Consider the following 45,044-nt stretch of genomic DNA (forward strand, 5'->3'; position numbering starts at 1 on the left):
CTCAATGGGCAAAGAACAATTCCGGCGAGTGTTCACACGGTATGATAAGTTGGATGTTATGTTTACGACATTCATTTTACTGGCATTGACCGTTGATGTCTTGCTTTATGTTAAAAGGGCTCTGGATGATAGATTTTTTGCCAAGGAAATGCGCCTGTCCATAAGGCCCTGAGCCTAAAAATTGACTTGACAAAAATTGTCTCCGTGGTCTAATTAGATAGTTTCATTGCTCCAGCATATACTTGTGAGGTCCCAACAGAATTCCTTTTAACTGTTTACGCGCAGGACCCCAGACACCACGTTGTCCGTTCTTTACAGCATAATTAGCATCAGGAGGAAAAAGTATGGCGGATTATGACGATGAAAGACCCGATTGGCGCGAGATCGACAGAAGAAAAGATCGTAGGGGTCAGGTTGGAGGGGTTAAAGAACCAGGGAAAGAGCGCCCCACTGACAGATGGAAAAAGGGAAGAGTCAAAGAAGCATTAGACAGACTCTTCATGGGTGAGAAGGGGACTGTGGAGCATGACAAACTTTACCGAAGGGTCCATGACTCATACGGATCAGAGAAGTTCGTTCGAAATGTTCAGAGATATTTCGAGAAATACGGAGCGCCTGATGACGCCCCTACACTCATATTGGTTCTCGACACAAAAGATGAGGACATTACGGCAAAGGTTTTTGAGAAGCTAAGAGCAGTATTTCCGAAGCTATCTAACCGGCACAAAGAAGATATTATAAGAAAACTTTCAATCATGGCGCTTACCGATAAGCCGAAACAGACCCGAATAAGAACCGATGACCTGATTGAGGAACTGAAGCTGTCCATATAGATGGCGAGAAATACCAACTCTCTCTTCGTGTATATATTCATGCTAATGTGGGGGGACTCTGGGGAAGAGGCGGTTCCCCAGTCTCTCTGCCACCAGTTTTCAGCAACAAAACGCCGCATAGGTCTACCCCCTTCCGCTGTAAAAAACATCCGGGAAGTTATTTTAATCTTTACTGGTCTAATTCCCCGCCCCTTGGGGGCGCTTCCTAATAGTTAGTCGTAAACCCCGGGATACCCCGCCGCTTGCGGCGGGGAGATTCATTTCAAAGACTCCTTCTTCAAAAATCGAATACCTGCCGAGGTAGACCCGTTATTCAGAGACTGCTATTTTAGCGGGTGTTTTTCCGCCGTTCGTACCTATTTCTTGATGCTATAAAATACGTCGGCTCCGCCGAACACCGCTATATTGCCCAATTCGTTTTCGATCCGCATTAACTGGTTGTATTTCGCAATTCTCTCACTTCTGGAGGCTGAGCCGGTTTTTATCTGCCCCACATTTGTCGCTACGGCCAGGTCGGCGATAAAGGTGTCTTCTGTTTCTCCGGAGCGGTGCGATATTACGCATGTATAGCCCGCCTTCTTTGCCATCTCAATCGTGGTCAGGGTTTCGGTGACCGTCCCGATTTGATTGAGTTTGATCAATATGCTGTTTGCGATCCCTTTCTGTATTCCTTTAGCGAATATCCCTGGATTGGTCACGAAGATGTCATCACCTACTATTTGTATCTTGGAGGAGCATTTGTCGGTAAATTTTTTCCAGCCCTTCCAGTCGTTCTGGGCTAGTCCGTCCTCTATGGAAATAATGGGATAGTTGCTCACAAGAGACTCATAAAAATCAATTAGCTTGTCGCTTGTCCACGTATTACCGTCAATCGCATACTTCCCTTTTTTATAAAGCTCGCTCGCAGCCACATCTAGGGCTAGCATTATGTCCTTGCCTGCCTTGAATCCGGCTTTTTGGATAGCGGTAAGGAGCATATCAAGCGCTTCCCTGGTGGAGCCTATCTGAGGCGCAAAGCCACCTTCGTCACCCACTCCCGTGGCATATCCTTTGCCTTTCAGCACATCCTTCAGCGTATGGAATACTTCCACGCCCATGCGTATCGCCTCACTGAAGTTTTCCGCACCGGTGGGGACGATCATGAATTCCTGGACGTCAAGGGAATTTTGGGCATGGGCGCCGCCATTAATCACATTCATCATGGGAACCGGAAGTTCTCGGGCCATGATTCCGCCAATGTATTGATATAGAGGAAGGTCCATGAACTCGGAGGCTGCGCGGGCTACCGCCATTGATACTCCGAGGATAGCGTTTGCCCCGAGACTGCTCTTATTCTCCGTCCCGTCCAGATCCATCATAAGATTGTCGATGTAGGCTTGGTTTATTGCGTCAAGGCCGAGTATCTTTGGCGCGATAATATCATTCACGTTCGCGACTGCGTTTAGAACTCCTTTCCCTTTATATCTTGCTGGGTCCCCGTCCCTCAATTCAAGGGCTTCACTTTCTCCCGTGGAGGCCCCTGATGGGACAATCGCCCTGCCCATATAGCCGCTCTCCAAAACTACCTCAACTTCGACTGTGGGATTTCCCCTGCTGTCGAGTACTTCCCGCGCAAATAGATCATATATGGCCGACATGATACCTCCTTTTGGTGAGAGATGCAGGGATGGAGTCCGAACAGAGGCCGGACAAGCGAAAGCCCCTCCAACCCTTTGTCTAATTTATCTTGAGAATACCACAGGAAAAAATAGCGGTCAAATACTTTATTGTTCTGTTCCTCCGCCTTGACACGGTGAATCATTTGCAGTTAAAACATGAGATGCAAATTTATGGGAAGGTGAAGATGAGGAATATCTGCATTATTGCCCTCATATCCCTATGGGCCTTTGTTGCAGCGGTTCAGGGTATTTGCGAGGATAATCGACAGACGATAACCGGGAAGGGTGATCCGGACGCTGTCGCGGGAAACAAGCGTCGGCAAGAAAGAACAGCGAAAAGCAGAGACGGCGGTTTTGCGGGGATGGTGATGGGAGTCAATCAGGCCGGCAAGACCATTTCCGTTAAAGGGAAAAGCAGGACAGTGACATTTGATGTATCAAACTCTGCAATAAAGGGCGGTTGGAAACCGGAGGATTTCAAGGTGGGCAGCTACGTCATAGTATCATATACTGCTGACGGCATAGCGATTAGAAGGACTTCGAAAAAAGATGCAAAGTCGGAAGGTGCCAGGGAAACATCGGTTAGAGCCGGAAGAGGTGGTCAAACGAGAGAGAGGGTGAAAGCGAAAGGAACCTCGTTTCAGGATATGGACGAGAACAAGGATGGAAAAATAACGCCGGTGGAACTTAGCGTGGCCATAGGAGGTCTTACGATGAAGCAGTTCAGGGAATATGATAAGAACGTCGACGGCTATCTCTCGGAGTCGGAGTACAGGGCTATACCGAGATAAGCTTGAGGCTTGAGCATATGATCTGCTACCCTTTCGATATTGTCGCGCTGTCGTCCGATCCTTCTTACGTGTCCTGCCTCTGCCATAATCTGGCGTTCCTCCCCCCACACACACATAATACGACAGAGGGGGAGTTGCCACTTCAATGTGAGGCTAAACACCCAGTGTTAATAGACTCTAAGGAGAAAAAGAAAATCCCGATGGACCTGGCGCCAGAGGCACTCCTCTGCTGAAAACCGTATTCGGAAAATAGCCGACAGGGCTGTGAGGCTGTGGCTTTCTGGCATACGCATGGTAGGCGAAATATTCAAGAACCTGGTTCAAATTCCGACCTGAAGAAATATTGAATGAAGTAGACGCATGAAGCTGGCTATGTTCAAAGAATTCAAGAAATTTGCAGTAAAAGAACAATGTAGTAGATATGACGGAGCATTACAATAGAGGTAGTCTTTGGCAAAATAGCCCCATCATTTGCCGCGTACATGCTTATGCTGTCCATGATTTGTCTGTCAGGGAAAAGGATTTCACCAACCTTTTTACGAATCTATCGGGGAAAATATGCGAAGCCTTGGTCGAGGCGAAAAAGGCGGGGTAGGGTCGCTATCCTTGCTGTACGTTCCGGTTTGCAAGGGGTATTTAACAAAGAGGTTTATTTGACCTTCACAGGCTCTTTGGCTATAATACAGATCATCATCACACTCAATGAATGTAAGGAGCACGCCATGTTGAAAAGATACCTCGTATGTTACCTGATTTTTGCGATGTTCATTATCGGCATTACGCCTAGGGCCTAGGGTGGAAGCCGCTTTCACTCCCTCGGGACCCATCGCGTTAACGCCTTCCGACAAGGCTGCTGATCTCGAAAAGATTCGCACTTTATTGGAAATGAAAGTGGTAGCGCAGAGACTTGAGGATCTGGGGTATAGCGCCGAGGAGATAAAGGAGAAGCTCTCGCAATTTACCGACGCCCAGTTGCACGCCATCGCACAGAAGATTGATGACCTGAAAGTGGGACAGGAGAACGCCATCATCCTTATTGCTGCGGTTCTTTTTATTGTTGTTCTCATCATTGTTTTGTATAACCTGTTGACAGGTCACAGAGTAACAGTTACCCGTTAGATGCGGTACGCACACAGGGGGCTGCCGGTCGAGACTCATTGTCTATCTCGGGGGCCTCAAGTACTTAAGATGAAACTCCAGCCTCTTATTCCCGGCGTGATCCTGATCTGTTTCCTTGCCGCGTGTGCCACGGTGGCGCTCAAAACAGGTCTTCCCGAAGAGACCGGACCATAAAGGGTGTGCCTTTCTTTAGGCAGGAAGAGCACCAGTGCGGCTCCGCCGCACTTGCCACAGTAGTCAATTATTGGTACAAACGGGGTAATACGGGCCGCCGCTTTCTGTTGCAGGAAGCTATCGCCAGCACATACAGTCCGTCGGCCAGAGGCGTTTTGGGCATAGATTTGGAAATATACGCGAAAAAACTCGGATTTGAAGGGGAGGGGCAGGCAAGCACCATCGACGATATCAGAAACTCCGTTGATGACGGGATACCTGTCATCATTCTGGTTGATTACGGCTTCTGGGTGTACCAACGCAACCATTTCATGGTCGTCACCGGCTACAGCCCAGATACTGTGATTGTAAACTCCGGACGATCGGAAAATGTGGTTATCTCAAACGAGGACCTTCGGAAAATATGGAGAAAAACAGGGTATTGGTCTCTTATCATAAAACCTTCGTCATAATCCTTTTTGTACTGCTTGTCTCATCGTGCAGTCTTCCGAGAATTATCGTATTGCGCGACCCTTTAACCCCTGAAGAGCATATAAATCTCGGGGTCGCATATGAGCGGAAGGGCGAATACGCCGCCGCCCTTGAGGAATATGAAGCGGCTTCAAAGACCATGCCTGTAGCGTCTTTCTATATGGCGAACATTTATTTTCATAAGGGTGAATACGGGAAAGCCGAAAAGTTGTATGAAAAGACGATAGCCCACACCCAAGACCCGAGAGCCTGTAATAATCTGGCGTGGCTGTACTATACTACGGGCAAGCATATGGAAAAGGCGGCGGAATTGGCTCGAAAGGCGGTTAGCTTGTCGCCAGGGTCGGATGATTTTCTCGACACTCTTTCCAGGGTCACGGAGAAACTTAACGAAGCGCCTACCAGGTGACTCCCGCACTCTCCGGGTGAAACGGCTTTTGTCGGGATGTCACGCCGATAGCGATTTTTTGTTAAAATGCGAGATATTAAGAGGGTAGCATACCGAGTGACGGACCCGTCGATTAAGACGCCCCTATGTCTATAAACCATGAGCTTTACCTTGCATTCATGGAGAGTCACGAGACTTGAGAGCAGAGGGCTGGCTGTGTGCAGCTGGTGGTGTGGAATTGGCGGATATCGCGCCTTTAGGCAGAGAGTGCTGACTGGCCACTCTCCGCCATCCCTCAGAAGACCGCAGAGCCTCTTAAGCAATCCCAAATAGAGTAGGTTTTCTCCCAGAATAAAGAACCCCTGGCTCTACGGGTTCTTTATTTGATGGAAATTACATCTCGTCTAGGTTCGTGAAAAGACTTAATTTTGCGGTGATTGTACGAGAATAAAGCATCTTCGGTGTGACCTTGCTGCAGTTTATGACCCGCCCTATGTGACAAGCAAAGGTGTTCACCGGATGCGACCCGTGTTCCGTTTGTTTTGAGAACGGGCCCCCTATGATTCTCCCTGGCGCTGCTAACCGGAACATAAGAGGGCCGAGATCGCTGCTGTTAATGGATCTGTTGCCTGGGATTGTGAGAGAATGAACGTTCCCGCGTTAAATCAGGATATCAATGGGTTGCAAATATGGGGCGGGTCGCGTCACACCGCTTAACCGCCCCTATATTGGAACTACTTTGAGAGGTCGCCAATAGGCAGTACGGTCCTGCCATGCACCTCATTGAGGACTTCAGCCATTGCAAGATAAAAGGCGGAAAAACCGCAGATTATACCTTCCCAACCTGCGATGGTCCCTATGGTGGCGCTTCCGGTCCAATCTCTGGCGGCAAGGAGAAAAAATAGTACAAACAGACTCAGAAAGACGAACTGAATGACCCTGTTTTTGCCGAAGGTACCGAACCACATAAAGAAAGTAAAAAGTCCCCACATGAAAAGATACCATCCAATAAATGCCTCTGAGTTGCCGGGAAGGCCCTTAAAGACGAGGATAAAAACCAGGGTGAGCCAGAAGAGCCCGTATGATGTAAAAGCCGTGGTGCCGAACGTGTTACCTTTCTTGTATTCCAGGATACCCGCGATAATCTGTGCAAGACCTCCATAGAATATTCCCATGGCTAAAATCATGGAGCCGATTGGAAAAAAACCGGCGTTGTGAATGTTGAGCAGAATGGTGGTCATTCCGAATCCGGCAAGACCGAGAGGTGCGGGGTTTGAAAGCTTTTCTTCCATTACATTATACCTCCTTAAATTAAATAATCTCACCCCCGCTCTTCCGCAGGGCCCGCATTAGGTGTGTCTTTATCCACCTTGGGCCCTCCGTAGAAACATGACTCTCCATGCAAAGGGTTTCAGTTTTTTAAATCATGTTTGCTTTTTTTGCCGAAGGTGATATATTAAATTATATCATATGGACTCTTCATAGTACAGAAATAAATATGTCAATGATAACTGGGGGATACCGGTTGTCTCTGCTGTCCCCCAGTTACGTCCGCGATTCACGTTGATCTCTAGCAGCTGCAGGATCCACAGGTGTTCTTTTCGGTAAGTTTTGACGTGATCTTGAATCCGCCGCCCGTGTCGGTAACGACAAAATCAATTCCTACCGGACTTACTTCATCGAACAACTCCTTGTTTATCAGAAACATGATCCCTTCTTCATTGAAAATTTCGTCGCCTTCTTTAGGCCCATCCAGGGCCATACTCAACGAGGGACCAGATCACCCGCCTTCCGCCATCATAATCCTAATAGTGCTATCAAGGTTTTTCTCCTTGAGGAAAGCCTTGATCATTTCACCGGCTTTTTCGGTTACCTGAAACATGTCGTGCTCCTTCTCGTGGATTTGTCACCCCTTTTCTTTGGCGACAGTATTTATATAATATTCATTAATTGGATTTTGTCAACCATGCGGACGAGATTGTAGTGTTCACAACCCCCGCTCCTTCATTTCTTATCGCCATGGTCATGCTCCATACGTCTGTTCTTGGTTGCTTAAGACGCCGCTTAGAGCGCTTGATTTTGGCTGCCGTGGTTGGCGTTCCAAACCGTGTGGAACAGATGCATTGAATCACTTTTTCTGATTTTTTGCTTCAATTTTTATTTCAATAAATTTTCAAAAAATGATAGAATTATGCCAGTTTCAAAAGGTGAAGAATATCAACAGGAGGAGCACAAGACTAAAGGCGTCCGTAGATCATGAGCACGGGATACGTTCAGTTGACCTGTTTGTTGACCATACGACCGAGAACCGTGATATAAGTATTGTAAACGGTAACGGGCCGGTCAGTATGGATGATCACCTGAAACTAATCCTTACGCCCTTTTCCTGCCCCAACTGTCAGTCCCAGCGTGTGACCAGCGATTGCGGATGGAGTTTAAAACAATGGGTTCTCAAGTTCACGGGAAGGAAGATTTTCCTGTGTGGAGACTGCGGGAGCATACAAATGATAAAAGTCCACAGATGTGAGTGGGAGGTTATCGGGACCACGATCGCCATTACCCTCGCTCTTCTTGCGCTGTCTATTCACTGGACTTTCCGGTAATAGTGTAACCTCAAAAATATCAGACGCAGTCCAGCGGAGTGGTAGACAGGCTCTTTACGCCATCTTACGAGGTGACGTTAATGGAAGACGCCTTTGGTCGGTCTTTTACCAATGTTATTTCCGGAGCATATGACAGCGACTCAAGGGAGATAGAAATGATCTCTCCCAACCGATGCAAGACTCAAGATAGGCAGGCGTTAAGGCATTACCGTTAGTGTTGGAAGCGGAGCGATACCTGGTTGCAAAATTTCCATCGTCTTATTGTAAAGTATGAATTTCATGCAGAAAATTTCTTGGCAATGGTACAACTAGGCTTGGGTGCATCATTGCCTTGCTTGGGTATTTATGAGGTGGCGTGTATAGTCGTTTGTTTCCAACAAACTTACAACTGGACTCTCACTTGACCAGGGAGTTCCCATGTCATTTCTTTTCTATTTCTTCGCCCTGTCATAAACGATGTTGGTTTTATCCAAATTGGTTCTGAAACCTTCAAGCTGGTCCACTCAGAGCGAAGGCTCAATCGTGGGATCGTATGTCCCGGAATAGTGAACAATCTTCCGGACTCTTTGGAGCGACAAGACCTGTCGATTTTTTTTCTGAGCCCCAGTGTCATAAGGGTAGCGGTTTGGCATCAGGGAGGCCCGGCAACGAGAAAGAAAATCTAGTCGATTATGCTGACCTGCTCACTTTTGAAGAACTGTCTTACGGCCTGACTGTCGTTGTGAAGAAAATCTCAGAACTGGAATAGTCTATCGAGCAACCGCTCAATCAAACAAATGGAGACTCTCCACCTCAAAACCATGCCAGAGGACAAATTTTGCCGGGAATAGAATATCTTTACCAAGAGGACACAAGGGTGAACCATGATCAGGACAAACATCTAACTGTAGAGCCACGCTCCAAACAATGCTACCATCTTTTTTATCTCGCCGATTTTTAACCGTATTTGCAGATATGAAATATGATGGAGTGGGCTCCGATCAATACACTCAGAGCCCGCTAGTCCGCTTATCAGCTTTAGATTTTCACGACATTTGCTGCGTGCGGGCCTTTAGGACCGTCTACCACATCGAAACTGACAGACTGGCCTTCAGACAGAGATTTGAAACCGTTGCCTTGGATAGCGGAGTAGTGAACAAATACGTCGCCACCTTCCTCATTGGTGATGAATCCGAAACCTTTAGATTCATTGAACCACTTAACAGTCCCTTTTGCCATATAATATACCCTCCTTTAAAAAATTGAAAAGTTGAAGATAACGGAACTGTCATGAACAGACTACAAAGCGTCTATCTTTGCAGTTCATAATAATCAAACTTCCGAAACCCCATTTTTATTGTGGCACAGAATGCATGAAAGGTCAATATTTATTGAAAACCGGTAGCGTCTCATTTTAAAAATCCTGATTCGGAGCCCTGTTTGGACAAATCCCGGGAAAAACCGCAATGTACTATAACTCACCCATACCCCACAAGCCTTTATTGCCCGCTGACAGGAAATTCTCCCCCTCTAATACGCCAAGGCACAGTCGTTTTTTGGTAATCTATACGAACTGCTGGATACGCTGCCACTATCACTTAGTCATGGGAACAGATATGTCTTTTCAACAAGGACTTTCTGCCAGGCGGCTTTAGCCGCTTTCATATTCTGCTGTGAAACTGGTAACATTGGATAACCGTCCCAATGTTGCATGATATCTCCCTCATCATTGGTTTCTTCGTGATAAACGAACCCAGTTAGCGCAGCATAACAAACTCATCCAGGCGGAATGGGTTTATCTCTGAAAACCGAATTAGAGGGCGAAGAATCATAAAAACAATCGACGAGTTCAGCTAATACGCTTTCTGGCAGATTGCTTTTTTGTGCGCCAGGCGATTGTGCAAGTACGACATCTATGAGTTCTTGCCATTTCGAGTAGTCGTGGGTATTTGACTTGTAACTCCAATCAAAATGTCCATCGACTGCAGCAAGCACTTGCTTGAGCGTGGAGGATTGATTGCTGAACCCTCCGCAGACACACAAGCAGCAAACATGAAAAACAATACCCCACAGAGCAGGAATTTGCGATTTAAATGAACGAACATGGTCAAATTCTCCGTAGTGTTATAGTGTTAATCAACGTAAAGATGGATATGGTCGCGATGACCTCCTACCACCCAATGTTGCCCGTGTTTCTTGGTGAACGAAGGTCCGAAATTCTCGCGACGAAAAGTGTACCCTTCAAATCCTTCCTAGATATTATCAACAAAAGCATGAACGGATGGATTTGAGTTATACCTACCTATAATGTGATTGCTATTGAAACGGAAAATATCAATTGCTTTTTGTTACGTTGCATATGCCGACTTGGCATAGTGTGTGAATCGTAAGCAGAGCTGATATAGATGTGGCGCAAAACATGACCCTGCGCAATATTCGGGCGAATATGAGACGAAGAGCTTCAATGACGCGCCAATCAAACATCATTGACGACATTAGGGGCAAATTCGATTTGGACACCATTGATATTGGTAGGGACAGAAGACATTACATTGTCCTCCAGAAGATGTTCATTTAAATATGCTCGTATCACATATTACTGTTATAGAGCTGTCAATCATCATTTTGCGGTGTATTCACAGGTCGGCTATCGCCTTCAATGTGACAAAATTTCAAACGGAGACACTAACCTGAAATTCAAAAGACTTCTCTTGGTTGATATTATCCATTCTCTCTGTACCATCGGTTTCTTCAGATAGCCAGTTTGATGCTCTCCGGTTTGACCATATTTTGTTTGTCAACGTATATTTTTTTCGGTTCAAATGAGGAAAGCTCATTCTCGTTATAATTTCCGTAAGCAACGATAATAATTATATCTCCCTTTTTTCCCTTGTGTGCAGCAGCGCCATTTATGCAAATAACCCCAGAGTTCTTTTCTCCTTTTATCGCATATGTGGTAAACCGTTCACCGTTCGTGACATTGTAAATATCTACTTGTTCATAAGGAAGGATATTTGCCTTTAACAAAAGGTCCTCGTCAATGGTTATGCTGCCTTCGTACTCCAAGTTGCTCTCTGTGACCGTTGCTCTGTGGATTTTGGACTTCATCATCCTTCGCTCCATGTTAAGCCTCCATCAAATTTATGTTATCAATAAGTCTTGTTTTGCCCACGCGACAGGCAATTGCAAGAAGGGCTTTGCTTTCTATCTTGTCCAGTTCCCTAAGTGTGTCGGCATCGGAAAAACTTACATATTCTATGTCGACCCCATCTCCGGAACCGAGCAGTCGTATCACTTCTTCCCGTAGAACTGAAACATCTCTTTCACCTTCTCTGAACATTTCCTCCGCCCTTTTGATCGACGCATATATGCGCAACGCCCTCGCTCGTTCTTCCGGGCTGAGATATGTGTTTCGCGAACTCATTGCGAGTCCATCCTTTTCTCTGACCGTCGGATGCGGTACTATCGTAATGTCCATGTTAAGATCACGTATCATTTTTTCGATGATCCTGAGCTGCTGAAAGTCCTTCTGCCCGAAGACAGCGAAATGTGGTTTGACGATATTGAAAAGCTTGTTCACGACTGTGGCGACCCCCAGAAAGTGGCCTGTCCTAGTCTTTCCGCACAGGTAATCCTCAAGTCCTTTTACCTCAATGTAGGTGGAATAGCCCTCGGGATAGATGTCGTGGGCCTCGGGGAAGAAGATAATATCCGTTTTTTCCCTAATGAGGAGTCCGGCATCCCTGTCAAAATCTCTTGGATATCTACTCAAATCCTCTGTCGGGCCGAACTGAATTGGGTTGACAAAGATGCTCACCACTACAATATCTCCAAGCTCTCTGGCTTTCCTCACCAGCGCGAGGTGTCCCTCATGGAGATAGCCCATGGTGGGGACAAAGCCTATCAGCTTTTCTTTCCGCAATCCATCGGCAAGAGTCTGCATCTCTTTTACTGTCTTTACTATTTTCATATCAATGATAGGACCTGGCGTCGTCCGGGAACGTTCCTTCCTTTACCTCTTCGATATATGTTTTTATTGCAGTATTCATATCATGGCGGAGGTTCATGTAGTTCTTTACGAACTTAGGCCTGAATCCGGCGAACATCCCTAAAAGGTCCTGGATCACGAGAACCTGGCCATCACAATCGGGTCCTGCGCCTATGCCTATGGTTGGGATGGACAACATCGCCGTAATCTCTTTCCCCAAGTCTCTTGGCACACCCTCAATAACCACGGCAAAAGCGCCTGCCTCTTCAACGGCCCGCGCATCTTCAAAAAGCCTTTTTGCTTCTTCTCCTTTGCCTTGGACCTTGTGCCCCCCCATCCGATGTATGGACTGTGGGGTAAGGCCTATGTGTCCCATAACTGGAATCTCTATATCCACTATGGCCCTGATCACTTCCTCCATCGTTATACCGCCTTCGAGTTTGACTGCGTCAGCCCCGCTTTCCTTCATCATCCGTCCGGCATTCCTCTTTGCCTGCTTGATGCTTTCATGGTACGACATGAAGGGCATGTCAATTACGAGGAGGGCCTTTTTTATGCCTCTGGATACGGCCTTTGTATGGTATATCATCTCGTCGACGGTGACCGGCAGGGTATTGGGGTATCCGAGCATGACCATGCCAAGGGAATCTCCCACGAGGATACTGTCAACTCCTGCTTCGTCCACGATTGCCGCTGTCGCGTAGTCGTATGCCGTAAGCATGGTAAGTTTCTCCTTGCCCTTTTTTTCCCTGAAGACCGGTGCTGTGATCTTGTCACTCATAACGTGAACCCCCTAAAATAAAAACCTTCCGAACATAATTCAGAAGGTTTTGATAGACTAACTCTCCTTCCGTCTCAGTCCGTACAAGGATCCAAGCGGTATAGAAAAAAATTATAAACTATTTTTCCGTGAAGTCAACTATCATTTTCTCGTCTCTTTTCCGCACGGTAACGGGGTGTTGGCCGTGAAAAACGGCTATTTCACCGGGGCGCCCTTCTGTTACTCGTAACCCAGGCCTTCGGGCGCCATCAGTCAATCCATCGCACAAACCCGTCAATCCTTTCTCTCGGGATCTTGAACTTGTTTATAGGGCTATCAAGGTCCGGGTGGCCCATGGCCATCCCTATTACCACATCCTTATTGTCAGCGATATCCAAGTGGTCTTTTATCTCGCTTTCGTAAGCATTGATGAGGCCAATAGGGCACGTCCCTAGCCCGAAACCATAGGCGATAAGAGTCAGGTATCCGAGAATTATCCCTATATCCACCAGGCGGGCCTTCGAAAAGGCATTGTCAAGACAGATAATCATTGCTGCAGGGGCTCCATAGAAGTTACAGCTCCCCTCATTTATGAATTGGTCAAAGGTGAGCCTCATTTCTTCAAGGTACGGGTTCATAATCTGGAATGATTCCACCCCCCTTCTGCTGAATGTTTCCGGGAGGGACTTCACATTGCCCGGGCTGCATGAAATTCGTTTTTCCTTGTATGCTTTGATGAGCATACGGCTCAGCCGCTGCCTCTCTTCGTCCATTATAACGGTGAACTCCCAGGGCTGGAGGTTGATGGCGGACGGTGCCATGAGCGCAAGGTTGATGATTTCCTCAATTCTCTCTCTGGGGACAGGGCAGGGCTTGAAAGCTCGTATGCTTCTGCGTTCATTGATTGCATCAAACAGGTCCATCTGGTTCTCCATAGATTTTTCTGAAGCATACTCCAGCGCTTTGGGCGAAGTCAAGACGCCCCTTTTTTTTAAGCAATCCCCTCATTTGCTTCTGCAGTTTGCTTCTGCAGATAGGGATGAGAGCGTTCGGTAGTAGCGTCAGATTTCATCACCAGTGATATGGTAAGTTAATTATACCCACCCAAGGACCTCTTTCCCTGAGACAGGTATCAGGGAAATAATCCTGGACGACCTCTCTTTTCTTTTATTTTTAAGTCTTACCAGGTTCAAAGCGTGTAAAAAATATTGAGTCTCGCCAAAGATGCGTATTCTATGAAAAGTCTCTCCATAAAGAGGGCATATCTTCTTACTTATTCATAACGTCATAGAGCTACACATTATCAGGATAAGACTTCACATTCTTCAAGAGGTGCATGACATGCCGCATAGACGAAGCAGAAGAGAGTTCTGGGGATACAGAGATAGATAGACAGAGAGGGGAGAAAAAAGGAGGAATGGGCGGCGGCGGAATGACTTGAAGATAACGAGGCTATGTGATATAAATATCATTCGCAGAAATAAGGAGGCGGAAGATTATGGCATCAAACACAAAGAAAACTGATATGAGAAGAAAGAGAAAAAGAAGCGCCCAGGGCAAAAAAAGGAAAAGGGCAATGTCAAAGATGTCTACGCCTGCTTTCGCAGTGCACCCTGAAAAAAGTGAATAGTCCGACTGCATGAGGGTAATCTGAGATACGAGATAGGGCCCATCAGGCCACCCAATGAAGCATACAGCTTGCTCGTAAGATTTACAAGGAACTGTCCTTGGAATCAGTGTGCATTCTGCCATACATACAAAGGCAAGCGGTTCGAGAAGAGAAAACTTGATGAGATTAAAAGGGACATAGATACCATACGGGCCATTTGCGATGACGTGACCGGTCTTTCCAGGACACGGGGGCAGGACGGCAAGATTACGGATGACCTCGTTGACCACATTTTTTCCGATGGTAGCCGCAATGAGTGTTACAAAAGCGTGGTTGCCTGGTTGTACTTCGGAGGGAAAAACGTTTTTATACAGGACGCGAACTCCCCGGCTATGAAACCCGAGGTCTTTATTGAGGCCCTTAAATATCTTAAAGAGAACTTTCCTTCCGTCGAGCGGATAACTTCCTATGCCCGGTCGAGAACTATCGCGAAAAGGCTGACTGTCGACAATATGAAGACGATGAGGGAAGCGGGCCTCACGAGGCTTCATGTGGGGCTTGAATCGGGGAGTAACCTTGTTCTCGAAGAGATGAACAAGGGTGCGACAGAGGAAGAACAGGTAAGTTGTGGAAAAAAGGTGAAGGAAGCTGGCATTGAGCTTTCAGAATACGTGGTGCTGGGGCTCGGCGGGCGAAAATGCTGGAGAGAGCATGCGCTCGAAACGGCCAATGTGCTTAAAAAAATTAACCCTGATTTTATCAGGTTCAGGACGTTGAAGGTCCTTAAAGATATGCCCCTCTATGATAAAATAAACAGGGGGGAATTTTTTATTCCCAGCGATGAAGAGATACTTTTGGAAGAGAGACTACTCATCGAAAATCTTGACAACATAACGAGCACCATAAAGAGCGACCATGTTCTCAATCTTCTTGAGGACGTGGAAGGTAAACTTCCAGAAGACAAAGAACATATGATTTCCGTCATTGACCGTTTTCTGTCAATGAACAGCGAGCAGAAGCTCGTATACAGGTTCGGTAGAAGGTCTGGGATGTACAGGAGTCTTGACGACCTCCGGGATGAATTTTCTTACTACAGAATAAGAAAAGCTATCAAAAAAATGGAGGAGAAAGATCCCGGCAGCGTGGAGAAAACTTTGTCCCTTCTCCTTGAAAACTATATCTAACCATCTGATTGTATTTTTCCGCGTTCCCTCCTTATCTCCTCCTTCCTCGCACTTAATCTGACCCGCCATTTTTTGTTATTCGTCTTCTCGTATCTGACCCCGACCATCTTTGATATCACAGGAAAGGTGTCCAGAAAAGGCCCATAAGCTGGTACTTTGTCAGAATGCGTCCGCTTCTTTAAGCCGGTCATAGTTGACATATATACCAGTTACCTGACATAACTATCATGTACAGACAGTTCTTTTCTTTGTCTTATGGGGGCGGAGAGTGCAGTCTGAACTGCGGAAATATGCGGGTTAGGCTGGATGAACGACGGGTGTCAGCAGCACCTGGGAGTCGGACTGTCATCATCTGCAGCCGAGGATGCACGCTTCCTCCGAAGCATCCCGTTGATCACAGATGCTGCGCATCCCACCCCCACCTTGACTGTAACCGCCCCTTGCGGACAGTTCCGCTGACATGCTCCGCACTCAATACAAGCATCACGCTCCGCGATTTCGACCCTGCGATCCGATGAAAGGAATACTCGGCGAGGACACACACAGAGACACATGCCGCACCCTGTACACTTGATCGGATCAAGGGAAAGGGTCACCACATCCCTCAGATAAAGTAATTTCTCCATAACCACCATCACGCTCCCATGACCACGGCCGCAGTCCAGGCGGCAAGTCCGGCTCCGGTAGCGGCAATCTCAAGGGGTAGCGCCCATCGCATTTCCTTATAGACTCCTGAGAGGGAGGTAAAGGTAGTGCAGCCGGTAAAATTCATTGCCAGATACGCAGCCATTGCGGGAACAGAAAATATGAGGAAAAGGACCTGAAGAGTGGTCCAGTCACATCTCGCAAAACCGAGCATCAACGCAAGGGCGATGAGACCGGCAATAAACCCCTTCAAAGAGAACCGCCTACCTGGAAGCCATGGCAGGAATAGGGGGGTAAAAATGGCTCCCGCCATGATGGAAGCACTCATGGCAATGATAGCAAGAATAGTAAAGTCTCGGGCAACGGGCCACGATAGACCGGACAGGAAAAAAGAAAATACTGCAAGAGCGACTGTTGCCGGTGCGGCTATCTTTAAAGCGGCCACGAGCTCAATTGGTACCAGAACTAGGCGTTCGAAGAAAGTGAAAGTCTTTTCCCTCATCACGGATGTAGCCTTGAGCCCATTTTTTAAGAATAAGGGAATGTCTCGTGAGTCGACAGGGCCGTAAATTACCAGAAATCCTGTACGTTTTCGTACTTCATGGGCTGCCACCCCAGGGGCGGCCAGTTGGGGAAGAATCAGCTCACGGTGCGAGACCACGCGGTCCAGTTCCGATGTTTTGATGCGGTTTACCAGTTCATCGGTACCGAAGGTGCCTTTGCCCGCAGCGCACCAGACGTTGATACCGTTGGTGTCAAGGACTAAGATCCAGACATCCATGCCCGTCAAAGAGGCTCGTAGACGGTCAAAAGTCATTTTGTAGTTTGCTGTTACCATGACGGGGGATTTGGGACCAGGTCTGCCCAGCGCATAAAGGCCTGGGTCCAGCATATGGCTCATACGGCCAATGTCCCAGCGTGCCTTCCAAGACCCGACTTTATCTCTCCACTTAAGCGTGGAAGAGACGCAGGGAACAGGACCTACAGGTGAATCTGCTGGGCCGTCTACGAAAGGCTGTTCCATGCGGCAAGGACTCAACCGAGTCCGTGTTTTAGGTCCTCAACAGGGCACCTCATCTGTTCGTTTTACCGGAAATATTTCCATTATGAATAGCTTAGGATACAAGACTGGCAAGAGTCAAGAGGCAATTGAGGAAAGAATACAGGCATAGGATGGCGGATAGAATTATTATCGCTATGACTAAAAACAGGAAATTTTGGCGAGAACTAAATGGTGAGTAGAAAATACTGCTTCCAAATATTATAATGTGCATTGGGCGGATAGAACCCGTTGACTAGGAGAAGACCGGAAAACAATTGAGGAGGATATGAGAATGAAAATAGTCGGGATCGTGGGAAGTCCGAGGGGTATCAAAGGAAACACAGCTGCTTTGCTCAGGTTGGTACTTGAAGGGGCGGAGAACCGTGGAGCCTCCACAGAGGCTGTTGCCATAGAGGGACACGAGATAAAACCTTGCCTGGGCTGCGATGTATGCCACGTAAAAGGGGTGTGCCCGCAAAAAGACTCCTTCAACGAAATCAAAAAAAAAGTTATGGAGGCCGACGGCCTTGTCTTGGCGAGCCCTAATTATATATTTCATGTGAGCGCCCAACTGAAAGTCTTTATAGACCGTTGCTGCGGGGTGGTCCATTGTCTGGAGTTTGAGGGGAAATATGGCGCTTCAGTCGTCACCTCCGGAGGAGGGGACGAGGAACCGATTGGGGACTATATGAATCATTTTATGGCGATTACAGGAGCCGTTCCGGTCGGCTCGGTGTGGGCCACGATGGGCCAGATTGACGGGTTTAACTTTCCAAAGACCATAGAAACACAGGCCCGAGCTCTCGGTGAGAAACTGGTGACGGCATGGGAGAACAGAGAGACAAATCCTCAGTATGACAATATATCGTCCCAGTTTAGGGAACGTATGAAGTCATTGATGCTCTGGCGCAAACATGAATGGCCTTACGAATATGCATATTGGAAGCAACACAAGGGATTGTCTAGCTGAAATCTGCTCCAAGCTCACTTTCTTGACATGGTGCGTGGGTTGGCGCATACTTTATAATTCCAATGAAAAAATATACTCTTCACCGGGATGTTTCAAAAAAATCATTCCTAATACCTTACGAAAAGGAACTGAACGAGGAGCAGTTGAAAGTCGTTCTAGCCGAGCCAGGGCCCATCCTCGTGATCGCGGGGGCGGGAAGCGGAAAGACCAGGGTCGTTACATACAGGGTAGCGCGGCTTCTGGAAGAGCGCGTATCTCCGAACAACATCCTACTCCTTACTTTTACGAACAAGGCGGCCCGTGAGATGTTGCACCGGGTCGAGCATCTAATGAAGATAGACACTAGGTATATTTGGGGAGGGACATTTCACCACATCGGGAACATGATCCTGAGGCAGCATGGCGACAAGGTTGGTTTCAGACGTAACTTCTCCATTCTCGACAATGAGGATGCAAAGGATCTCATAGAAGTGGTGGTGAAGGAGTCGAAGATAGACAGGAAGGCCAGAAGATTCCCAAAAGGGAGCGTCATCAAGGATATTATAAGCTACTCCCTCAATACCATGACGAGCGTCAATGACGCCATAGAGGTACGATCCCCGTATTTCATTGATTTAATTGATGAGATAACATCTATCCAGGTAAAATACATAGAGAAGAAGCGGGCGGCAAATGTGATGGATTTTGACGATCTCCTCTATTACTGGCACAAACTACTCGCCGAACATGAGGATCTCCGGGAGTCTTACGCCATGGCTTTTTCAAATATCCTTGTGGATGAATACCAGGATACGAACCGGATACAGGCGGAGATTATAGATTTCATGGGCTTCATCAACAGACAAGTCATGGTGGTGGGTGACGATGCCCAGAGCATTTACTCCTTCCGGGGCGCCGACTTTCAGAACATCCTCGAATTTCCCAAGAAATATGAAGAAGCCACGGTATTTAAGCTTGTGATGAACTACCGAAGTACCCCTGAAATTCTTGGTCTCGCCAATGATTCCATATCCCAGAACAGAAGGCAGTTTACGAAGGAGTTGCAAAGTGTCAAGAAGAGTGGCGTGGTACCGGTTGTGGCGCCGTCCAGGGACGTGATCCAACAGGGGGAATTTGTCGCCCAGAGAATACTGGAACTCCGGGACGAGGGTATTCCTCTGAGGGAGATAGCTGTTCTTTACAGGGCACATTATCACTGCATGGAACTCCAAATGGAGCTTACAAGAAGGGATATACCCTTCGAGATAAGAAGCGGACTTCGCTTCTTCGAGCAAGCCCACATCAAGGATGTGATATCTTATCTCAGGGTCGTCGTCAATCCGGATGACGAAGTATCATGGAAACGGATGTTGCAGATCTACCCGAAGATAGGCAAGCGAACTGCGGAACGAATCTTCCATCATGTGAAGACCTCCGGTAACCCCATAGAGCTTCTTATATCGAAAAAGCTAGGGGAGGTATTCAGGAACATCCAGGAGGATATTATCGAGACGTGGTCGAGACTGTTCAAAGACCTGTCGTGGCTTCACACTCAGGAAGCCCCGTCGGACATGATTTCGGCAGTACTCGAACACGGATATACGGAATATCTGAAATACAACTATCCGAATTATGAGGCGAGGCTTGAAGATATAGGCCAGCTTATAAACTTCTCGACCCAGTACCATTCTCTAGAAACTTTCCTAAGCGAACTCTCCCTTATGGGGGGGTTGAGCGGGGAAGAGATTGTGCCTGCGGAAAAGGATGAAGAAAGAGTCATCCTGAGTACGGTCCACCAGGCGAAGGGACTTGAATGGAAAGCCGTATTCATCATATGGTGTGCGGAAGGAAGGTTTCCCAATCCTAAAGCCGTAGAGGAGGGAAGTGTCGAGGAGGAGCGGAGACTTTTCTATGTGGCGTCGACGCGGGCCATGGATGAACTGTATCTCTGTTATCCCCTCCTGGTGTTTGACAAGCAGGTGGGCCATATTATCCTAAAGCCGTCGAGGTTCGTAGCCGAACTCCAGAGCAAGCATTACGAGGAGTGGCAGATCACGGATATAATGTAATCGACCCGTGCGATAGTTAGACGGTGCGATCAAGGCAGGCATTAGATTAAACTCTTGAAGCGCTTAGACCTTAAGACGCAAGGAGGAATGTGATGGCCGCCAAACCCAAGAGATTCACCATTTACCTGGACACTGAATTACACTTAAGTTGTTCGGCTTAAGGAGAGCAGCGCCACATGCGCCGGTCGGCCTTGGAACCGGTTAATGAGGCGGTAAGCGCTTATCTTACCGAAGATGAGGATGATGTTACCGTCTTTGAAAGAGGGACTCCCGAGTTCTTATTATTTTATGGCAAAATGATGGAAATGTTTAAGAATGGTGGTCCATATAGAAAAAAATGAGTTCATGAATTGTAACTGTATTTTGCTTTTATTTATGAATACGGCAGAATGAAATAGAAAAACTCAATGAGGGGTAGGGCCACGAAAAAGGAACAACTCAGGACACTTATTGATGTAGTGAAAGGGTCTGTAACGCCGGATGTGGTTATACGGAACGGCAGAGTTGTCAATGTATTCACGAACGAGATCCAGGATGGTCTCATGATCGTCATAAAGGACGGCATCATTGTTTCTATAGAAGAAGACAGAGATGTGCCGTTTTATGCGGGTGCGACTGTGATTGATGGGGAGGGCCAATATCTCTGCCCAGGGTTCATTGATGCCCACACTCACATTGATGCGGTCTATCTGTTTAATGAGTTCGTTCCTTATGCGATCCGGGGAGGCACCACTACGGTAGTCACCGAGACGACTATGATTGGTACGAGTTGTGGCATGATAGGACTTCTTTCTTATCTCGACAGCACGAAAGGCTATCCACTCAAATGCTACTTTGTAGCACCTCCCCTCACGCCTCCTTTTCCTAAAATGGAGGGAGCCAAGGGGATTACGTTCAAGGAATTTTCTACCCTTCTCAAGAGAGATGATTGTCTCGGCATAGGGGAAGCCTACTGGACGAAGACCGTGGAAGGGGAGGAGAGGATTCTGAAACAGGTGGCCCTCGCACTGTCCTTGGGGAAGAGAATTGACGGCCACTCGGCCGGTGCAAGAGGAAAGAACCTCACCCGGTACCTCCTCACGGGCGTTACGTCATGCCATGAGTCGATTCAAATGGATGAGGTCGTGGAGAAGCTCAGGTTCGGCCTTTATGTCATGATTAGGGAAGGGTTTGTGCGCCAGGAACTCCCCGAGCTTCATAAGATCAAGGATCTCGCTGCGGACAAGCGAAGAGCAATGCTGGTCTCTGATTCTTTTGACGCTGTCATGCTTCTGAATGATGGATATCTCGATTCGATTGCGCGGAAAGCGATAGCCCATGGGTTCAGCCCCATGGAAGCGGTCAAGATGGTCACTATAAACCCTGCCGATTACCTGGGGTTGCGCCATGTGGGTGCCATTGCCCCTTTAAGGCATGCCGATATCGTCTTTCTCAAGGATTTTGAAAAAGTGTCCGTGGACAGGGTAATGGCTGACGGCAAAATAGTCTTTGCTGGCGAGTCTTTTATGGGGGAAGCTCCCCGGTACCGGTTTCCAGGCCATGCGATGAACACCGTTCAGGCTGATAAGGTCACTGCAGACGATTTCATGGTAAAGGCCCGCGGGAAAGATAGTGCTATCAGGGTAATCCAGGTGGCAAGTCCTACCATAACGAGAGAAATAACCTACAAGCCCACAGTGAAAAACGGATTTCTGGAAAAGAACCTTGCCGAAGATATAATCCCCGTGGCGGTTATCAACCGGAACAAAGGAAAGAAGATAGGAAGGGGCTTCATCAAGGGTACCGGTATAAAAGACGGAGCCATTGCCACCACCATCATCTGGGATTCGTGCAACATACTCACGCTGGGGAGCAGCGAAGAAGACTTGAAAGAGGTTGTCAACAGGCTTATTGACATGAAGGGCGGCATTGCGATCTCGAAGCACGGAAAGATCATCTACGAATTACCCATGCCTGTCTTCGGACTTATGTCCCTTGCAGGCATGAAGGAGATTGCAGAAGAGACGAAAAAACTTGAAGAGAAGCTGAAAGAGATCGGCGTGTCCTTCGAAAAGCCGCTTCTCGCTATCCAGACGATCCCTTTCACCGGGCTTCCGTTCCTTCGGATCACGGACAAAGGTCTGGCTGACATAAGAAACAGGAAACTGGTTTCATTATTTTTACAGGAGGACCGCTGATTGCAGTGAATTCCTTTTTGGCAGATGGCGGGACCGGGAGCCTGAGTCTGCCTGGGATATTGAAGAATAAGTCACTTCCATTCTACCTTGTCCTCAGGGCCTGATTTATCAAGACTGGTTACGTATCTCCAGGATTCATGAACGCCGGACATAGTGGTGGCAGGAAAAAATGGTGGCCGCAAGAAATAACCCTCAGGAATCCAGACTTGATGGATCCAGTTTCCTCTCTGAAAGAGAACGGTTCAAGGCGTTCAATGTCCACTGGGGACTCATCGTAATGCTGATGTGATTGATTATGCAGACATATTTATCGTCCATGTCTATTGCCAGGAATTATGAAGTGTTATCTTACCAGACTGCCCCGATGCGCTCTGGCTCTGGACCCGCTGGATCACCTCGTGTATGCATCGGGCTTTGAATATATGATGATGTTTTTTGCCAACACACATCACCTAATATGGTGGGAGGAGGGCAGGATAATCAGCTTTTTTTAAGGTTTGGTTCTGGTTTTTGCCCGGCTGGTGGAGGTCGGTTTGCGGCGCATAAATTGTGATTGTCGAGGCTTAAGCCCCTCACCGTTCCTATTTTTTGTGATACGAGTGTGGACGGCTTCTGGAATCTGAATGGAGGCGCCTTCCGAGTGAGTGGGCTTCCTCAGTGTAGTTAAATATCGCCAAGCCTAGTGTTTTTGGCGCTGGCCATCGGCCAGAATCTCTTACTCATTGCTGCTAGCTGGCGGATGAGCCTACCATAGGCAACCATTGTCACCCCGCCTATTATTTTCGGATGGGAGACGCTTTTCTCATGCCTTATTTACCGCTTGGTTTTATGGCCTTTTGGGTTCCTTCTTTCCTTGAAGCAGTTCTCTTGGGGTCATGTACGCAGTTGGGATTTTGGGGTTTATAAGCCTTCGCCTAACCCGCTCTGCCACCGATTAAGCCGTTACAAGCGGATAACGCTGGTCTCGTGGAGGTTTTTATGAAGGGCAGGTTTTACTTGGGGGAGCCAATTTTATGTTCTGTCCCGGCGGTAAGCCTTTTTATGTTACCTAAGTGCTTCAGGATGATAAGAGAGCCTATGGCGAGTGACAAATATACATATATGGGGTCGGCCTTGAGGCTGTAAAGGATCAAAGGCATGACTGCGGTCCCGGCGATGGATCCTGCGGACACATACCGCCATTTCAGGAGCACAAGAACGAAGACAACGAAACTGAGGAGTATGGCTATAGGAGTGAGGGCGAGATAAACTCCGAGAGCGGTGGCAACGCCCTTGCCGCCCTTGAATCTGAGAAATACAGGAAAAAGGTGGCCCACAAAGGCAGCAAAGCCGATTGCGATGACCAGAACAACTGGAAAGCCGGCGCGGAGGGCGAGAAAGGTTGGGGCGAAGCCTTTTGCCATGTCTCCCGCGAGTGTGATGATGCCTGCCACTTTCCCTGCGGTTCTCATCACGTTGGTCGCGCCTATGTTCCCGCTTCCCATGTTTCTGGGGTCCTTTCCTCTTAACTTTGAGAGGATCACGCCTACTGGTATTGAACCGACGATGTAGGCAGCGACGACAAAGGCGGCTTCATACATGTCGTAAGGATAGTAAACCAAGGATGTCTTGTCAATCTATTTGCCATGCTCCACGGATGGACGCGCAGCGTCATTTAATATCCCTGCATATTGGTTATGTAATTACGGAGCAGTATTAAATACTGCAAAAATCAGATTTCTATGGAAGGCGAATATCTTATGCTGATGACGCACTGGTATGGCATGCACAGGATGTATGCACAATGTTTCTTTTTGCCGTTATTCTGTTTTCCAATAGTTCGCCTGCTTTCACTGAGACAAATTAGACCGCCTCCACCGGGCGACCTGTTTCAATGAGATGGAAGCTAGATCCCCAGCAAGAGGACAGACCGGGACGGCGAGTTTCAAGCAGGCACTAAATGGTCTAACCGAGATTTGTCACGACAACCAGCAGTTGTGCCCTCATTGATACCCTGCTGACCTTATGTGGAATAGGGGCACCTCCCAAAGCTGATTGCATCTATCCGTGGCGAGTCATCATGGCTGATGTAGACACCAAGGGTGTTGTGTGAGATACAGCGACTGGTGTCTTCCGGACAAAAACGAACTTGTGGGTCTCTTTTACCACTCACAGAAAAGTCTCCTATCCTGCCGTCCCTTCTAGATGTACTTGATGCGGCCGACATGACATTTACAACCTTGGTGAGGCAGGTAAATTCAGTACCGTAAATTTTGTGAGTTCTTTCACAGTGCTCATATCGCCGTCCTTCACGAGAAACTTTGGATAAGATTGCTTTTGTTGTCGCCGCGACAACAAACAGGACACGAGACGATGGACAGGTAACAAAACCTGACATCAACTTGACCTCTCTTACGGATGATACCGCTCATTTTGCCATTTCCCGCTCTAATGACAAATGCGTGGCATTATCTGTTCCGTACGTGCTGAAGCCGAGGAAGGGTTGTCAGTTCAGAGTAACATTCTTCCCCAAGCAGCACCCCGCAAGGAGAAGCAGCCCCAGGCAACCAGGAGAGCCATCCTGGCGGTTTCTTCGGACGATCTCTCGTCACCTTAGGTTCGCATAACGCTACAGGGCAAGGCGGGCCATGATCACGAAATCTGTTGACATTTGGAGCGGATATGAGTAAAATGCATCCCTTAAGCAACAGGAAACGGAGGCGTTTATGGCAAGAGTTTGTGAAATATGCGGTAAAGGCAAACAGATCGGATACAATGTGAGCCATGCGAACAACAAGACAAAACGGGAATGGCTCCCTAATCTACAAACAGTACACATAGTAACAAATGGGGTAACAAAAAAGACGAGACTTTGCACAAAGTGCATCAAGAAGGGCAATTTCAAGAAAGCTGTCTGATCCCTCATTGTACCCCGTATTTTCCGCAAAAAATATTTTCTTTTTTCCGGCTTGGGTGTGACGCTGAGGCATTGAAGGGAATGACTTATCGGTGTGAGGTTTGCTTATCTTCCATGCCTTTTGCCGGCATATAGCTGGTTTACACTGTACCCCGAATCCTTTCGACCGCCCTTATTCCTTTAATCTTCTGTATTGATTTGATCAATTTCTGCAATTGGGACATATGGCCTACATCAATCTCATAGAGAGCAGCAGCCGACCTGTCTGGGTAGGACATGGCTTTGGCGCTACGTATGTTTATCTTGGCCGATGACAGAATATTGCTGATCTCGGTAAGAAGCCCCTTCCTGTCGTCTCCCGATATTCGCAGTTTTACGGGATAGGTTAGGTCTTTGTTTAGTTCCCATGACACCTTGATTGTTCTCTGCTCGTCAAAGGTGTGGACGTTTGGGCAGTCCTCGACATGCACGGTAAGCCCACGTCCTCGCGTGATAAAACCGAAGATTGAATCTCCTGGAATAGGGTTGCAGCACTGGGCCAATTTCACCACGAGCCCGTCCACGCCTTCAATCTTGATAGAAGTGTCCTTGGTTCTTTTAATGGTGTGGATCAGGTTCTTTAGTCTGCTCGGTTTTTTGCTTTCCGGAATCACCTTGCCCAGTACGGTCAGTGCAGTGTAGAGACCATAACCAACACTGGCAAAGAGGTCATTTTCGGTTTCAAAACTGAAATCTTTCGCTATAGAAAGAAGTTCGTCAGACTTGAACATTTTATTGAAACTCATGTCGTGCTTGGCAAGCTCCTTCTCAATTAGTGCCTTGCCCAGTTCAATACTTCTTTCTCGTTGTTCCGTTTTGATCCACTGTCTGATCTTCATTTTCGCCTTGGACGTGGCGACGAAGCCCAGCCAATCCTTACTCGGTTTGTGGGTCGAATTGGTGAGAATCTCGATTGTGTCTCCGCTTTTCAGCGCATATCGGAGGGGAACGATCTTGTTATTCACTTTTGCGCCGATGCACTTGTGCCCCAAATTCGAATGAATCGTATAGGCGAAATCGACTGGCGTTGCGCCCTTGGGAAGTTCTCGTACATCACCTTTAGGTGTAAACACATAAACTTCGTCCGGAAAGAGGTCAATCTTGAATACCTCCATGAATTCCTTACTATTTTTCAGATCCTGCTGCCACTCTATGATTCGCCGAAGCCACGCGAAGATCTTGTCTTCTTTTGCGTCAAAGACCGTTCCCTCTTTGTATTTCCAGTGGGCGGCTATCCCCTCTTCTGCAATTTGGTGCATCTCATGAGTTCTTATCTGGATTTCGATTTTTTCGCCGTAGGGTCCTATCACTTTTGTATGGAGGGACTGGTACATATTTCCTTTAGGCAGGGCGATATAGTCACTGAATTTACCGGGAATAGGCTTAAAGAACGAATGGATGTAGCCCAGGGTCTCATAACATTCCTTTATGGTATCCACAATTATCCTGAATGCAGTCAGGTCATAGATATTATCGATATTTACCCCTTGGAGAACCATCTTCTTGTAAATACTGTAAAACCTCTTGGCCCTTCCTGAAATTTCCGCCATGATGCCTACTTCGGCCAGTTTGGTCTTTATGAGGTCTTTTACCTCAGTGATATACGTTTCTTGTTCCTTCTTCTCTTTTGTTATTTTTTCTTTTATTAGGTCGAATTCGACGGGTTTGATATACTTGAACGATTCATCCTCAAGCTCTCCTTTGAGCCATTCAATGCCAAGCCTGTGGGCAAGGGGGGCATAAATATCGAGAGTCTCTCTGGCGATCTTTATCTGCTTGTCTCTGGGGAGAAAGTTGAGAGTCTTCATGTTGTGATAGCGGTCGGCAAGTTTTACGAGGATAACCCTTATATCCTTGCTCATTGCAAGGATCATTTTCCTGTAGCTCTCAACCTTCGAATCCTCTGAGGCCTTCATCTGTATCTTACTGATCTTTGTTACCCCGTCGACAAGTTCGGCAATCTCCTTACCGAAGTAAAGCTCAACCTCTTCCTTACTTACATAGGAATCTTCAATGGTGTCATGGAGGAGTCCGGAGACCACGCTCTGAACGTCGAGGTTCATTTTTGTGAGCGTATAGGCAACCTCCAGTGGATGGATAAGGTAAGGTTCACCCGAAAGCCGTGTTTGACCTTTGTGGGCCTTGGCGGAGAAGATATACGCCTTCTCAATCATAGGTATGTCGGCGTCGGGGTTATATTTCAGGATTTCGTCAACAATGTCGTTAAGCCTGATCATCTTTTTACCTACTGCAACGGGCAATAGTGTACCCATTTTATTCAGTTCTCATCAATAAAAAGAAAAGCTACACATATTCCCACTATACCATAACATAAGCAAAGGAAAATCACAATAAGGAATGTGGAGCGCGGAAGAGGAAACGCAGAGTGTGACGAAAACAGGTGACAAGGCAAAAGTTTGATTCAGGTCTTTCAGCCTCTTTAGGGCAGGCATGACAGAGAGGATGCGCAGGCATATTAACAGTGAGTGTGTAAGGCGTTTTTGTTTTCATGCGATGGTTCGACTCAAGCAAATTGCAAACTCAAAACCAGCCCAACACCCCTTAAACATCTAGGCCCTTCCATTTGCCCTTCCATTTGCGGTACTATATGCGCATGCTAAAGGGAGAGGGGCGTACCCATCTTGATATCAAGGGTCAAATTGAAAGGATAACTTACCAGAACGACGAGAACGGCTACACGGTCGCCAAAATGAGAGTGCAGGGTCGTGGAGGACTGGTGACTGTCGTTGGAACCCTTTTTTCCGTGAGCGCCGGGGAGATGCTTGAACTGAGCGGTTACTGGGACAGCCATCCCCGCTGGGGCGAGCAGTTCAAAGTGGTCTCATTCCAGACCATCCTTCCCGCTACTGTAAAAGGGATAGAGAAATATCTCGGCTCCGGTATGATCAAAGGAATAGGTCCTGTAATGGCAAAAAGGCTGGTAGCCTGTTTCAGCGAGGAGACCCTCCAGGTTATCGAGGAAAATGTGGAAAGGCTTCAGGAAGTCCCTGGAATAGGCATGAAGAGGATCGGGATGATTAAAGCGGCTTGGGAAGAGCAGAAAGATATACGGGACGTGATGATCTTCCTCCAGGGCCAGGGGGTAAGCCCTGTCTACGCAGTGAAAATATACAGGCAGTATGGGAAGGAATCGGTAAACGTGGTTACGGAGAACCCTTACCGGCTTGCCACAGACATATTTGGCATAGGCTTTCTCACGGCTGACAGAATTGCAGCGAAGCTCGGAGTGGCGAAGGACTCGCCTCTTAGGGCAGAGGCAGGTATTCTCTATGTGCTAAACCAGCTTTCCGACGACGGCCATGTCTATTATCCTTACGGACCGTTGGTCAAGAAGTGTTCGGAAGTACTCGAAGTGCGGGAAGATGTGTTACCCCTGGCCTTTGAGAGAATCGACCGGGAAAGAAAAATCGTGATAGAAGGGCCTGCTGTGCTTCCTCCAGGGCAATGTCTTCTGCCTGATGAAGATGACCTCACGCCTGTCTACCTTGGCCGTCTTCACGTCTCGGAAACAGGTATCTCGGCGCGTCTCATGGCCATTATGGAATTTAAGAAACAGCTCCGCCTCATAAACGTGGACCAGGCCGTAGACTGGGTCCAGCGCGACCTAAAAATAGCCCTTTCTTCCCAGCAGATTGATGCAGTCAAGGCTTCGGTCAACAGTAAGGTCATGGTGGTCACCGGTGGCCCTGGTACAGGAAAGACGACCATAATCAACGCGATCATAAAGATTTACCGCAAAATGGGTCAGAGGACCCTTTTGGCAGCCCCCACCGGCAGGGCGGCAAAAAGAATGATGGAGACTACCGGCCAGGAGGCGAAGACGATACACCGGCTTCTTGAATTTAGCCCCGGCAGCGGGTCTTTTAAGAAGAATGAGACGAACCCCCTTGAGGCTGATCTTATCATTATTGACGAGACTTCCATGGTCGATACGGTACTCATGTATCATTTTCTCAAGGCTGTTCCGGTAAAAGCGACTTTGATTCTTGTGGGTGATGTGGATCAGCTTCCCTCCGTTGGCCCAGGAAACGTCCTTAAAGATATTATTGCCTCTGGATGTCTTCCCACCGTGAGGCTCAACGAGATATTCAGGCAGTCGAGGCGGAGCATGATCATCGTGAACGCTCACCGGATCAATAATGGCGAAATGCCCTTCTTTACTCCCGACGAAGATCGCCTCCACGATTTCCGTTTCTTGGTTGTAGATGAACCGGAGGAAGCCCTCGCAAAGATCGTAAACCTCTGCAAGGACGATGTCCCTTCGCGGTTCGGGTATCATCCGGTAAGAGACATCCAAGTGCTGACACCCATGCACAGGGGGGTGGCCGGCGTGGCAAATTTGAATATTGAGCTCCAGAAGACCCTCAATCCAGGAGGAGATGAGATCGTGAGGGGAGGGAAGACGCTCCGGGTTGGAGATAAGGTCATGCAGATCCGGAATAATTACGACAAGGACGTCTATAATGGAGATATTGGCACCATTGTCAAGATAGATCATGAAGAGCAGGAAGTGAGAATTGATTACGACGGTAGGGTCACTGTATACGAGTATATGGACTTAGACGAAGTCGTCCATGCCTATGCCACCTCTGTTCATAAATCGCAGGGCAGTGAATACCCAGTGGTCATCATTCCCGTACTCACTCAACACTTCATGCTTCTCCAGAGAAATCTCCTCTATACTGGCATCACGAGGGGCAAGAAATTGGTGGTTCTGGTGGGCACGAAAAAGGCCCTTGCCATTGCTATTAAGAACAACAAACCGCAAAAGCGGTACACCAGGCTCAAGGAACGGCTCAAAGCAAACAAAGATACGAATGTACCAGTTCCGAAACTCCAGGTGTTTTAACGCGGGCAAGAGCTTTCCTGTAAGCCTCTGCCACCCGCCTCAACTGCTCTTTGCCACAAGGGATCCTCATGCTCCTTGGAAAGTATCCACAGGTTTTAACTGTCTATGTGCGAATCAGATCTTTTTATCGCATAAGGTCAACGCGCCTCTTTCCTTGACCGTCTTACTGAAGGTTGGAATGGCCACGGTGCCATATACGCTCAATTTTAGAATCGGATAAACATACACCGAAGGGTCAGGGAGTAGCAGGGAGATATATATAGAATTTCCTTCCCGACCGACCCGTCTCAATAAAAACCAGTTTCAGGCTACCGCCTATTATACTGGACGAAGAACGGGGCGTGGTTACTGGTGAATATGGGGGGATCTCGACGGATTATGGGAGCTATGGCCGGGTGCCTCTTAAACTCCTTATCTAGGAATATTCTGACTTCCCTCCTCCCCCACCCCTTCGGATGCACGAAATCACTGTACAAAGAGAGATTGCCTTCGTAGAATTCTCCCGTATTGAGCCGTTTCCCCTCCTCTGAATTTACGGGCATATTGAAGATGGCCACATTCAAGAAGTCGATACAGTCCGCATGGTCTGCGCTGAATCGGAGCGTCTTCCTCGCCTCTTTTTCTGTCTCCGACGGAGTTCCGAAGAGAAGGTAAACATAAGTTGCAATACCCACATCCTTAAGAGTCGTCAGGACCTTTGATGCTGTTGCCAGGTTGCTCCCTTTCTGCATGGCCTCAAGGACTCCCTGGTCCCCTGATTCGAGGCCGAGCTTGAGCATAACGCAGCCCGATATTTTAAGGGCATAGCAGAGATCAGGGTCTGCAAGGTGCTGAGTAATCCTTGCAAAACCGTACCATGGCGCACCGGGGGGATTCTTCGCCAAAGTCCTCATTAGCGAAGGGCTGATCGCGTTGTCTGTGATGTGGATCATGGAGGGCATGACCTTTTCGGAAAGCTCTCTCAAATCCAAGGCAACCGACTTGTCGGCCGTTTTTACATAGAGGCTCCCTTCCGCCTTTTCAGGACAGAACGCGCACTGGTTCCAGTAGCAACCGGAAGAGGCGCTGTAGGGGAGGACTGCACGAGGGGACAGATAGCGGTCCATGGGCAGGTCGTCGTAGACGGGAAGGATATGTGGCCGGGCGCTTGCTTCTTTGCCGGCTAGAGAAAGGAGCGGCTTCTCACCCGGGCCTGCGATGAGGTGATCAACGAGCCCCCCGAAGAGATTGGACCACCCAGGCCTCTTCATCCAGGAAGTGACGAGACCTCCTCCCAAAACTATCTGCATATCGGGATGTTTTCTCTTGAGATAGCCGATCATGGCAAACGCGGTGAGGGCCTGGCTCAGGTAATTAAGAGAAAATCCTGCAAAGGCGGACTGCTCCTCTTCGATAATCCCGGAAAGCCTTTCACGGAAATATGGATAGAACGGATTGTTTTCGGGCTCTTCCGCCGCCCGTATAAGGTCGGCGCTCTTGACTGGAGAAAGAGATGTATTTCGGTAATTGCCGAGCCCCACATGGACCCCTTTCTCCAGCGCTGCCATTTCGAGTACTTTATTTACATCGAAAACCACTCTCCGGTAACGGTCGGGAGTTGAGTAGATCAAGCGGTCTCTCAACGAGGAAAGATTCTGCTCCATATTCTTCACCGCCCGCTTTCCCCACGTATCATAAGGGTTCCGGTCCATTCCAAGGAGGAAAAGAATTCCCTCCAGGTTTGCATCAACGAGCCGGCATGCCACGCCGTGGGCACGGCATGCGCCCATAAGTCTTGCCATGCCGGGAGGCGGTTCGGAAGGTTTGACAATTGGAGGGTGGATCAGGATCATAGTTTTTACAAAGTACTCCAGTGTAGAATAAGAAACTTACACAGTCAACCAAGATAAGAATAGTCGCTGTATTTTCGCGAGATTATGGTCACAGTCAAAACATGCATTTAAATCGACTCGCGTGAAGAAACTGCAGATGCTAAGTATGATTCCCCTTAAGAAGTTTCTGTATTGCTCTCAAGTTTATCTGTTTTTTGTTTGAATGATAATTTATTCAGGCGGGACGAGGTATGGAATGGAAATCTGAGGAACACTCGAAATATCGCATTCTTGTTGCGTACGATAACGTGGCGGCCTTAGGAGTTACTGGCGGCTCAAATCGGATGATAGGCTGTGAGAGGATATTCCAGTTATCTTTCTCACTGTGCATGGTGCAGCCATGAACAAATCCAGGTTATTCGGAACGGGCGCCGCGGATTTAAAGTCCGTGGACGTCACTGCCGGCTACGAACTCATGCAAAAGTTTGGAATTTCCTGGCAACGGACTGAAGTCAGCAGGAAAGAATGGTCTCGTGACGGTATATCTTGAGACAGGCACTGAATTTGCTTGAATCTTCCGTGAGTGACAATGGCCCGGCATAGTCCCAGACCGCCTCGGGAAAATATTCGATGAATTTGGCCAAACTGAAGGCGCGGCCGGATACAAGACTTATTCCGAAGGGTTGGGTTTTACTTTTTACAAGTTGGTGGTGGAAACCCATGGCGGGCGGGTAGGCATGGAAAGCACACCTGGCAACGGAAGTACTTTCTGGTTTGAGTTCACGAGAAATCCATGATGTGGGCCGTCTTTTTTGCAAGAATGGGAACCGATAGGATGATTCCTACGGAATGCGCCAGCTTCTTTTTGTTCATGATACAATTTTCCGGAAAATATGGTTATAATTAGCTTGTAGCTGAGTCAAATATCAGGAGGGGTTAATGAAACCATCTTTCATGTACGTACTTCTTTCCCTTGTTTTGTTATCCATTTCAGGCTGTGGGTACAATGCTATGCAACGGAATGAGGAAGCGGTAAAGGCCGCGTGGGGAGACGTGGAGGCATCGTATCAGCGGAGGAACGACCTCATCCCCAACCTGGTGGAAACGGTGAAAGCTTACGCAAAACACGAACGGGAAACCCTTCAGACCGTTACGGAAGCGAGGGCGAAAGTAGGCAGCATTCAAGTCGGGAAGAATATAACCGACGACTCCACGGCGCTGGCTCAGTTTCAGCAGGCCCAGTCCTCCATGGCGAGCGCTCTGTCCCGTCTTATGGTTGTGGTGGAGAAGTACCCGGACCTGAAGGCAAATCAAAACTTCAGGGACTTGCAACACCAACTGGAAGGCACCGAAAACAGGATTAACGTGGCAAGGGTGCGGTACAACAGAGCAGTGCAGGAGTTTAACGTCTCTGTACGAACATTTCCCAACAGCTTAACAAACAGCCTGCTCCTTCACCTCCAATCAAAAGAACCTTTTAAGGCTGAAACAGGGGCGGAAAAGGCGCCGCGGGTGACATTCTGAGTGAGGAAAATAAGAAACAAGAAGCTGGAAATGAAAAATAGCGGGACAACAGTGGTCTTGGGGAAAACCAGACCGGTTTGGAGATGCTTTTTGGGTGTCGTGTCTGTTCTCTTTCTTTTGTGCTTCATTGTTCTTACTCCCAACTGCATGGCTCTTGATGTGCCGCCGCTCAGAGGCTATGTTAATGATTACGCGGGGATGATTTCGCCGGCGGCTAAAGTGAAGATCGAAACGGAGCTCCGTAATTTTGAGCGGTTCGAATCCACACAGATTTTCATCCTCGCCATCCCCAACCTCCAAGGGGAGTCCCTGGAAGATTACTCTATCAAGGTGGCCGAAAACTGGAAGGCAGGCCAGAGACTCAGGGATAACGGCGTTCTTCTCCTGGTAGCGAGGGCTGATCGCAAGGTCAGGATTGAGGTGGGCCGCGGTCTTGAAGGGCGGCTTACCGACATTAACGCGGGACAGATTGTGGACCTCGTGATCAAGCCTAGATTCAGCAAGGATAATTTTGACGAAGGCTTCGCCGCCGCCGTCTCGGCAATCATTGACGCCACGAGGGGCGAGTTCAAGGCTCAGCCGCGCATTGCCCCGCAAAAAGGCGACTCTTTTTCGCCTTTCTTTTTCCTCTTCATCTTTGGCGGGATTGCGTTGTTGTTCATATCCGACATTTCCCGTGCCCTGGGCGCCATAACAGGCGCGATAGGCCTGCCAGCACTGATCTACTTTACCCTTTTCCCCTTGGGGATTATCCCACTCATCATCCTCGGCCTTGTGGGGTTCGCCGTCGGACTTTTTTTGCCCATGCTTTTTTCCGGTTGGGGCTCAGGCAGAGGCTTTGGGGGACCATGGGGAGGCGGTAGCGTTGGCGGCATGGGCGGATTTGGCAGAGGCGGTGGTTTCGGAGGCAGAGGCGGTGGTTTCGGAGGCGGAGGCGCCTCAGGAGATTGGTGACGAGACGCTCTCTGATATTTACCCTTTCTTTGGATTCCGAAAATTTTTTGGGAGACATGGCAGCATGCCCACCGCGATGTCAAGTAAGAGGGGAGGGAACGACAGGTTTATAGTCAAGTCTTTGGATTCCGCGTCAGGTGTGGAATGACGGCAAAAATACCCACCTGCCAATGCGTCACATTTAAAGCATTTAAGGGTCTGTGACCAAAGAACAGGCAATATCTAGAAAGCTTATTCTTGCCTCTCAGAACTCAGAGCCAGCTTTTCTCTTCCATGATGTTCGTTATACTCTGTCCATGGGTCCATTTTTTGTTCTTTTGGTGCCATCCTTGCTCGTTTGAGACAATTCCTGCTCCTTGGGAGGTTTGATAGCCAGAGGGATCATTCCATTGTCACTCTTGAGTCTGGCGGAGCGTACTGGTTCGGGGAAATCTCATAATTTACGATCTCGGTGACAGAAAAGTAGTTATAAGGACCAAGGGAACCTCCTGTCAGTCATTTCTGAAAGAGGTGGTCCAAGGTAACTGCAAAACCAAGGGGCTTGTTGCCATTGAGTCTGATAATGGTACCATGTCCTGGACATGGGTGGCAGATTCAAGGCAGTTTTTTCCACTAAGCGCTCACTGATTAAGGATGCCCCGGAAGTCCTCTCGGACAGTTTCAGGGCGCAATCCCGAAGATTGGTCAGCGTTCGAGAAAAAATTCGTCCTTCTCGCTACCACCCGCATCTTTTGTGACGAAAGAATAGCCAGCTTTCTTTCTGGTCACTACGATGTAGCGGAAAAGGTCGCTGTCTTTCGGAAAGAACTTGGAGTTCCCCCCGCACGCCGCGCTGATCACGTAAATGATTCCATCTTTCTCATGCCTTAAATAGAGATGATCATGACCCGCCGCCACAAGGGCGACCCGCTTCTGCGTGAAGAGTTTATGGAGTCTGTTCCGCTCCTCCTTGTGTCGGTCAAGCCCGTGGCCGCTTATCAGAGGATAGAGGGGCTCGTGAAGGAACACAAACTTGTACTTGAATGACCTGCTGAGTTCCGTTGTGAGCCAGTCGAACTGCTCTCCCGCAACCATACCCTCTTCGCCGGGAAGCTCGGTATTTAGGATCACAAAGAGCGTGTCTCCGTCCGAAAAGGAGTAATAGAGCTTGGGAAAGAACCGGAAATAGACTGAAAGAGACTGTTTCCCTTTGATGTCGTGGTTACCGGGTGCAAAATACATTGTCTTGTCGGGTCCTGTGATTTCGAAGAATTTCCTCCACTGGTTCAGGTTTCCCGGGTTATGTATGGCGTCACCTGTATGAAAAATCATGTTTATATTTTGTCTCTCAATTATGCGAATGAAGTTTTGGTATACCGAGTCAGCGGAACCGATATGGGAGTCGCTTATAATGGCAAAGGTTGTTGGCTCCGCTAGGGCAAAGAACGGGAAAAATACAAAAAACAGTATGGTGAGTAATGTAGTTCTTCGGTTTCTCATCATTAAAGTCTCCAGACGATTCCACGTTGGCGCACCGCAATGTGCTTCACCAAGCAGATACCTCCCGGACACCTCCTTTGGGCGTGACTGGAATCACTATACAACAAATGGAAGGAGAATAAAATATCCCGGAATCCCCTAAATAGGCCCTGCACTCTCCCGTTGTCTTGAGCATGACCCGCCCATTCGCCTGCTTTGCGTTGTCGAATCGAGTAGATGTGTCCATTATAAGCCCCCGTCCTTTCCTGTAATTTAGATAAGCAGTTTTACAGGCTTTCTTATCTACCCGGGCGCTGGTAATCAGAATGGAGAAGGGCAATGCTCCCCTAATGGCTGTCCTGTAGCTTAACAATTTTTTCTCTTCGCCATGTCGGTTACTTCAGATTCGAAGCGCATCTTTTCGGAGGTATCCCATATTGCTTTGAGGCGAGATGTGCAACCCCTTTCCCCGAGCGGACACGACGTGAGGTCCTTGTCAATCAGTGACATTATACGTTTCCACAACGTGAGCAGAGGAACGTTTTGAACCGGAACGATACGAAACTGTCCATACGATTATGAATCGGTATGACCCGTGGATTTCCAGAGATCCTTGTTTTGTTAGGGGCGAGCTGTAACATGACAGAAAGAAGCTTCTCGCAGACCGTACGTAAGGATCTTCCCCGGCCTTTGATGTATGCCGAGCATGGGGTCCCTTGGTTCTCTGCAGTAAGTCGCCAAGTGCATCCAAGCGGGTGTCTTTGTCATGTCGCTACCGGTCCGTACCGGGAAGCCCAACTCTGTCGCCGGGGTTGCTTTGAATGACTGTTATTTTTCAAAATGTGATATAGGGATATACTAAGGCTATTTTATTTCTATTGTTTCGACCTTATTTATGCAGATTAACCTCATAGTTTTTTCTTGTCTGACATGAGAAAATCTTTTTTGTGTTTTGGTTTTTGTTTTGACTTATCTATAAAAACTCTCTCGGCGGTGACGTCGGTTTCTTGCTGTCAAGGGGGTAATTGTAACTAGGTGAAATAGTTGGCCATATGCACAAATAATTGTAGCAGACGATATCAATAGAACGTCTGCAAATTTTGTTTCATAAAATAAATATTTACACTATCGCCTGGAATATTGCATTAACTATGATATCCTTTTTACTAAAGCACATAAACAGAAGCGAGGTGTGATCCGCGAGAGTAAGTTATAATAGACTTTTCAAGCTGTTTATCAATAAACAACTTGAAAAAAAGTGAGTTGTGCAAGAAGGCGGGCATCAGCACCGCTTCAGTAAGCAAAATGGCGAAGGGCCAAAATCTTACGGTTGATGTTCTTGCTCGTATATGCACTGCGCTTGATTGTACGATGGACGATATTGTAGAAATCTTAACGGGTGCGGAAGCGAATAATCATTTATCCGAGGAAGAAAAAATATGATTGGTGTTATTATCGGTGACATTGTTGGCTCACGATTCGAGTGGAACAATATTAAAACAAAAGATTTCGATTTTTTCACATACCGCTGCGAGTTTACAGATGACAGCGTTATGACGCTTGCCGTTGCCAGCGCCCTTCTTGAGGCGAGCGACAATTATGATAACTTGAGCGATCTTGCTACGAAATATATGCGTGAGATGGGCAGACTATACCCGAACTGTGGTTACGGTGGTATGTTCCGACAATGGATATACTCCGATAATATGGGACCTTATGGCAGTTTTGGCAATGGCGCGGCAATGCGTGTATCAGCCTGTGGATTCGCTGCCAAAAGTCTTGACGAAACGAAAATACTTTCAAGAAAAGTTACTGAGGTTACGCACAACCATCCAGAAGGCATTAAAGGAGCTGAAGCCACCGCAATTTGCATTTATTTAGCGCGTGAAGGAAAAAACATCCTCGAAATACGCGACCATATAGATGAGTATTATTATCCGATGAATTTTACGCTTGATAGCATCAGGGAAAGTTACCAATTCAACGAAACCTGCCAAGATACCGTACCACAGGCGATCATGGCATTTCTCGAATCCACTGGTTTTGAAGACGCTATCCGCAACGCCATCTCCATCGGCGGCGACAGCGACACGCTCGCAGCCATTACCGGCGGAATTGCGGAAGCCTATTACGGTGTTCCCATCGAAATATGCAAACACGCTTTGACTTTCCTTGATGAACGGCTATTGAAGATATTAAGCAATTTTGGAAATACCTACCCACTTGCGTTGGAAAAAATAGTGCCTTGAAAAACGTCAAGGCAAATGGATGCCAGCGTAGGGTTAAAGGCGAATCACTAGACGAAATAATGCAGATATCCCTTTTGCCGCTGATGATGATTTTGAAGCATCAATCTCCAACCATGCAGAAACCACAAGCGAAAAATGTTCCAGCATTTATTGGTTTCGTGAGATAAAAGCAGAGTGTCATGTCATGGCCCATACGCCCTTAGTGATGGACTTCCATTTCCTTTCCTGAAAATCGTTCCAATAGCCTTTAGGCCCCTGTTCACCCTCTCCTCTCCATGGGTATGAACTCGGAAGCTTCATGGCGTTGACGTCAGGAAGTAATCAAGCAGGTATCAGTCGTGCAACAGATATCGACCATGCCGTGTTTAAGCATCTGTGCTTGGCAAAGCGCTCTAGACGGATGCGCCGATGCCCCCATGAATTTGCCTCGTATAAGATATCATTCTTTATAAGGCTCGATAATACCTTTTTCCATGAGTAGGCCTACCTCTTCCCGTGCCCTCCTTATCTTCGACTCGGCAATGGTAAAAAGCTCTTTTTCGCTTAAGCGGAGCCGTGCTACACCCTGTTCTATCGCCTTCTTTGCCACTGCTACCGCCTCACGGGGGAAGACTTCCCACTCGTCCATGGTGGGAAGGAGATAAGTCTCTGAAAGCCCTTTATCCTCAGCGCATTTTGCGAGTTCGTATGCGGCGGAGATGCACATCTCATCAGTGATCGTCCTTGCCATTACATCAAGGGTTCCTCTGAAGATCGCCGGGAATCCTATCGAATTGTTCACCTGATTGGGAAAATCGCTCCGTCCTGTGGCTACTACTCTCGCGCCAGCGTCTTTGGCATCCCAGGGCCACATTTCGGGAATGGGATTGGCACAGAGAAAGATGATGCCATCATCCGCCATTTGAGACACCCACGCCTTTTCAATTGTATCCGGCCCCTGCTTGGAAAGGGCGATGACCACATCCTGACCCCGCATCGCCTCTTCGATGCCACCATTCCTGTTTTCACCGTTGGTTATGAGGCAGAATTCGAGTTTTTCCTTGTGGGTCGGTTTTATGTCATCTCTTTGCCTGCTCAGTATGCCCTTGCTATCGACGACGATAAACTTTTTGGGATCGGCTCCAGCTTTGATGATCATCTTTGTGATGCATACGTTGGCGGCTCCTATGCCGATCATCGTGATCTTCACATCCTCAATTTTTTTACCCACTACCTTCAGCGCGTTGATTAGACCCGCCAGGGTGACCGCCGCAGTTCCCTGTTGGTCGTCGTGCCAGACGGGGATCGGAGCTTCTGCCCTGAGTTTGTCAAGGATGTAGAAACATTTGGGGTTTTCGATGTCCTCCAGGTTGATTCCCCCGAAAGAAGGAGAAATGAGCTTGACTGTCTTTATGATATCATCAGGATCTTTTGTGTCGAGACAGATGGGGAAGGCGTCGACGCCGCCCAGGTACTTGAAGAGAAGGGATTTTCCTTCCATGACAGGAAGTCCCGCCAATGGTCCGATATCGCCAAGACCGAGAACTCTTGTACCGTCTGTAACGATACCCACCATGTTTGCCTTGTTCGTATATTGGAAGACCTTTTCAGGGTCTTTGTTGATTTCTTTGCACGGCTCCGCGACTCCAGGGGTATACCATATGGCGAAATCGTTGATGTCTCTGATGACGCATTTGGGTACCACCTCTATTTTACCCTTGTAGTACGGGTGCATCTTGAGTGAATCCTGGGACGGCTTTTTCGCCTTTTCGAGTAACTCTTCTTTTGTTGCTTTAACGTCCCCCATATTTTCCTCCGTGAGTCTTCGTTGCGAAATGCCTTATATTATTGACCGCAGGCTTTTCGATGGAACGGTCCTAAACCGGATCGTGGAGAAATCCCAAGCCCACCCCGGCCGAATCCGACATTTTCGCTCCAGACTGTATTATTCTTTTCAAATATGGTGCAAGGCCCCGGCTTAACCGGGGCCTTGTGATTCTTAAGTGCCGTGATATTTCCGTTCGAGCTATGAGACTGATAGAGAGTCTACTTGATCCCGTATTTTTTTTTCAGGAATTCCAATCCTGTCATAGGATAAAGGGCATAGATAAGGATATCTTCCATCTTGTCGCTTATCCCCTTCAGAGCCTCTCTCGCTTTCGGCAGTTCTGGCTCAAGAGTATCACCGGCTCTCACCTCAATCGGGATCTCGCCTTTCTCATAGTTTTTGAGCGCTTTTTTTCTGATCTCCTCGTTAACGGGCGCAGGGGGCTTCCCGTAGAGGCCGTAAAAATAATCCTTCACTTCGTTTGAGATCATTTTGTACCGACCGGCAATAACATTGAAGACCGTCTGTACACCCACCATCTGACTTGTGGGAGTGACGAGCGGAGGGAAGCCAAGATCGGCGCGTGTCTTCGGGATCTCTTCAAAGACTTCCTTTAATCTGTGGAGAGCCTTTGCCTGTTTCAGTTGGCTTACCAGGTTGCTGATCATGCCTCCTGGGATCTGGTGCATAAGTACCCCTATGTCGATTACGGAAAATCTGGTAGTATCGGCATACTGCATATACTTGGGTACCAGGGTCTCGAGGTATTCGTCGATCTCCGCGATTTTTTCCAGATCTAACTTCGGATCGTTAGGCATGTTCTTAAGGGCCGCCACAAATGGCTCGACCGCAGGATGGGAGGATCTCAGGGCAAACGGAGCCAGGCAGGTGTCTATACCGTCTACGCCTGCCTCGATGGCTTTGAGACACGCCATGGAAGCCATGCCGCTGGTGTAATGAGTATGGAGGTGAACCGGTATCTTGATCTCGGATTTTAAGGCTGATATGAGATCATAGGCATCATACGGGGAAATAGTGCCCGCCATGTCCTTTATGCAAAATGAATCGGCGCCCATGTCTTCAATGATCTTCGCTTTCTTCACAAAATAATCTATGTTAAAAATTGGTCCTCCAAGTCTCTTTTCAGTGAGAGAATAGGAGACGGATCCCTGGACATGCTTTCCACATTTCTGAACCGCCTTGAAGGAGGCCATAAAATTTCTCTCGTCATTCAGGGCATCAAAGATCCTGAATATGTCAATGCCTACCTCAGCGGCTTTTTCCACGAAAGCGTACACGACATCATCCGCATAGTTCCGATATCCCACAAGATTTTGCCCCCGGAGCAACATCTGGAGCTTCGTGTCTGGCATTTTTGCTTTCAGAACCCTTACTCGGTCCCACGGGTCTTCGTTGAGGAATCGAGTCATAACGTCAAAGGTAGCGCCTCCCCAGACTTCCATGGAATAGAACCCAATGCTGTTCATTTTTTCCGCGATGGGAAGCATGTCCTCAGTGGTCATTCTCGTGGCAAAAAGAGACTGGTGGCCGTCTCTAAGAGTGAGATCGGTAAATTTAACACTCTTATTTTCTCTCATTGTCATCCTCCTAAGATTAATACGAATTGATACCACGCCACTCAAGAAAAATCAATCACATTTTTCCATCGGCAGATCTTATCTTTAATTGCAACTTATTGCAATTAAAGACTAAAATGTGTTTTGCACAGACTTCCCAAATATCCTCTTGACCATTTTATAATCACCTTATTATCATATCATCAGATGATTATATATAGTCAACTCATTGAACGCATGGTATATTTGTAAATATCAATATTGATTTTAATTTCAGTGAAGCCCTTGATGAATATGCAGGGAATGGGTTTACCCGGCTGAACTAGGAGAATATCAAGGCCCTGAACAGCGTCTGGAGGATGTGGTCGATATTAACGATGAGAAAGTGATAGACGAGACTTGGAGACGCTCTGTAATGGGGCCGGTAGTTTTTAGAGATACCTTGTCTGTGGGGGCAAGAATTATCTGGATGAGACGCTTCTTGAAAGTAATGCATTGCAGATTGGCATGGGTGACTTTCTCGCGGCGCTCCGGGAACTTAAGTCGGCTGCCATCCGTGATTTTACAGAAAAAATGAAATGGAGGATGTGAGGGGGGTGCGCCAGACAAAGAATGCCTTTCGTTGGATATTCAAAAAAGTGAAGCAATTGATGCCATGAATTCTCTTTTTCGATAAAAGCGATGTTCCCGGTAATTTGTACCACTCCAAGAGCGGTGGCAGTGCGGTGGAGCGTATGGCAACGTAGCGCCTGAACGAATTCGACAATCTGTCGGATTTCTTTTAAGGGATAGCCCTCGGGATAGCCAACTGGCCGGAACTTTTCGATCATGCTCCGACGAGAGGGATGGCTTGGGTACATACTTAACCGCATATCACGACGAGATGGAGCGATTCGAGATCTTTCAGATTTATACCAGAGAAAAGCCTCGTGACAACGAGGTCGAACTCGCTGAATTTTTTACTGATCTTACGGAGGATATGGCTTGTTACGAGATTGTTTTTATCTGCAGGAAGCTGCTATGATGGCCATCACGGAGAAAACCAAGGAGGCAGCAAAACAGAATAAAAGCGGACCATTCATACGCATCCGCCATTTCAAAGAAACGATAAAATCTGTCGAGAGAACAGGAGAGATATAAATATGCTGAAGGAAGTGAAGAAGAAACGGGCTTACGAAGACATTGTTATTCAGATACGTACCCTCATTGAGAAAGGGAGAATGAAACTCGGGGATCAACTTCCCAACGAAAAAGAGCTTTCAGAAATCTTTAAAGTTTCCCGTTCCACCCTGCGTGAAGCGATCCTTTCTTTGGAAAACATGAATCTTGTGGAAAGGCGGCAAGGAAACGGGACCTATGTCGTCGCTTCAAGCGAGAAAGCCTTAATCGCGCCTTTGGCCCAATCACTTGTCCACGAAGAAGATGATATAATTGATATCTTCGCCCTAAGAAAAATTATCGAGCCGGAGATCGCCCAGCTTGTTGCTGAAAACAGATCGCCCCGGAACTGGAAAGAACTTGAGAAGATTCTTGACCGGCAATCGAAAGAACTTGAAGATGGTCTCCATCCAATCCAGACAGATTCTGGCTTTCACTATACCATCGCGAAGATGGCAAAAAACAAAATTTTGGAGAGACTCCTCGTAGCCCTTGTAGGTCTTACGTCTAAAATAAGGGATGGTTATATGCAATCGGACGAAAGGAAAAAGAAATCAATTTTTGGCCACCGTGAGATCGTTGCCGCATTAAAGAATGGTGACGGAACAGCTGCAAAGAAGGCGATGCTTCATCATTTACAAGAGGTGGAAAATACGCTCTACAAAAACAGAGGAGGTGGAAAACGATCGTAATCTGTTGCAACTGGGTTTGGTGGTGGAGTTTCAAATCGAACCAATCAGGCTGCCGATTAAATTTTCATTAAAGGGATAGGTATCTATAACTAAAATAAGTGAAATTACTGTATGGACAGGGGGTGCTGATAGACAAAGAAACCCGTGATGTCATAATGCCTTTGTCTGGGCCGTACAAATCTTTGTTTAAAGACGGTGGAGCATATCCTTCCATACAGTGGCACAGTTGGTTTCATCAAAGGCAAAAACGCAATACTGGTGGTTGCCAGAACGTTCGCCGGAAAAGATGGTGAACTTTTTCACATATATCTGGTGTTTTTGACTTTCTCAAGTCCGCCATGTTCAGGATTTCAGTGACAGTTTCGTGAAGTCACTCATTCCTGGCACCAGCGTCTGTGAAATTCTTTTCAGTGTGGGTAAATAAGGCTCCCTTTCAGATTAGTAAGCTTCATATACTTCTTGTCTATGGGACTATCCTCCGCTTTCCCCTACTTTAGAATGGAACCACCGTAATCCACCCCAACTCAATTGCCGTATCGAGCCGTCCTGTCTGTTCGTCTGATATAATTTACAGAAGCATAAGGATAGGGTTAATTCTTCAGATTTGTCATGCTATAATGAGTCTTATATAATAAGGGAGAAGAGAACCGCCATGTCATTTTACAGTGAAATAGCTGATTACTATGATCTTATATTTCCCCCGAATAAGCGGCATGTTGGCTTCATAAAAGCTTGCGTGGAGCCGCCGTACTTGGGTAAGAAAATATTGGACGTAGGATCGGGAACAGGTGGCCTTGCCATTTCAATGGCCGAAGCAGGCTTCGCAGTCGAGGGTATTGATTATGATACCGACATGCTTGTCAGGGCGAAACTGAAGGTAAAAACCGGAAGTCCCATCATCTTTACCCAGATGGACATGCGGGAAATATCGAGCCGTTTCGATCAATCCGCCTTCGACGCCGTTCTCTCCTTCGGCAACACCCTAGTTCACCTCCTGAACCTTGGAGAGATAGCGAAATTCTGCCGGAATGTAAGAACCGTATTGAGAGACGATGGTGTATTTCTTCTCCAGATACTCAACTACGATCATATCCTTGACAATGACGTACGAGAGCTTCCGCTAATTGAGAATGACGCGATAAAGTTCGACCGATACAATAAATATGACACCACGACAAAGCTGATCGCCTTTAAGACCGTCCTGACCGTCAAGAAAACAGGGGTTGGGATCATAAACGAGATCCCACTGTATCCTGTGAGAAAACGTGAGCTTGAGGATGCTCTCAAAACCGCCGGATTTACCGATATTTCCTGTTATGGCGATTTCAATAGAGGCGAGCTCAAACCCGACAGCCTGCCGCTGGTGGTGGAAGCGTGGTAAAGCAAATAAGTCAAGCATTCTTGTTTTGATAAGAGCTTGACACCCCCCCATCAAACAATTCCCTGTCTATCCCCTTATAAGCAACGGCATATACACCATACCTTACTTAAGAAGGGAAAAACTATGGGACATGTATTACATGCTCACGCCAGGACAACTCAGGTAGTGCGTAGAGAAATAATAAAATAG

Annotated in this window: 37 protein-coding genes; 21 read left to right on the forward strand and 16 right to left on the reverse strand. The window is 47.6% G+C overall.

Translation table 11 applies throughout. The features are described from left to right. Positions 1 to 344 precede the first annotated feature (344 nt). Complete coding sequence (locus tag LBQ00_08230; GenBank protein MDR2018833.1) at positions 345 to 833, forward strand: hypothetical protein; 489 nt, start codon at positions 345 to 347, stop codon at positions 831 to 833. A 356-nt stretch (positions 834 to 1,189) separates the two neighbouring features. On the opposite strand, the gene eno is transcribed toward LBQ00_08230, so the two are convergent. Continuing rightward, positions 1,190 to 2,470: a phosphopyruvate hydratase gene (eno, locus tag LBQ00_08235; protein MDR2018834.1), complete on the reverse strand. Its 1,281-nt coding sequence runs from the start codon at positions 2,468 to 2,470 to the stop codon at positions 1,190 to 1,192. 206 nt (positions 2,471 to 2,676) lie between these two features. Between eno and LBQ00_08240 the strand changes: the two genes are divergently transcribed. From LBQ00_08240 to LBQ00_08255, 4 genes are all read left to right on the forward strand, one after another. Continuing rightward, positions 2,677 to 3,282, forward strand: a complete 606-nt coding sequence (locus LBQ00_08240; protein ID MDR2018835.1) for an EF-hand domain-containing protein — start codon at positions 2,677 to 2,679, stop codon at positions 3,280 to 3,282. A 795-nt stretch (positions 3,283 to 4,077) separates the two neighbouring features. Further along, the gene (locus LBQ00_08245) at positions 4,078 to 4,401 is read left to right on the forward strand and encodes a PA2779 family protein (protein ID MDR2018836.1); all 324 of its coding nucleotides are present in this window, start codon (positions 4,078 to 4,080) and stop codon (positions 4,399 to 4,401) included. 179 nt (positions 4,402 to 4,580) lie between these two features. Continuing rightward, positions 4,581 to 5,027: a C39 family peptidase gene (locus LBQ00_08250; GenBank protein ID MDR2018837.1), complete on the forward strand. Its 447-nt coding sequence runs from the start codon at positions 4,581 to 4,583 to the stop codon at positions 5,025 to 5,027. Next, positions 4,979 to 5,455, forward strand: coding sequence for a tetratricopeptide repeat protein (locus LBQ00_08255; GenBank protein MDR2018838.1), 477 nt, complete (start codon positions 4,979 to 4,981; stop codon positions 5,453 to 5,455). The genes LBQ00_08250 and LBQ00_08255 overlap by 49 nt, the downstream gene beginning before the upstream one ends. Positions 5,456 to 6,168: 713 nt before the next feature. On the opposite strand, the gene LBQ00_08260 is transcribed toward LBQ00_08255, so the two are convergent. Beyond that, the gene (locus LBQ00_08260; protein MDR2018839.1) at positions 6,169 to 6,726 is read right to left on the reverse strand and encodes an acetate uptake transporter; all 558 of its coding nucleotides are present in this window, start codon (positions 6,724 to 6,726) and stop codon (positions 6,169 to 6,171) included. Between the two features lie 278 nt (positions 6,727 to 7,004). After that, positions 7,005 to 7,202 carry a hypothetical protein gene (locus LBQ00_08265; GenBank protein MDR2018840.1) on the reverse strand — a complete coding sequence of 66 codons (198 nt, stop codon included), beginning with the start codon at positions 7,200 to 7,202 and terminating at the stop codon, positions 7,005 to 7,007. A 412-nt stretch (positions 7,203 to 7,614) separates the two neighbouring features. Here LBQ00_08265 and LBQ00_08270 point away from each other — a divergent pair, with 412 nt between their 5' ends. Both LBQ00_08270 and LBQ00_08275 read left to right on the forward strand, forming a co-directional pair. Then, on the forward strand, positions 7,615 to 8,037 hold the full coding sequence (locus LBQ00_08270) for a hypothetical protein (protein MDR2018841.1): 423 nt from the start codon (positions 7,615 to 7,617) through the stop codon (positions 8,035 to 8,037). Positions 8,038 to 8,569: 532 nt separating this feature from the next. Then, entirely contained in the window at positions 8,570 to 8,785 is a 216-nt protein-coding gene (locus LBQ00_08275) for a hypothetical protein (GenBank protein MDR2018842.1), read from the forward strand. A gap of 269 nt (positions 8,786 to 9,054) precedes the next feature. Here the strand turns inward: LBQ00_08275 and LBQ00_08280 are convergent, their stop codons facing one another. The 5 genes from LBQ00_08280 to LBQ00_08300 all read right to left on the reverse strand — a co-directional run bounded on the left by LBQ00_08280 (position 9,055) and on the right by LBQ00_08300 (position 13,687). Continuing rightward, positions 9,055 to 9,255, reverse strand: a complete 201-nt coding sequence (locus tag LBQ00_08280; GenBank protein ID MDR2018843.1) for a cold-shock protein — start codon at positions 9,253 to 9,255, stop codon at positions 9,055 to 9,057. A 1,512-nt stretch (positions 9,256 to 10,767) separates the two neighbouring features. Continuing rightward, positions 10,768 to 11,139 (reverse strand): aspartate 1-decarboxylase, encoded by a 372-nt coding sequence (locus LBQ00_08285; protein MDR2018844.1) that lies wholly within the window; start codon positions 11,137 to 11,139, stop codon positions 10,768 to 10,770. A gap of 1 nt (position 11,140) precedes the next feature. Next, the gene (gene panC / locus LBQ00_08290; protein ID MDR2018845.1) at positions 11,141 to 11,986 is read right to left on the reverse strand and encodes a pantoate--beta-alanine ligase; all 846 of its coding nucleotides are present in this window, start codon (positions 11,984 to 11,986) and stop codon (positions 11,141 to 11,143) included. Position 11,987: 1 nt separating this feature from the next. Then, positions 11,988 to 12,785: a 3-methyl-2-oxobutanoate hydroxymethyltransferase gene (gene panB, locus LBQ00_08295; protein MDR2018846.1), complete on the reverse strand. Its 798-nt coding sequence runs from the start codon at positions 12,783 to 12,785 to the stop codon at positions 11,988 to 11,990. A 248-nt stretch (positions 12,786 to 13,033) separates the two neighbouring features. Further along, positions 13,034 to 13,687, reverse strand: a complete 654-nt coding sequence (locus LBQ00_08300) for a nitroreductase (protein MDR2018847.1) — start codon at positions 13,685 to 13,687, stop codon at positions 13,034 to 13,036. A 775-nt stretch (positions 13,688 to 14,462) separates the two neighbouring features. On the opposite strand from LBQ00_08300, the gene LBQ00_08305 reads away from it, so the two are divergent. After that, positions 14,463 to 15,557 (forward strand): radical SAM protein, encoded by a 1,095-nt coding sequence (locus LBQ00_08305; protein ID MDR2018848.1) that lies wholly within the window; start codon positions 14,463 to 14,465, stop codon positions 15,555 to 15,557. Positions 15,558 to 15,877: 320 nt separating this feature from the next. Here the strand turns inward: LBQ00_08305 and LBQ00_08310 are convergent, their stop codons facing one another. Then, positions 15,878 to 16,183 (reverse strand): 4Fe-4S binding protein, encoded by a 306-nt coding sequence (locus tag LBQ00_08310; protein MDR2018849.1) that lies wholly within the window; start codon positions 16,181 to 16,183, stop codon positions 15,878 to 15,880. A gap of 8 nt (positions 16,184 to 16,191) precedes the next feature. Continuing rightward, a complete protein-coding gene (locus LBQ00_08315; GenBank protein MDR2018850.1) occupies positions 16,192 to 17,103 on the reverse strand; it encodes an acetyl-CoA synthase subunit gamma in 912 nt (303 codons plus the stop codon). A 433-nt stretch (positions 17,104 to 17,536) separates the two neighbouring features. Here LBQ00_08315 and LBQ00_08320 point away from each other — a divergent pair, with 433 nt between their 5' ends. From LBQ00_08320 to LBQ00_08330, 3 genes are all read left to right on the forward strand, one after another. Beyond that, complete coding sequence (locus LBQ00_08320) at positions 17,537 to 18,214, forward strand: flavodoxin family protein (protein MDR2018851.1); 678 nt, start codon at positions 17,537 to 17,539, stop codon at positions 18,212 to 18,214. A gap of 62 nt (positions 18,215 to 18,276) precedes the next feature. Then, a complete protein-coding gene (locus LBQ00_08325; protein MDR2018852.1) occupies positions 18,277 to 20,262 on the forward strand; it encodes an ATP-dependent helicase in 1,986 nt (661 codons plus the stop codon). Positions 20,263 to 20,669: 407 nt separating this feature from the next. Next, the gene (locus LBQ00_08330; protein MDR2018853.1) at positions 20,670 to 22,439 is read left to right on the forward strand and encodes an amidohydrolase family protein; all 1,770 of its coding nucleotides are present in this window, start codon (positions 20,670 to 20,672) and stop codon (positions 22,437 to 22,439) included. Between the two features lie 992 nt (positions 22,440 to 23,431). Here LBQ00_08330 and plsY read toward each other — a convergent pair. After that, positions 23,432 to 24,040, reverse strand: coding sequence for a glycerol-3-phosphate 1-O-acyltransferase PlsY (gene plsY / locus LBQ00_08335; protein MDR2018854.1), 609 nt, complete (start codon positions 24,038 to 24,040; stop codon positions 23,432 to 23,434). A gap of 1,104 nt (positions 24,041 to 25,144) precedes the next feature. Between plsY and rpmB the strand changes: the two genes are divergently transcribed. Continuing rightward, positions 25,145 to 25,336 carry a 50S ribosomal protein L28 gene (gene rpmB / locus LBQ00_08340; protein ID MDR2018855.1) on the forward strand — a complete coding sequence of 64 codons (192 nt, stop codon included), beginning with the start codon at positions 25,145 to 25,147 and terminating at the stop codon, positions 25,334 to 25,336. Positions 25,337 to 25,475: 139 nt separating this feature from the next. Here rpmB and LBQ00_08345 read toward each other — a convergent pair whose 3' ends face one another. After that, entirely contained in the window at positions 25,476 to 27,647 is a 2,172-nt protein-coding gene (locus tag LBQ00_08345) for a bifunctional (p)ppGpp synthetase/guanosine-3',5'-bis(diphosphate) 3'-pyrophosphohydrolase (GenBank protein ID MDR2018856.1), read from the reverse strand. Positions 27,648 to 27,982: 335 nt separating this feature from the next. On the opposite strand from LBQ00_08345, the gene LBQ00_08350 reads away from it, so the two are divergent. Continuing rightward, on the forward strand, positions 27,983 to 30,244 hold the full coding sequence (locus LBQ00_08350; GenBank protein ID MDR2018857.1) for an ATP-dependent RecD-like DNA helicase: 2,262 nt from the start codon (positions 27,983 to 27,985) through the stop codon (positions 30,242 to 30,244). 308 nt (positions 30,245 to 30,552) lie between these two features. On the opposite strand, the gene LBQ00_08355 is transcribed toward LBQ00_08350, so the two are convergent. Next, entirely contained in the window at positions 30,553 to 32,076 is a 1,524-nt protein-coding gene (locus LBQ00_08355) for a radical SAM protein (GenBank protein MDR2018858.1), read from the reverse strand. Between the two features lie 578 nt (positions 32,077 to 32,654). Between LBQ00_08355 and LBQ00_08360 the strand changes: the two genes are divergently transcribed. The 3 genes from LBQ00_08360 (at position 32,655) to LBQ00_08370 (ending at position 34,533) form a co-directional block, all read left to right on the forward strand. Beyond that, positions 32,655 to 32,852: a hypothetical protein gene (locus LBQ00_08360; protein MDR2018859.1), complete on the forward strand. Its 198-nt coding sequence runs from the start codon at positions 32,655 to 32,657 to the stop codon at positions 32,850 to 32,852. A gap of 142 nt (positions 32,853 to 32,994) precedes the next feature. Next, positions 32,995 to 33,579: a LemA family protein gene (locus tag LBQ00_08365; GenBank protein ID MDR2018860.1), complete on the forward strand. Its 585-nt coding sequence runs from the start codon at positions 32,995 to 32,997 to the stop codon at positions 33,577 to 33,579. Further along, on the forward strand, positions 33,580 to 34,533 hold the full coding sequence (locus LBQ00_08370) for a TPM domain-containing protein (GenBank protein MDR2018861.1): 954 nt from the start codon (positions 33,580 to 33,582) through the stop codon (positions 34,531 to 34,533). It abuts the gene before it with no gap. A 684-nt stretch (positions 34,534 to 35,217) separates the two neighbouring features. Here LBQ00_08370 and LBQ00_08375 read toward each other — a convergent pair. Continuing rightward, positions 35,218 to 36,015, reverse strand: a complete 798-nt coding sequence (locus LBQ00_08375) for a metallophosphoesterase (GenBank protein MDR2018862.1) — start codon at positions 36,013 to 36,015, stop codon at positions 35,218 to 35,220. Between the two features lie 1,224 nt (positions 36,016 to 37,239). On the opposite strand from LBQ00_08375, the gene LBQ00_08380 reads away from it, so the two are divergent. Together LBQ00_08380 and LBQ00_08385 are read left to right on the forward strand one after the other, a co-directional pair. Beyond that, complete coding sequence (locus LBQ00_08380; protein ID MDR2018863.1) at positions 37,240 to 37,434, forward strand: helix-turn-helix transcriptional regulator; 195 nt, start codon at positions 37,240 to 37,242, stop codon at positions 37,432 to 37,434. Further along, positions 37,431 to 38,240 carry an ADP-ribosylglycohydrolase family protein gene (locus LBQ00_08385; GenBank protein MDR2018864.1) on the forward strand — a complete coding sequence of 270 codons (810 nt, stop codon included), beginning with the start codon at positions 37,431 to 37,433 and terminating at the stop codon, positions 38,238 to 38,240. Before LBQ00_08380 ends, LBQ00_08385 begins: the two co-directional genes overlap by 4 nt. Positions 38,241 to 38,679: 439 nt before the next feature. Here LBQ00_08385 and LBQ00_08390 read toward each other — a convergent pair whose 3' ends face one another. After that, positions 38,680 to 40,026, reverse strand: coding sequence for an NADP-dependent malic enzyme (locus LBQ00_08390; GenBank protein ID MDR2018865.1), 1,347 nt, complete (start codon positions 40,024 to 40,026; stop codon positions 38,680 to 38,682). 239 nt (positions 40,027 to 40,265) lie between these two features. Next, positions 40,266 to 41,645, reverse strand: a complete 1,380-nt coding sequence (locus LBQ00_08395; GenBank protein ID MDR2018866.1) for a pyruvate carboxylase subunit B — start codon at positions 41,643 to 41,645, stop codon at positions 40,266 to 40,268. A gap of 829 nt (positions 41,646 to 42,474) precedes the next feature. Between LBQ00_08395 and LBQ00_08400 the strand changes: the two genes are divergently transcribed. The 3 genes from LBQ00_08400 to LBQ00_08410 all read left to right on the forward strand — a co-directional run bounded on the left by LBQ00_08400 (position 42,475) and on the right by LBQ00_08410 (position 44,855). After that, a complete protein-coding gene (locus LBQ00_08400; protein MDR2018867.1) occupies positions 42,475 to 42,648 on the forward strand; it encodes a hypothetical protein in 174 nt (57 codons plus the stop codon). 118 nt (positions 42,649 to 42,766) lie between these two features. Continuing rightward, entirely contained in the window at positions 42,767 to 43,474 is a 708-nt protein-coding gene (locus LBQ00_08405) for a FadR family transcriptional regulator (GenBank protein MDR2018868.1), read from the forward strand. A gap of 652 nt (positions 43,475 to 44,126) precedes the next feature. Further along, complete coding sequence (locus LBQ00_08410) at positions 44,127 to 44,855, forward strand: class I SAM-dependent methyltransferase (protein ID MDR2018869.1); 729 nt, start codon at positions 44,127 to 44,129, stop codon at positions 44,853 to 44,855. Positions 44,856 to 45,044 lie beyond the last annotated feature (189 nt).

It is taken from the genome of Syntrophobacterales bacterium (assembly GCA_031274925.1).
Taxonomy (GTDB): domain Bacteria; phylum Desulfobacterota; class Syntrophorhabdia; order Syntrophorhabdales; family Syntrophorhabdaceae; genus PNOM01.

Coding starts and splice junctions, on each gene's coding strand:
- LBQ00_08230 (MDR2018833.1), top strand. CDS start 345: ATGGCGGATTATGACGATGAAAGACCCGATTGGCGCGAGATCGACAGA.
- eno (MDR2018834.1), bottom strand. CDS start 2,470: ATGTCGGCCATATATGATCTATTTGCGCGGGAAGTACTCGACAGCAGG.
- LBQ00_08240 (MDR2018835.1), top strand. CDS start 2,677: ATGAGGAATATCTGCATTATTGCCCTCATATCCCTATGGGCCTTTGTT.
- LBQ00_08255 (MDR2018838.1), top strand. CDS start 4,979: ATGGAGAAAAACAGGGTATTGGTCTCTTATCATAAAACCTTCGTCATA.
- LBQ00_08260 (MDR2018839.1), bottom strand. CDS start 6,726: ATGGAAGAAAAGCTTTCAAACCCCGCACCTCTCGGTCTTGCCGGATTC.
- LBQ00_08270 (MDR2018841.1), top strand. CDS start 7,615: ATGATAGAATTATGCCAGTTTCAAAAGGTGAAGAATATCAACAGGAGG.
- LBQ00_08275 (MDR2018842.1), top strand. CDS start 8,570: ATGTCCCGGAATAGTGAACAATCTTCCGGACTCTTTGGAGCGACAAGA.
- LBQ00_08280 (MDR2018843.1), bottom strand. CDS start 9,255: ATGGCAAAAGGGACTGTTAAGTGGTTCAATGAATCTAAAGGTTTCGGA.
- LBQ00_08285 (MDR2018844.1), bottom strand. CDS start 11,139: ATGGAGCGAAGGATGATGAAGTCCAAAATCCACAGAGCAACGGTCACA.
- panC (MDR2018845.1), bottom strand. CDS start 11,986: ATGAAAATAGTAAAGACAGTAAAAGAGATGCAGACTCTTGCCGATGGA.
- panB (MDR2018846.1), bottom strand. CDS start 12,785: ATGAGTGACAAGATCACAGCACCGGTCTTCAGGGAAAAAAAGGGCAAG.
- LBQ00_08300 (MDR2018847.1), bottom strand. CDS start 13,687: ATGGACCTGTTTGATGCAATCAATGAACGCAGAAGCATACGAGCTTTC.
- LBQ00_08310 (MDR2018849.1), bottom strand. CDS start 16,183: ATGGAGAAATTACTTTATCTGAGGGATGTGGTGACCCTTTCCCTTGAT.
- LBQ00_08315 (MDR2018850.1), bottom strand. CDS start 17,103: ATGAGCCATATGCTGGACCCAGGCCTTTATGCGCTGGGCAGACCTGGT.
- LBQ00_08320 (MDR2018851.1), top strand. CDS start 17,537: ATGAAAATAGTCGGGATCGTGGGAAGTCCGAGGGGTATCAAAGGAAAC.
- LBQ00_08325 (MDR2018852.1), top strand. CDS start 18,277: ATGAAAAAATATACTCTTCACCGGGATGTTTCAAAAAAATCATTCCTA.
- LBQ00_08330 (MDR2018853.1), top strand. CDS start 20,670: ATGAGGGGTAGGGCCACGAAAAAGGAACAACTCAGGACACTTATTGAT.
- rpmB (MDR2018855.1), top strand. CDS start 25,145: ATGGCAAGAGTTTGTGAAATATGCGGTAAAGGCAAACAGATCGGATAC.
- LBQ00_08345 (MDR2018856.1), bottom strand. CDS start 27,647: ATGGGTACACTATTGCCCGTTGCAGTAGGTAAAAAGATGATCAGGCTT.
- LBQ00_08350 (MDR2018857.1), top strand. CDS start 27,983: ATGCGCATGCTAAAGGGAGAGGGGCGTACCCATCTTGATATCAAGGGT.
- LBQ00_08355 (MDR2018858.1), bottom strand. CDS start 32,076: ATGATCCTGATCCACCCTCCAATTGTCAAACCTTCCGAACCGCCTCCC.
- LBQ00_08365 (MDR2018860.1), top strand. CDS start 32,995: ATGAAACCATCTTTCATGTACGTACTTCTTTCCCTTGTTTTGTTATCC.
- LBQ00_08375 (MDR2018862.1), bottom strand. CDS start 36,015: ATGATGAGAAACCGAAGAACTACATTACTCACCATACTGTTTTTTGTA.
- LBQ00_08385 (MDR2018864.1), top strand. CDS start 37,431: ATGATTGGTGTTATTATCGGTGACATTGTTGGCTCACGATTCGAGTGG.
- LBQ00_08390 (MDR2018865.1), bottom strand. CDS start 40,026: ATGGGGGACGTTAAAGCAACAAAAGAAGAGTTACTCGAAAAGGCGAAA.
- LBQ00_08395 (MDR2018866.1), bottom strand. CDS start 41,645: ATGAGAGAAAATAAGAGTGTTAAATTTACCGATCTCACTCTTAGAGAC.
- LBQ00_08405 (MDR2018868.1), top strand. CDS start 42,767: ATGCTGAAGGAAGTGAAGAAGAAACGGGCTTACGAAGACATTGTTATT.
- LBQ00_08410 (MDR2018869.1), top strand. CDS start 44,127: ATGTCATTTTACAGTGAAATAGCTGATTACTATGATCTTATATTTCCC.